Here is a 56,796-nt window from a genome sequence, read left to right as displayed (position 1 = left end):
CAGGCGCGCGCGACCGCCTTGTTGGTACGACGCAATATCGCGCCATGCACCAAGGCGTTCGCGCGCAAATCCCACAGGAATAATTGGCCCGAAACAGACGTAGGAGCGAGCAAAGCTCGCGATGCGCCGCGCGGGCGGCGCTCGGTCTCATAGGCGCCACAGCACTCAAGGGATGCACCTCTGAGGCAAAATTTTCCTGAGCCCTGTCGATTTCACCGGCTACCGTTCGACCAAAAGCTGAAGACACAGATACCCCTGTGCCCAAACGCTCATGACCGATCGGAGGAACACCCGATGAACACGGCAGCCGAAAACGAAATCCGTCAGCTTATCGAACGCTGGATGCAGGCCGTTCGTGACCGTGACATCCCCGCCATCACCGCGCCGTATGCCGACGATATCGTCGCCTTCGACGCCATCCAGTCACTGCAGTTCAAGGGCAAGGCCGCCTACCAGGCCCATTGGGAAATGTGCATGAACCTGTGTCCCGGGCCCATGGTGTTCGAGCTCGCCCAACTGACCGTGCACGCTGACGGCGACCTGGGCCTGGCGCACTGGCTGAATCGCTGCGGCCCAGGGGATGACGAGAGCCAGTGCGGCTTCATGCGTGCCACCGTCGGTTACCGCAGGGTTGGCGGCCAGTGGCAGGTGATCCACGAACACTGGTCGGCACCTTTCGACATGGAAACCCAGAAAGCACTGTTCGATCTCAAGCCTTGATCGGCTATCGCCAAATGCACGTTGCCAACGCCTGGAGACGACCATGAAATACCTGTGCCTGGTCTATTGTGACGAAGGGCTGTTGCACAGCCTGCCCGACAGCCCGGAAGACGCCGAATGCATGGCCTACGCCGAAAGGCTGCAGAGCTCCGGGCGGATCATCGCGGCGGAGGCGCTGAAACCCGTGCAGACCGCCACCACCGTGCGCATGCGCGGCGGGCGAATGAGCATCACCGATGGCCCGTTCGCCGAAACCAAAGAGCAGCTTGCCGGCTTTTACCTGGTCGATGCCCGCGACCTCAACGAGGCGCTGAACATCGCCAAGGGCATTCCGGCGGCGCGGGTCGGCAGCGTGGAGGTGCGGCCGGTGCGCGAACTGCAACCCTGACAGCAACGGAGAACAACAAGCATGACCCTTGCCCAACCCGCGCCAGCGCAGCACGAGCTGTCCATCAGCCGCTTGATCGATGCCCCGCCTGCCAAGGTGTTCCGTGCCTGGACCGAACCCGAATGGCTGATGCAGTGGTGGGGACCGCACGGCATGACCACCCCGGAATGCGAGATGCAGCTGTGGGTCGGCGGCCTTTTCCGTACCCTCATGCGCGCCCCGGATGGCTCCGAGTACCCGACCCAGGGCGTGTTCCTGGAAATTGCCGCCCCGCGCCGGCTGGTGTTCACCGATGCCTTCGGGCCGGGTTGGGTGCCGTCGGACAAGGCCTTCATGACGGCGGTGATCAGCTTCGACGAAGAACACGGCAAGACCCGCTACACCGCCCGTGCCTGGCATTGGAACGCTGCCGACAGCCGCGCCCATGAAGAAATGGGTTTCCATCAGGGCTGGGGAGAGAGCCTGGACCGCCTGGTGGAGGTCGTGACCCAGCGGATGCCTGACTGATGGCGGAGCTGGCGCAGGTACGTGGCGAAGTCGAAGCGGTGTACCGGCGTGATTCGCGGCGCATCCTGGCGACGCTGATCCGCCTGCTGGGGGATTTCGACCTGGCAGAGGAGGCCCTGCACGATGCCTTCTTCATCGCCGTCGAGCGTTGGCAGCGCGACGGCATCCCGGACAACCCGCGGGCCTGGCTGGTCTCCACCGGGCGCTTCAAGGCCATTGACGCATTGCGCCGGCGTGCCCGTTTCGACCGCTCCCAGGCCGACCTGATCATGCTGATCGAAGGCCAGGGTCAAGACCCTGGCGAAGAGGAGCTGCTGGCCGATGACCGGCTGCGGCTGATTTTCACCTGCTGTCACCCGGCCTTGGCGGCCGATGCCCAGGTGCCACTGACCCTGCGCGAAGTCTGCGACCTGACCACCGAGCAGATCGCCCGGGCCTTCCTGCAAAGCCCCGCGACCATCGCCCAGCGCATCGTCCGCGCCAAGGCCAAGATTCGTGATGCCGGCATTCCTTATCAGGTCCCTGAGCTGCATGAGCTGCCCGAGCGCCTGGAGAGCGTGCTGCGGGTGATCTATCTGGTGTTCAACGAAGGTTATTCGGCGTCCTCGGGCGAGGCGTTGCTGCAGCAGGAACTGAGTGACGAGGCGATCCGCCTCGGGCGCCTGCTGGTGCAACTGCTGCCAGACGCCGAGGCGGTGGGTTTGCTGGCGCTGATGCTGCTGCAGGCATCGCGGCAACGCGCGCGCAGCGATGCCGAGGGCAACCTGGTGCTGCTGGATCAGCAGGACCGCAGCCTGTGGGACCGCGAGCAGATCGCCGAAGGCTGCCAGCTGGTGCGCCTGGCCTTGGCCAGCCGGGCCTTTGGTGCCTATTCCGTACAGGCGGCGATCGCGGCCGTGCATGCCGAGGCGGTGACGGCTGAAGAGACTGATTGGGCGGAAATTGTCGGGCTGTACGATGTACTGCAACGGCACTGGCCGTCAGCCGTGGTGGCGCTCAACCGGGCAGTGGCGCTGGCCAAGCGCGACGGGGCGCAGGCGGGGCTGGCCGCAGTGGAGGCGATCCTGGCCGCGGGGGAGCTGCGCGACTATCACCTGGCTCATGCGGCGCGGGCGGAGCTGCACCAGCAATTGGGGAATGTCGCAGAGGCGCGGGCAGCTTGGCAGCAGGCGCTGGAGTTGACCAGGCAGGAGCCGGAGCGGCGGCATATCGAGCGGCGTTTACGCGAACTGACGTGAGTGCCTTGCTGGCCTCCTCGCGGGACAAGTCGGATCGCCGCACCGCCGCTCCTACAGGTAAAGCATCCGCGCGGTCGTTGTAGGAGCGGGCTTGCCCCGCGAAGAATCCAACACCGATGTCAGCTGGCGACGAAGTTCGGCGGCGATACCAGCTCAACGGTCTGTTGCTTGCGCGGTGCCAGGATCTCGGCCACGCCTTCGACCACCAGTTCATCGTTCTGGTTGTACACGTTGGTGGCGATACGCACTTTGAACTTGGGCAGTTTCTCAAGGATTTCCAGGCGCACGGTCAGGGTGTCGCCGATCTTCACCGGCTTCTGGAAGCTCATCTGCTGGCCCAGGTAGATGGTGCCAGGGCCAGGCAGGGTGCAGGCCACTGCGGCGCTGATCAGGGCACCGCTGAACATGCCGTGGGCGATGCGTTCCTTGAACATGCTCTTGGCGGCGAATTCGGCATCCAGGTGCACCGGGTTGTGGTCACCGGACATGGCGGCGAACAGCTGGATGTCACGTTCTTCGACGGACTTCTCGTAGGTGGCCTTCTGGCCGACTTCAAGGGCTTCGTAAGGCGTGTTGGTGACCTGGGTCATTAGGTTTCCTTAAGGGGCGGGCGAGGGCGCCTATCATTCACTGCGGGCAGGGCGGCCAAGGGCCAGCGCTTGCGCTAACCAAGCGAGGATATCAGCGGTGACCTCGTCGCGGTTGAGTTCGTTGAGTACTTCGTGCCGCGCTTCAGGATAGACGCGCAGCTGTACATGTTGATTGCCGGTCGCGCGCAGAGCGTCGGCCAGATGGGTGAGACGCTTGCCGGCACTCACCGGATCACATTCACCGCCAATCACCAGCATGGGCAGGTTCGGGTCGATCTGCGCAAGGTTGTGCGCCTGGCTGATCTGCGCCAGCCCGTGCAGCAGGTCGAGCCACAGCTGGTTGCTGCAGCGAAAGCCGCACAGCGGATCGTTGACGTAGTTGTCCACTTCCGCCGGGTCACGGCTGAGCCAGTCGAACGCCGTGCGCGTGGGCTTGAAGGCGTTGTTGAACGAGCCGAACGACAGCCACTCGATCAGTGCGCTCTTGCCCTCTGGCCCCTGGCGCCAGGCTTCCAGCCGCGCAATCAGGCGCGCCGCCCTATACAAGGTGGCGGGTTGGAAGTTGGAGCCGCTGAGGATCGCCCCGTGCAGGCTGGCGCTGTGGTGGGTGAGGTAGGCCTGGGCAATGTAGCTGCCCATGCTGTGGCCGAACAGGAACAGCGGTGTGCAAGGAAACTGCTGGCCGATGTGCTGGGCCAGCAGGCCAAGGTCGTTGACCACGGCATTCCAGCCATGTTGCCGGGCGAACAGGCCGAGGCTGCCCTGCTCGGCGGTGCGCCCGTGGCCGCGCAGGTCCGGTGCCAGCAGGGCGTAGCCGGCATCGCAGAGGGCCTGGCCCAGGCGCTGGTAGCGCCCGCCATGCTCGGCCATGCCATGCGCCAGCAGCACCACGGCCTTGACCGGTGTGGCCGGCAGCCATTGGTGCACGTACAGCCTGCAATGCTCGCTGGCAGGCAGCCAGAAGGCGTCATGGGGCATGGCGAATCCTTTGCGCGAAGGTGACCCGCACAGTGTATGCACAACCGGCCGAATTGCAGGAAGGGCACAAATAAGATTCACAATGTTAATGGCGGCACTTGGCGTGTATGCCACCTCGGTCTTACCTGCTAACGTCGGTTCAACGCCTTTTTGCTATCAGGCAAACGGGGCAAGGAATCCGTACGGGCTCAGGCAGAGGAACAATAATAAATGCAAGCCGACTTCTGGAATGACAAACGCCCCGAGGGCGTGCCTTCCACCATCGACCTTCACGCGTACGCTTCGGTCGTCGAGGTGTTTGAACGCTCCTGCAAGCGTTTTGCCGAGCGCCCGGCGTTCAGCAACCTTGGCGTGACCCTGAGCTACGCCGAGCTCGAACGCCACTCGGCAGCGTTCGCCGCCTGGCTGCAGCAGCACACCGACCTCAAGCCGGGTGACCGCATCGCGGTGCAGATGCCCAACGTCCTGCAATACCCCATCGCCGTGTTCGGCGCCCTGCGCGCAGGGCTGATCGTGGTCAACACCAACCCGCTGTACACCGAGCGCGAAATGCGCCACCAGTTCAAGGATGCCGGGGCCCGGGCGCTGGTGTACCTGAACATGTTCGGCAAGCGCGTGCAGGAGGTGCTGCCCGACACCGGCATCGAGTACCTGATCGAGGCGAAGATGGGCGACCTGCTGCCCGCCGCCAAGGGCTGGCTGATCAATACCGTGGTCGACAAGGTCAAGAAGATGGTCCCGGCCTATCATCTGCCCCAGGCCATTTCGTTCAAGCAGGTACTGCGCGAAGGCCGCAGCCTGACGCACAAGCCGGTGCCGCTCTCGCTCGATGACATCGCCGTGCTGCAGTACACCGGCGGTACCACGGGCCTGGCCAAGGGGGCCATGCTCACCCACGGTAACCTGGTGGCCAACATGCTGCAGGTGCTGGCCTGCTTCTCCCAGCATGGCCCGGACGGGCAGCGGCTGATCAAGGAAGGCCAGGAGGTGATGATTGCGCCGCTGCCGCTGTACCACATCTATGCCTTCACCGCGAACTGCATGTGCATGATGGTGACTGGCAACCACAACGTGCTGATCACCAACCCGCGTGATATCGCCGGCTTCATCAAGGAGCTGGGCAAGTGGCGTTTTTCGGCGCTTCTGGGGTTGAACACCTTGTTCGTCGCGCTGATGGACCATCCAGGTTTCCGCCAGCTGGACTTTTCGGCACTGAAAGTCACCAACTCCGGCGGCACGGCGCTGGTCAAGGCCACGGCGGAGCGTTGGGAGGAACTTACCGGCTGTCGCATCGTCGAGGGCTATGGCCTGACCGAAACCTCACCGGTGGCCAGCACCAACCCCTACGGCCAGCTGGCGCGGCTGGGCACGGTGGGTATACCGGTGCCGGGTACGGTGTTCAAGGTCATCGATGATGACGGCAACGAACTGCCACTGGGTGAGCGCGGCGAGTTGTGCATCAAGGGCCCGCAAGTGATGAAGGGTTACTGGCAACAAGCGGAGGCCACGGCGCAGGCGCTGGATGCCGAGGGCTGGTTCAAGACCGGCGATATCGCGGTAATTGACCCGGATGGCTTCACCCGCATCGTCGACCGCAAGAAGGACATGATCATCGTCTCTGGCTTCAATGTGTACCCCAACGAGATCGAGGATGTGGTGATGGGCCATCCGCAGGTGGCCAACTGTGCGGCCATCGGCGTGCCAGACGCGCGTTCGGGGGAGGCGGTGAAGCTGTTCGTGGTAGCGCGTGAGGGAGGGGTGAGCGTCGAAGACCTGAAGGCTTACTGCAAGGCCAACTTCACCGGTTACAAGGTGCCCAAGCACATCGTGGTGCGCGAGTCGCTGCCGATGACCCCGGTGGGCAAGATCCTGCGCAGGGAGTTACGCGACATCGCATGATGCCGGCGTTGCCCGGTGGAGGCTGTAAGGTGCTCTGGCATGTACCTTACAGCCCGATTTGCGACATTTTGGGCAATTACTCTAAAAATGACTTGCATGGTTCATTGAGTCATTTTTGTGACCGCGAGGCCGGTCTTGGCCCCTAGGCGACCCCAATCAAAGCTGTTACTCTCGGCGCGCTTTCAGATGATTCGGTTTGCAACGAACCGCCATCGCATATCAATAATAAGCGCATCGACGCGCGAATCGAACTTCGCTGTTGCTGAAGGAGTGGGCTTCCATGATCGAAAATTTTTGGAAGGATAAATACCCAGCCGGGATTACGGCGGAAATCAATCCTGACGAATTCCCCAATATCCAGGCGGTACTCAAGCAATCCTGCCAACGCTTTGCCAATAAACCGGCCTTTAGCAACCTGGGCAAGACCATCACCTACGGCGAGCTTTACGCACTGTCAGGCGCTTTCGCGGCCTGGCTGCAGCAGCACACCGACCTCAGGCCGGGTGACCGCATTGCCGTCCAGCTGCCCAACGTCCTGCAATACCCGGTAGCGGTGTTCGGTGCCATGCGCGCCGGCCTGATCGTGGTCAACACCAACCCGCTGTACACAGTGCGGGAAATGGAGCACCAGTTCAACGACTCCGGTGCCAAGGCCCTGGTGTGCCTGGCTAACATGGCGCACCTGGCCGAGAAGGTGGTGCCCAAGACCCAGGTCAAGCATGTCATCGTCACCGAAGTGGCCGACCTGCTGCCGCCGCTCAAGCGCCTGCTGATCAACAGCGTGATCAAGTACGTGAAGAAGATGGTGCCGGCCTACAACCTGCCGCGCGCCGTGCGCTTCAACGATACCCTGGCGCTTGGCAAGGGCCAGCCGGTCACCGAAGCCAACCCGCAAGCCAACGACGTGGCGGTGCTGCAGTATACCGGCGGTACCACTGGCGTGGCCAAGGGCGCGATGCTGACCCACCGCAACCTGGTGGCCAACATGCTGCAGTGCCGGGCGCTGATGGGTTCCAACCTGCAGGAAGGCTGCGAGATCCTCATCACCCCGCTGCCGCTTTACCACATCTATGCCTTTACCTTCCATTGCATGGCGATGATGCTGATCGGCAACCACAACGTGTTGATCAGCAACCCACGCGACCTGCCGGCAATGGTCAAGGAGCTGGGCAAGTGGAAGTTCAGCGGTTTCGTCGGCCTCAACACGCTGTTCGTGGCGCTGTGCAACAACGAGGCATTCCGCGCCCTGGATTTCTCGGCGCTGAAGATCACCCTGTCCGGTGGCATGGCCCTGCAGCTGAGCGTGGCCGAGCGCTGGAAGAGCGTCACCGGCTGCGCCATCTGCGAAGGCTACGGCATGACCGAGACCAGCCCGGTGGCGGCGGTGAACCCGGCCGAGGCCAACCAGGTGGGCACCATCGGCATCCCGGTGCCATCGACCCTGTGCAAGGTCATCGACGACGCCGGCAACGAGCTGCCACTGGGCGAAACCGGCGAGCTGTGCGTCAAGGGCCCGCAGGTCATGAAGGGCTACTGGCAGCGTGAAGACGCCACCTCCGAGATCCTCGACAGCGAAGGCTGGCTGAAGACCGGCGACATCGCACTGATCCAGCCGGATGGCTACATGCGCATCGTCGATCGCAAGAAGGACATGATCCTGGTCTCGGGCTTCAACGTGTATCCCAATGAGCTGGAAGACGTGCTCGCCGCCTTGCCGGGCGTGCTGCAGTGCGCGGCCATCGGGGTGCCGGACGAGAAGTCGGGTGAGGTGATCAAGGTGTTCATCGTGGTCAAGCCGGGCATGACCGTGACCAAGGAGCAGGTGATGGAGCACATGCGTGCCAATGTCACTGGCTACAAGGTGCCGCGTTACATCGAGTTCCGCGATGCACTGCCGACCACCAACGTTGGCAAGATCCTGCGTCGTGAACTGCGTGATGAAGAACTGAAGAAGCAGGGGCTGAAGAAGATCGCCTGATCTTCTGGATCTCGGCTGGCTTTACTGGCCTCTTCGCGGGACAAGCCCGCTCCTACAGGTACTGCACATACCTTGAAGGCTGTGCAGTACCTGTAGGAGCGGGCTTGTCCCGCGAAGAGGCCGGTGAAATCAGCGCAGTTTTTCCAGCATCTGGTAGTACCACATCCCCGCCGCCAGCAGCGGATTGCCCAGCAAGTCCCCCATCGGCACTCGCACGTGCTTGCACTGCGCGAAGGTGTCGAACTTCTCCAGCGTTCCGGTCAGTGCCTCGGCCATGATCTCGCCCATGATGTGGCTGGTGGCGATGCCGTGCCCGGAATAGCCCTGGCAGTACCACACGTTGTCCGACAGCTTGCCCAGTTGCGGGATGCGGTTGACGACGATGCCCATCGCGCAGCTCCACTGGAACTCGATCGGCACGCCCTTGAGCGCCGGGAAGGTGCGCTCGATGCACGGGCGCAGCTCGCCTTCGATGTCACGTGAGTCCTTGCCCGAATAGTTGGCGCCGCCGCCGAACAACAAACGCTTGTCAGCCGTCAGGCGGTAGTAGTCGAGGACGAAGCGGCAGTCGTACACCGCCAGGTCCTGCGGGTTGATCTGCTCCGCCAGTTCGCCCAGCGGGGCGGTGGTGACGATGCCGCCCATGGCCGGGAAGATCTTGCCCTTGAGCTGGCGCTTTTCCAGCTTGTGGTAGACGTCACCGGCGAGCATCACCTGGCGTGCTTCGACCCGACCGTGGGCGGTGACGACCGCCGGGCGCGGGCCATGGACGATGTCCTGCACTTCGGAGTTCTCGAAGATCAGCGCGCCCTGGCAGTGGGCGGCGCGGGCTTCGCCCAGGCACAGGTTGAGCGGGTGCAGGTGCAGGTTGCGCAGGTTCTTCAGTGCGCCCAGGTACAGCGGGCTCTGCAGGTGCTCGGCAACGCCGCCGCGGTCGAGCAACTGTACCTGGTCGCCCATGCCACGGCGTTCGGCCTCGGCCTGGAAGCTGCGCAGCTCCGCCATGTGCGAAGGCTTCATCGCTGCGTGCAGGTGGCCGCGCTTGAGGTCGCAATCGATGCCGTAGCGCTCGACCCGCTGCTCGATCACCTGGTGCCCACGCCAGCGCAGGTGCCAGATGAAATCATCGACCTCGGCGCCCAGGTGGTTGCGCATCTGTGTGCGCATGGCCTCGTCACCCGACAGGCTGCCGGTGACCTGGCCGCCGTTGCGTCCGCTGGCACCCCAGCCGATCCGGTTGGTCTCGACGATCGCCACTTTCAGGCCGCGTTCGGCCAGCTCCACCGCAGTGGCCACGCCGGTGAAACCACCGCCGATGATCGCCACGTCGACCTGCACCGTGCCCTTGAGCTGCGGGTACTCGGTGTGGTCGTTCAGCGAGGCGCTGTAATAGGACGGCGCGCGCTGGGCCGGGCCGTTGTTCAATGCTGCGTTCATGGGTGTTCCTTGTTCTGAATAGGGTAAGGCTCAGGCCTGGTGCAGGTACCAGCGCCAGTCCTGTTCACTGACTTCGGCCATGAACTGGCGGTACTCGGCGCGCTTGACCTTCAGGTAGACGCCGAGGAACGCTTCGCCGAGCGCTTCCCGCGCCCAGTGCGAGCGCTCCAGTGCGTCGAGTGCGGTCAGCCAGTCGGTGGGCAGGTGCTCGGTGGCCTGGGCATAGCCGTTGCCTTCCACCGGCGCACCGGGGTCCAGCTGCTCGCGGATGCCACGATGGCTGGCGGCCAGAATGGCGGCGGCCGCCAGGTACGGGTTGGCATCGGCGCCACAGATGCGATGCTCGACATGCCGGCTGTTGGCCGGGCCACCGGGCACGCGCAGGCTGACGGTACGGTTGTCGACGCCCCAGGTCGGTGCCAGCGGGGCATAGCTGTTGGCCTGGAAGCGGCGGAAAGAGTTGGCGTTGGGGCAGAACAGCAACAGCGAGTCACGCAGGTGGCGGAGCATGCCGGCCACCGCCTGGCGCAGCAGTGGCGTTCCGGCTTTGTCTTCGCTGGCGAACAGGTTGTTGCCGGCGCTGTCGGCCAGGCTCAGGTGCATGTGCATGCCGGTGCCGGCCAGTTGCGCGAACGGCTTGGCCATGAAGCAAGCCTGCATGCCGTGGGCATGGGCCACGCCCTTGACCAGGCGTTTGTAGCGCACGGCCTGGTCCATTGCTTCCAGGGCATCGCCATGCTCCAGGGTGATTTCCACCTGGCCCGGGGCATATTCAGAGATTGCCGTGCGCGCCGGAATGCCTTGGGCCTTACAGGCGGCATACAGGTCGGCGAGGAAGGGTTCGATCTGTTCCAGTTCGCGCAGGCCGTAGACCTGGGTCGTACGCGGCCGGCCACCATCATTGTCCAATGCCGGTTGCGGGCGGCCTTGGGCATCGCGCTGCTGGTCGAGCAGGTAGAACTCCAGCTCGCAGGCCATTACCGGGTGGTAACCGTCAGCCTTGAGCGCTTCGATGGTGCGCAGCAATACATGGCGCGGGTCGGCGACACTGGCTGGCAGGCCTTCGCTCGGGTGCATGCTGACCTGCACGGCGGCAGTCGGCACACGGCGCCAGGGCAGGCGCACCAGGCTGCCTTCCAGCGGGTAGGCGCGGCAGTCGATATCGCCGACATCCCAGACCAGGCCGGAGTTTTCCACGTCGTCGCCATTGAGCGTCAGGCCGAGGATGGTGCTGGGTAGCGGGCGGCCACTCTGGTACACCGCCAGCAGTTCCTCGCGGTGCAGCAGCTTGCCGCGTGGTACACCGTTGGCGTCAAGGATGAACAGCTCGAACAGTTCGATATCAGGGTTTTCTGCCAGGAAACGGCTGGCGTGCTCTACAGGTGCAAAGTGCATGATGGATTCGCTCACAGGCGCACAGGACCTGCGCGCAGGCGCGGTCCAGATGAGACAAACGGCCGTACAGCGGCCGGGTTTGGTCACAAAGGCGTGAGCGAAGCATCCGGTGGGCGTGCGTGGCGGCAATGCCACAGGGCCCAGAAGGCGAGAATGATGTGGACCAGCGGATTTTCACCGGCGCGGGACCGGGCCTTCGCTAGCGAAGGGCGGGACGACGGTGGGGCGATGGTCTGGACGGGAGTCATGCCATTGATACTCACATGCGGCTTAAGGTTGATTAAAGCAGTGAATGGCAACGTTCACATCGCACCTGGCTAAACATTTGTCCAGCCAGCAGAGAGCCGGCAAATCTGCGACAATCGCGCATCCTTCGAATGCCGATCATGAAAAAGCAGGCCCACCTGCATCACTAAAAAGCCCCATGACTGACCAAGCCATCGACAAACTGCTGCAAAACCTCGACCACGCCATGATTGCCGAGCGCCACCGCCTGCGCCGGCAACTGCATGAGCTGCGCAAGCGCCCCGACGAGGCCAAGCTGGCGCAATGGGTGGAAAAGGTCCAGGCATCCTGTGCCCAGGTCACCGCACGCCAGAACAGCGTGCCGCAGATCCGCTACGACGACAGCCTGCCGATCGCCGCCAAGCGTGACGAGATCAAGAAAGCCCTGGCCGAAAACCAGGTTCTGGTGATCGCCGGCGAAACCGGTTCGGGCAAGACCACCCAGTTGCCGAAGATCTGCCTGGAACTGGGCCGCGGCAGCCATGGCCTGATCGCCCATACCCAGCCACGGCGAATCGCCGCGCGCAGCGTCGCCGCCCGGGTTGCCGAAGAACTCGGCACGCCGCTGGGCGGACTGGTCGGCTACCAGGTGCGCTTCGAAGACCAGAGCGATGCCAACACCCTGGTCAAGCTGATGACCGATGGCATCCTGCTGGCCGAAACCCAGCACGACCGTTTCCTCGAACGCTACGACACGATCATCGTCGACGAAGCCCACGAGCGCAGCCTGAACATCGATTTCCTGCTCGGCTACCTGAAGACCCTGCTGCACCGCCGCCCGGACCTGAAACTGATCATCACCTCGGCGACCATCGACCTGGAGCGCTTTTCCAAGCATTTCGACAATGCGCCGATCATCGAGGTGTCCGGCCGTACCTTCCCGGTGGAAACCTGGTACCGCCCGCTGACCAGCGAGCAGGACGAGGAGGGCAACCAGGTCGAGGATGACCTGACCGTCGACCAGGCGATCCTCGCCTCCCTCGACGAGATCGCCCAGCACGAGCGCAGCGTGGGCAAAGGCCCCGGCGATGTGCTGGTGTTTCTCCCTGGCGAGCGGGAAATCCGCGATGCCGCGGAGATCCTGCGCAAGGCGCAACTGCGCCACACCGAGATCCTGCCGCTGTATGCGCGCCTGTCGCCGGCCGAGCAGCAGCGCATCTTCCAGTCGCACACCGGGCGCCGCGTGGTGCTCGCCACCAACGTTGCGGAAACCTCGCTGACCGTGCCGGGCATCCGTTATGTAATCGACACCGGTACCGCGCGCATCAGCCGTTACAGCTACCGCGCCAAGGTCCAGCGTTTGCCGATCGAAGCCGTGTCCCAGGCCAGTGCCAACCAGCGCAAGGGCCGCTGTGGCCGGGTCGAGCCGGGTATTTGCATCCGGCTGTACAGCGAAGAAGACTTCAATGGCCGCCCGGCCTTTACCGACCCTGAGATCCTGCGCACCAACCTGGCGGCGGTGATCCTGCAGATGCTGCACCTGCGCCTGGGCTCGATCGACGCCTTCCCGTTCATCGAGCCGCCGGATGGCAAGGCCATCAGCGACGGCTTCAACCTGTTGCAGGAACTCTCGGCGGTCAACCGCGAGAACCAGCTGACGCCGATCGGCCGCCAGCTGGCGCGCCTGCCGATCGATCCGCGGCTGGGCCGCATGCTGCTTGAGGGCGCCCGTCAGGGCAGCCTGCAGGAGGTGCTGATCGTCACCAGCGCGCTGTCGGTGCAGGACCCACGCGAGCGCCCGCCGGAGCGCCAGCAGGCTGCCGACCAGGCCCATGCGCAGTGGAAGGATGCCGATACCGACTTCGCCGCGCTGGTCAATCTGTGGCGGGGCTTCGAAGAGCAGCGCCAGGCGCTGACGGCCAGCCCGCTGCGCAACTGGTGCCGCAAGAACTTCCTGAACTATCTTCGCCTGCGCGAATGGCGCGATGCCCATCGCCAGTTGTCGCTGATCTGCCGCGAGCTGCAACTGACGATCAACAAAGAGCCGTCCGACTATCAAAAGGTGCACAAGGCGATCCTCAGCGGCCTGCTCAGCCAGATCGGCCAGAAGACCGAGGAAGGCGATTACCAGGGGGCCCGCCAGCGGCGCTTCTGGGTGCATCCGTCTTCGGGCATTGGCCGCAAGCGCCCGCAGTGGGTGATGGCCGCCGAGCTGGTGGAAACCACCAAGCTGTATGCGCGCATGGTCGCCAAGATCGAGCCTGACTGGATCGAGCCGTTGGCGACCCACCTGATCAAGAAGAACCACTTCGAGCCGCACTGGGAGAAGAAGCGCGGGCAGGTGGTGGCCTATGAGCAGATCACTCTGTACGGCTTGATCCTGGTTGGTCGCCGCCCGGTGCACTTTGGCCCGATCGACCCGGTCACCTCGCGTGAGCTGTTCATTCGCGAAGGCCTGGTCGGTGGTGAAATCCAGTCGAAGGCCAAATGCCTGGCCGCGAACAAGCGCCTGCTCGAAGAGCTCGATGAACTGGAGGCCAAGGCCCGTCGGCGCGATATTCTCGCCGATGAAGAAACCCTGTACGCCTTCTACGAAGCACGCTTGCCGGCGGAGATCCATCAGACCGCGACCTTCGATGCCTGGTACCGCATGACCAGCCAGAAGGACCCGAACCTGCTGATCATGCGCGAGGAAGACGTGCTGGCCCGTGAGGCCAGCGAAGTCACCGCCGCGCAGTACCCGGACAGCATGCAGGTCGGTGAACTGCGCCTGCCGCTGACCTACCACTTCGAGCCGGGTCACCCGCGTGACGGCGTGACCGTGCGGGTGCCGGCGCCGCTGTTGCCGAACCTGCCTGGCGAGCGCCTGGAGTGGTTGGTGCCGGGCCTGCTGGAGGCCAAGTGCGTAGCCCTGGTGCGCAACCTGCCCAAGGCGCTGCGCAAGAACTTCGTGCCGGTGCCGGACTTCGTCAAGGCCTCGCTGGCGCGCATGACCTTCGGCCAGGGCGCGCTGCCCCAGGCCCTGGGCCAGGAGTTGCTGCGCATGACCGGCGCACGGGTTTCCGATGAGGCCTGGGCCGAGTCGGTCAACCTGGTCGAAGGCCACCTGCGCATGAACATCGAAGTGGTCGATGGCCAGGGCAAGTTTCTCGGCGAAGGCCGCGATCTGGCCGAGCTGACCGCCCGCTTTGCTGCCGCCAGCCAGGCGGCGTTGGCCGTGCCGCGTACCGAGAAGAGCGAGCAGCCGGTGCAGGCCAAGGCCTTCAGCGAGGTCAAGCAGACCGCCCAGCAGAAGATCGCCGGCCTGTCGATGACCGTGTACCCGGCGCTGGTGGAAGAAAACGGCACCGTGCGCGAAGGGCGTTTCTCGACCCAGGCCGAAGCCGAGTTCCAGCACCGTCGTGCCTTGCAGCGCCTGTTGCTGCAGCAGTTGGCGGAGCCTGCCAAGTTCCTGCGTGGCAAGCTGCCGGGCTTGACCGAGCTGGGCCTGCTGTACCGTGAGCTGGGCCGGATCGAGGCACTGGTCGAGGACATCCTGCTGGCCAGCCTGGACAGTTGCATCCTCGACGGCGAAGCCACGTTGCCGCGTGACGGTGCAGCCTTGGCCGGGCTGGCCGAGCGCAAGCGTGGCAGCTGGGCCGAGCATGCCGAACGCCTGGCCCGCCAGACGTTGGAAGTGCTGAAGCTGTGGCACGGTTTGCAGAAGCGCTTCAAGGGCAAGATCGACCTGAGCCAGGCGGTGGCGCTGAACGACATCAAGCAGCAGCTGGCCAACCTGGTCTATCCGGGCTTCGTGCGCGAGACCCCTGCCGTTTGGTTCAAGGAATTGCCGCGTTACCTCAAGGCGGTGGAACTGCGCCTGGAGAAGCTTGGCACCCAGGTGCAGAAGGACCGCGTGTGGAGCGGCGAGCTGGGCAACCTGTGGGCGCAGTACAAGGCGCGGGCCGACAAGCATGCCCAGGAAGGCAAGCGTGATGAGCAGCTGACTTTGTACCGCTGGTTGCTGGAGGAGTATCGGGTGTCGTTGTTTGCCCAGCAGCTGGGCACCAAGATGCCTATTTCCGACAAGAGATTGAGCAAACAGTGGAGCCAGGTGGAGGGATAAACTTCCGCAGATGTGGCAATATTGACGCAATTTGGGCCGCTTTGCGGCCCTTGTGGGAGCGGGCTTGCCCGCGATCGAGGGCGCAGCCCTCGCCGTAAAATTGGTACTAAAGTGCCATTATTCTGTCATATTCCCAGCCAGCGCCCCGTGGCGATGGCCTTTGAGCAGAGGATCGATCGTGCATAACGTCGTGATCAGCGGCACCGGCCTGTATACCCCGGCCCAGAGCATTTCCAACGAAGAATTGGTGGCCTCCTTCAACGCCTGGTCGCAACAGTACAACCAGGACAACGCCGCCGCCATCGAGCGTGGCGAAATCGAAGCAGCCCCCGTGTCCGACGCTGCCTTCATCGAAAAGGCCTCGGGCATCAAGAGCCGCTTCGTCATGGACAAGGCCGGCATCCTCGACCCGCAGCGCATGAAGCCGCGCCTGCCTGAGCGTTCCAACGACGAACAGTCGATCCTCTGCGAAATGGGCGTGGCCGCTGCGCGCCAGGCGCTGGAGCGCGCCGGTCGTACCCCGGCAGATGTCGACGGGGTGATCGTCGCCTGCTCCAACCTGCAACGCCCTTACCCGGCCATCGCCATCGAAGTGCAGCAGGCGCTGGGCATCGACGGCTTCGCCTTCGACATGAACGTGGCCTGCTCGTCGGCCACCTTCGGCATCCAGACCGCTGCCAACAGCGTGCAACTGGGCCAGTCCCGGGCCGTGCTGGTGGTCAGCCCGGAGATCTGCACCGGGCACCTGAACTTCCGTGATCGCGACAGCCACTTCATCTTCGGTGACGCGGCCACTGCAGTGCTGGTCGAGCGTGCCGACCTGGCCACTTCGGCACACCAGTTCGACATTCTTGGCACCAAGCTGAAGACCGCGTTCTCCAACAACATCCGCAACAACTTCGGCTTCCTCAACCGCGCGGCGGAAGAGGGCATCGACGCGCGTGACAAACTGTTCGTTCAGGAAGGGCGCAAGGTGTTCAAGGAAGTTTGCCCGATGGTCGCCGAGCTGATCGGCCAGCACCTGGGCGAGAACAACCTGCAGCCTTCCGACGTCAAGCGCTTCTGGCTGCACCAGGCCAACCTCAGCATGAACCACCTGATCGTCAAGAAGCTGATGGGGCGTGAGGTGAACGAGGAAGAGGCACCGGTGATTCTCGACCGATATGCCAATACCAGTTCGGCGGGGTCGGTGATTGCCTTCCACCTGTACCAGGATGATCTGGCGCCAGGGTCGTTGGGCGTGCTGAGCTCGTTCGGCGCGGGGTATTCGATTGGCAGCGTGATTCTGCGCAAGCGTTGATTGTCGCGTTAGTTGCCAGATCGAGGGGGCCGCTTTGCGGCCCCCTCTTTTTTGCAGGCAAAAAAAGGCGGGAAATGCCGGATGGGGTCGGCATTTCCCGCCTCAGAGTGAAGCAGAGGAGGGTGTCGCTTAGAACTTGGCTTCCAGGTCCACCTGCAGGGTGTCTACGCTGGCGTTGCTGTTCGGCAGGTTGGAGTAGTCGGTCTTTGCCATCATGTAGGCCGCGCCGAGGGCGAAGTTCTTGTCGATTTCGTAACCGACCTTGAACTTGTGGCCGCGCGAACCGGTGAAGCCGTTACCGAAGTCAGAGTCGGTGAACAGGCTGACTACGCCGTTACGCTGCACGTCGCGGTAGTTGTAGTCCAGGCTCCAGGCGCCGATCTTGGATTTCAGGCCGGCCAGCCAGGCGGTGTCCATACCATCGGTGCTTTCGGTGTTCTTCACGTACTGGCCGTAAGCCGACACTGGGATGGCGAAGCCGGTGAAGTCGACTTGGCCGAAGCCCTCAACCAGGTTGAACTCGTCGGTGGTGTTACCCAGCGAACGCAGCAGGGCCGAGGCCTTGTCGTTGTCGTAGCCGTAGAGGCTGGCACCGACGGTGACCTTGACGGTGTCAGCCGCGTTGAACTTGGTACCCAGCTGGGCCGCATACAGCTGGGCGTCGTGCTTGTACTGCACGCCGTCGCCGTCGACGTTGTCCTTCAGGTTGTAGTGGCCGATGCTGCCGAACACTTCGGCAGGGCCGGCGTTGGTCTTGTAGGTGACGGCCACGCCTTCCGGGTTGATGTCGCTATCCCAGATGATGTCGCCCATGCTCACCCATGGCTGCAGCATCTTGCCGCCGATCAGGTGCAGGTTCGGGACGGCAGTCGGGTGCCAGTCGAGGTAGGCCAGGTCGACCCACAGGGCTTTCTTCTCGAAGTAGTTGTCCAGGCTCTGGTTGGTCGAGCGGGCATCAGCGCTGCTGCCGGTGGCCACACGCACGCCAGCATCGACCTGCGGGTTGATCTCGCTATAGAAGCCGACGCGGGCACGCACGCGCTCGCGGTCCTGGTTGGGGCTGCGGGAGATCGGGTTGTCGACGTTGACGTCTTCGTAACGCAGGCGGACATCACCCTTGATCTGGGTCTTGGCGGCCCATGCCACTTTTTGTTCGAAGGAGCTCATCCGGTCGGACTGAGCTTTCTGAGCGGCCTTTTCCTTGGTTTCCTGAGCCAGGTCGCCCTGCAGTTCGTTGTACTGCGCCTGGTTGATCGAGCCATTGGCGCGGAGCATTTCGAGCAGCTTGGCGTCGACGGCAGCACTGGCCGGAGTACTCAGAGCCAGCATCATGCCGGTGAGGCTCACTCCGGTAAGTGTAGAAACAAGACGCATAAGGTTCTCCCTACTTGAAAGATTTGGGGAGGCTCAGCGCCCGCCCCCATGTTGGCATGTCTTCGGAAAGGGCCTGACTAGACAGGTTCTGGGGTTCCGGAAAACAGGCGCAAGTATTGCGGGGGCCAATGACAGAATAATGTCTAATTAGTGGCACTGCTGTTAAGTAATTGAGAATGAAAGGCGAAACGGGCCGATCCGCATTTGAGCGTCGGGCCTCTGTTCGCCGATACTGATGGCCTTGAACAGCGAGTCGAAAACGTGACCAGTCTCTACAGCCTTGCCCATCTGCGTGACCTGCCAGCGGCGACCTGGGATGCCCTGGTCCCCCCTGGCCAACCGTTCCTGCGCCATGCTTTTCTCAGTGCCATGGAAGACAGCGGCAGTGTTGCCCGCAACACCGGCTGGGCAGCCGAACACCTGGTGCTGGAGCGCGACGGGCAGGTGCGTGCGTTGCTGCCGGCGTACCGCAAATGGCATTCGTATGGCGAGTACGTGTTCGACCACGGTTGGGCCGATGCCTGCGAGCGCGCCGGCATCGCCTACTACCCCAAGCTGCTCGGTGCCGTGCCGTTCAGCCCGGTCAGCGGGCCGCGCCTGCTGGCGGCCGACCCCGCCGATGGCCTGCTGGTGCTGCAGGCATTGCCCGAGTATCTGGGCAAAGCCGGGCTGTCCGGGGCGCACATCAATTTCACCGACTCACAGCTGGATGCGCAGATGGCGGGTTTGCCGGGCTGGATGGAGCGGCTGGGTTGTCAGTTCCATTGGCGCAATCACGGTTATCGCGACTTCCAGGACTTTCTCGACAGCCTCAGCTCACGCAAGCGCAAGCAGATGCGCAAGGAGCGTGAGCAGGTGGCCGGGCAGGGCATCGATTTTCGCTGGTATCGCGGCGATGAGCTGGACGAGGCGCAGTGGGACTTTGTTTTCCTCTGCTATGCCAATACCTATGCGGTGCGCAGGCGGTCCCCCTATCTGACCCGGGAGTTCTTCAGCCTGTTGGCCGAGCGCATGCCCGAGGCGGTGCGCGTGGTGATGGCGCGCCAGGGCGGGCGTGATGTGGCCATGGCCTTGAGCCTGGTCGGTGGCGACAGCCTGTTTGGCCGTTACTGGGGCTGCCTCGATGAGTTCGACCGGCTGCATTTCGAAACCTGCTTCTACCAGGGCATGGACTTTGCGATTGCCGAAGGGTTGCAGCGTTTCGATGCCGGGGCGCAGGGCGAACACAAGCTGATTCGCGGGTTCGAGCCGGTGCTGACGCGCTCGTGGCATTACCTGCTGCATCCGGGGTTGAGGCGGGCGGTGGAGGATTTTCTGCAGCAGGAGCGGGAAGGGGTGCGGGGGTATGCCGAGGAGGCAAGGCAGATGCTGCCTTACCGCAAGGATTGAGATGTTTCCTGTTCCGGCCTCTTCGCGGGGCAAGCTGCCCCGCGAAGAGGCCGGAACAGGACTCAGTCGACCCCGACAAACCCCCCGGTCTGGTGATGCCATAGCCGGGCATACAACCCCCGCTGTTCCAGCAGCTCGCTGTGGCTGCCACTCTCGACGATCCGCCCCTTGTCCAGCACCACCAGGCGGTCCATCCGGGCAATGGTGGACAACCGGTGGGCAATGGCGATCACCGTCTTGCCCTGCATCAAGGTCTCCAGGCTTTCCTGAATGGCCGCCTCGACCTCCGAGTCCAGCGCCGAAGTGGCTTCGTCCATGATCAGGATCGGCGCATTCTTCAGCAGCACCCGGGCAATCGCGATGCGCTGACGCTGGCCGCCCGACAGTTTCACGCCGCGCTCGCCGACATGGGCATCGAAGCCGGTGCGGCCCTGGGCATCTGACAACTGCGGGATGAACTCGTCGGCCCGCGCCCGGCGTACGGCTTCGTGCAGCGCCGCGTCACTGGCGCCGGGGCGGCCATACAGCAGGTTGTCGCGGATCGAACGGTGCAGCAGCGAGGTGTCCTGGGTGATCATGCCGATCTGCGCACGCAGGCTGGCCTGGCTGACCTCGGCGATGTCCTGGCCGTCGATCAGGATGCGCCCGCCCTGCACGTCGTACAGGCGCAGCAGCAGGTTGACCAGGGTCGACTTGCCGGCGCCGGATGGGCCGATCAGGCCGATCTTCTCGCCCGGGCGGATGTCCAGGTTGAGCCCTTCGATCACGTTGGCGGCCTTGCCATAGTGGAAGTCCACGTCGTCAAAACGCACGGCGCCACGGCTGACCTTCAGGGGTGGCGCCTGGGGCTTGTCGGTGACGGTGACCGGCTGGGCAATGGTCTGCAGGCCGTCCTGGACCATGCCGATGTTCTCGAAGATGCCGTTGACCACCCACATGATCCAGCCGGACATGTTGACGATGCGGATCACCAGGCCGGTGGCCAGGGCGATGGCACCGACGGTGATCAGCGACTGGCTCCACAGCCACAGCGCCAGACCCGTGGTGGTGACCACCAACAGGCCGTTGAGGGTGGTGATGACCACGTCCATGCTGGTGACCACGCGCGAGGCCAGCTGGGTTTTCTCGGTCTGTTCACGGATAGCTTCGCGGGCGTACTGCTGTTCATAGTCGGTGTGGGCGAACAGCTTGAGGGTGGCGATGTTGGTGTAGCCATCGACGATCCGCCCCATCAGCTTGGAGCGGGCGTCGGAGGAAATCACCGAACGCTCCTTAACCCGCGGCACGAAGTAGTACAGCGCGGCGATATAGCCGATGATCCACACCAGCAGCGGCAGCATCAAGCGCCAGTCGGCCTCGGCGAACAGCACCAGCGAGGTGATGGCGTAGATCAGCACATGCCACAGCGCATCCACCGCCTGCACTGCAGAGTCGCGCAGCGAGTTGCCGGTTTGCATGATGCGCTGGGCGATGCGCCCGGCGAAGTCGCTCTGGAAGAAATTCAGGCTCTGCTTGAGCACATAGGTGTGGTTCTGCCAGCGGATCAAGCTGGTCATGCCGGGGTTGATGGTCTGGTGCACCAGCAGGTCGTGCAGGCCGAAGAACACCGGCCGCAGCAGCAGGATCACCACCAGCATCCAGATCAGCTCGCCGCTGTGTTCACTGAAGAAGTTGACGTTGGGCGTACCCTGGGCCAGGTCGATGATGCGGCTCAGGTAGCTGAACATCGCCACCTCGATCAGCGAGGCGAACAGGCCCACCACCAGCAGGGCGAGAAAGCTCGGCCACACCTGGCGCAGGTAGTACAGGTAGAACGGCCAGACCTGGCCGGGCGGCGACTCGCTGGGCGCGTCGCGGAAGATGTCGATCAGTTGCTCGAAACGGCGGTACAGCATGGGTGACAAGACTCCTGTGCTACCCGACCCCGGAAGGTTTCACGTCCCTGTGAAACCGGCGGTCAGTCGATGCGTTTGGCGGACTTGATGAACACCGGGTCGGTCGGCACGTCGCGCATGCCCTTCTTCACGGTGGTTGGCGAGTTGACGATCTGGTCGACCACTTCCATGCCCTTGGTCACTTTGCCGAACACGGCGTAACCGGCGTCGCGGCCCGGGTTGAGGAAGTCGTTGTCGGCCACGTTGATGAAGAACTGGCTGGTGGCCGAGTTCGGGTTGGAGGTGCGCGCCATCGACAGGGTGCCGCGGGTGTTCTGCAGGCCGTTGCTGGCCTCGTTCTTGATCGGGTCCTTGGTGTCTTTCTGCACCATCTGCTCAGTGAAACCGCCGCCCTGGACCATGAAGCCCGGGATCACGCGGTGGAAGATGGTGTTGTTGTAGAAGCCGCTGTCGACGTACTGCAGGAAATTCTTGGTGCTGACCGGTGCCTTCTCGGCGTTGAGCTCGATTTCAACCTGGCCGAAGCTGGTGTCCAGCAGAACGTGCGGGGTCTTGTCGGAGGCCATGACGCTGGTGGTGAAGGCGACCGAGCAGGCGGTGAGCAGGAGTTTTTTCAGCATGGGCTCAATGATCCTTGAGAGGTGGAAGCGGCTGCGAGGAACTGCAGCAGGGTCTGGTTGAAGACCTCGGGTTGATCGAGGGGTGTAGCGTGCCGGGAATCGTCGATGACCACCAGCCTGGCATGGGGCATCAGGGCGACGTAGCGCTCTTTGAGGTGTATCGGGGTGTAATCGTGGTCGGCGGCAATCACCAGCGTGGGACAGCGAATCTGCCCGATGCGTTCCTGCACGCCCCAGTCGACGATGGCGTCGAAACTCTTGAGGTAGGCGCGCTTGTCGTTGCGTGCCCAGCGTTCGGCCATCTTCTTGCGCAGCTCGGCCTGCCCCGGCTTGGGGAACAACCGCGCGGCCAGGCCCAGGCCGACCGTCTCGACGCTGAGGATGCGCGCCAGGCCCCAGCGCTTGAGCCACCACAGCCAGTCGCTGCGGGTGCGGCGCTTGACCTCGGGGGCGCTGTTGACGATGCACAGGCTGCGCAGCCATTGCGGGTGGTCCACGGCGAACTGAAACCCGACCATGCCGCCCATGGACAGGCCGACGAAGTGCACCGGGCCGGTCTGCAGGTGCTCGAGCAGGGCCAGCAGGTCTTCGCTGAAGGTGGCGATCTGGTAACCGTCGCGGGGCTTGTCGGAGCGGCCGTGACCGCGGATGTCCATGACAATCACCCGATAGTGGCGGCTCAGCTCGGGTACCTGCAGCTCCCAGTCCTGGCTGCTGGAGCCCAGGCCGTGCAGCAGCACCAGGGGTTCGCCCTGGCCGTATTCCTGATAATGCAGCGAGCATCCTTCATGTTCGAAATAGGCCATGGGCGCGGTCCTCTCAGGCTTGTGGGGGGGCTGCGAAGGGCACGTCCAGTGGCGCGGTGTCGAAGTTGCGCAGCAGGTCGATGAGAATCTGCGTGGCCGGGCCCAGGGTCTTCTCTTTGCTCGAATAAAGGTAGAACAGTGGATGGCGGCTGCCACCCTGATCGAGCGGCAATGGCTTCAGCACGCCGTCGAGCAGCTCACGTTCGATCATGTGCCGTGGCAACCAGGCAAAGCCCAGGCCGCTGCCGACAAAGGTGGCGGCGGTGCCCAGGCTGCCGACCGTCCAGCGCTGCTCGGCGCCGAGCCAGCCTACATCCCGAGGCTGGGCGCGGCCGGAGTCGCGGATCACCACCTGCAGCTGGCTTTCCAGGTCCTGGAAGGTGATCTCCCGGCCCAGGCGGTGCAGGCTATGTTCCGGGTGGGCGACAGCGACGAACTCCACCGAACTCAGCTCGGTGCCCAGGTAGCCGCCGATGCTATAGCTGCTGATGGCAAGGTCGGCGATGCCTTCGTGCATCACTTCCTCGACGCCCGACAGCACCTCTTCACGCAGGCGCACGCGGCAACCGCGGCTCTGCGGCATGAACGCGGCCAGGGCGCGTACCAGGCGGGCACTGGGGTAGGCGGCATCGACCACCAGGCGCACTTCGGCTTCCCAGCCTTGCTCCATATGGTGCGCCAGATCTTCCAGCTGGCTGGCCTGCTTGACCAGGTGGCGCGAACGGCGCAGCAGCACGTTGCCGGCCTCGGTCAGCACGGCCTTGCGGCCATCGATGCGCAGCAGCGGCACGCCCAGTTGCTCCTGCATGCGCGCCACGGTGTAGCTGACCGAAGACTGCGAACGGTGCAGGGCTTCGGCGGCCTGGGCAAACCCGCCATGGTCGACCACTGCTTGCAGGGTCCGCCATTGATCCAGGGTCACGCGCGGCGCTTTCATGTTTGGCTCCTGTTGTCCTAAGCTGCGCTCTTTCAAGGAGAGCGCCCCATGAAGAAATGTTGTGCGGCAATTTTGATGTGCCTGCCCCTTGGGGCCATGGCTTACCCCATCGACGTGGAGAAGGAACTGACCGGGGTCAAGCTGGACTACACCACCTACGACACGGCCTACGACATCGGGTCCATTACCCTGAACAACTATGGGCAAGTGCCCGCAGCCTGCAAGGTGACCTTCCGCAATGGGCCTGAGGCGCCACGGGTGCGCCGGGTCAATGTACCGGCTGGCAAGAGCGTCGATGTGACGGCCAACTTCAATCGGCAGATCATCAAGCTGCGCATCGCGCTGGACTGCAAAGCGCAATAAAACTGATTAATCGATAGATTGAACCCACTTTTTACGCTTTTTTATCGATAGGTCAAGCCTTAATCTCACCTCCATCGAATCGCAACCCTTTTTGCCGATGGAGGCACCCCATGTCCCGCGTACTGATCATCGAAAGCAGCGCCCGCCAGCAGGATTCCGTTTCCCGTCAACTGACCCGTGACTTCATCGAGCAGTGGCAGGCGGCGCACCCGGCTGACCAGATCACCGTACGCGACCTGGCGGTTAACCCGGTGCCACACCTGGATGCCAATCTGCTCGGTGGCTGGATGAAGCCTGAAGAACAGCGCAGCGCCGCCGAACTGGAGGCCCTGGCCCGCTCCAACGAGCTGACCGATGAAGTGCTGGCTGCCGACGTGCTGGTGATGGCCGCGCCGATGTACAACTTCACCATCCCCAGCACCCTCAAGGCCTGGCTGGACCACGTGCTGCGCGCTGGTATCACGTTCAAATACACCCCGACCGGGCCGCAAGGCCTGCTCACCGGCAAGCGCGCCATCGTCCTGACAGCCCGTGGCGGCATTCATGCCGGTGCCACCAGCGACCACCAGGAACCGTACTTGCGCCAGGTGATGGCCTTCATCGGTATTCACGATGTCGACTTCATCCATGCCGAAGGCCTGAACATGAGTGGCGAGTTCCACGAGAAGGGCCTGAACCAGGCCAAGGCCAAGCTGGCTGCGGTGGCCTGAGGGTCAACGAATTCCCATGCCTGACACCTGTTTTTGCTCCTTTGGGTGTACCTGCCCGGCCTGATGGCCGGGCTTTTTTTCGTGTCGGCCCTACATTCCTCATGGTTGAACTTACTCGGCGCAACCCGCTAAGGTCGCGCCCTTGATCCACGAGAGGCAACCATGGGCTACCTGATAATCGTCGCACTGATCCAGGCGTTTTCCTTCAACGTGATCGGCGAATACCTGGCCGGGCACGTCGACAGCTATTTCGCCGTGCTCGCCCGCGTGGTGCTGGCCGGCCTGGTATTCCTGCCGCTGACCCGCTGGCGCCAGGTCGAGCCGCGCTTCCTGCGCTCGATGCTGCTGATCGGCGCGCTGCAATACGGCATCACCTACGTCTGCCTGTACTTGAGCTTCCGTGTTCTGAGCGTGCCGGAAGTGCTGCTGTTCACCATTCTCACGCCGTTGCACGTGACTCTGATCGAAGATGCCCTGAACCGCCGCTTTAACCCCTGGGCGCTGCTCGCGGCCCTGGTGGCTGTGGCGGGGGCGGGGGTGATCCGCTTCGACAGCATCAGCGGCGACTTCTTCGTCGGCTTCCTGCTGCTGCAACTGGCGAACTTCACCTACGCCGCCGGCCAGGTGCTGTACCGCCACCTGGTGGCCCGCAACCCCAGCGACCTGCCGCACTACAAGCGTTTCGGCTATTTCTACCTGGGCGCGTTGATCGTGGTGTTGCCGGCCTTCCTGCTGTTCGGCAATGCCCAGCACCTGCCCACCACCGACGTGCAATGGCTGGTGCTGCTGTTCCTTGGCCTGTGCCCGACGGCGCTGGGGTTGTACTGGTGGAACAAGGGCGCGTGCCTGGTCTCCGGCGCCACGCTGGCGGTGATGAACAACCTGCATGTGCCGGTGGGGCTGCTGCTGAACCTGCTGATCTGGAACCGCGACGAGCCGCTGGGCCGGTTGCTACTCGGTGGCGCGATCATCCTGGCATCGGTATGGCTGAGCCGCCTGGGCAACCGTGCGCAGGAGCCAGCGGCGGGCAAGGCTTGATATGCACACCATCTTCGTCATCGTCGCGCCGATCTTCGCCCTGATCCTGGTCGGCTTCCTGTGCCGCAAGACCAACAAACTGGGCGACAAGGCCGCTGCCGAGATCAACAAGATGGTGGTCTGGTTGTGCCTGCCGGCGCTGCTGTTCAAGGTCACCGCCACGGCGACCTGGAGCGAGATCTGGCACCCCGGGTTCATCGTCGCCTTCGGCGCCGGGGCGCTGGCGATGTTTGTCGTGACCCTGGCCTGGCGCCTGTATAGCGGCCATGGCCTGGTGGCGGCGAGCATCGACGGGCTCAGTGCCGGCTATGCCAATACCGGCTACATTGGCATCCCACTGTGCCTGCTGCTGTTCGGCCAGCCAGGCCTGCAGCCGGCGCTGATTTCATCGTTGATCGTGGTCTGCCTGGTGTTCGCGATTTCCCTGACGTTGATCGAGATCGGCCAGCAGGAGGAGCGGCAGATCGGCCGGGCAATCCTGCTGGTGAGCAAGGCGTTGGCGAAGAACCCGTTGGTGATTTCGCCGCTGGCGGGAGCGGCCTGGGCCATGGGCGGACTGGGGCTGGCCGAGCCGGTGATGCATTTCCTCGATATGCTGGCGCTGGCGACCACGCCTTGCGCGTTGATCTCGCTGGGGGCGTTTCTGGCCGAGAAGCGCACCGGTTCGCAGGCCAGCCCTTGGCCGCTGGTGGGCTTGAAGCTGGTTGGTCAGCCAGCGCTGACTTGGGTGCTGGCGTTCAAGGTGTTCAGCCTGCCGAGCATGTGGGCCGCTTCTGCGGTGTTGCTGGCGGCGCTGCCGACCGGGACCGGGCCGTTCATGCTGGCGGAGTACTACAACCGCGAGGCGGGGTTGATTTCGCGGACGATTCTGTTGTCGACCGTGGCCTCATTGGTGACCCTGACTGGGCTGCTGTACCTGTTGGGCTATGCAGGGTAGCTGCCGGCCTCTTCGCGGGTAAACCCGCTCCCACAGGTACTGCACAGTATTCAAGACTTGTGCTGACCCCTGTGGGAGCCGCGCTTGCCGGCGATGGGCTGCAAAGCAGCCCCGGCAATCTCAAACCTCACTCACCTCTTCCAGCCGCCGCGAAACCGGCTCCACAACCCGCCCGGCCAATCCCACCCGCATGTCACTGCCACTCGGCTGCTGATACAGACTCAACCCAAACTCCGGCAACACCGCCAGCAGGTAATCGAAGATATCCCCCTGAATCCGCTCGTACTCCGCCCACACCGTGGTAGTGGTAAAGCAGTAGATCTCCAGCGGCACACCCTCGGCCGTGGTCTGCATCTGCCGCACCATGCAGGTCATGTTCGGGTGCACGTTCGGGTGGTTCCTCAGGTAAGCCAGGGCAAACGCCCGGAATGTCCCGATATTGGTCAGTTTGCGGCGGTTGGCCGAAAGCTCCGGCACGGGCCCCAGCGCCTCGTTCCAGGCCAGCAGCTCCTGGCGCTTGCCGGCCAAGTAGTCGCCCAGCAGGCTCACCTGGCTCAGGCGCTGTTCCTCATCCGGGGTCAGAAAGCTCACACTCGCTGCGTCAATGAACAGGCTGCGCTTGATCCGCCGTCCGCCCGATTGCTGCATGCCGCGGTAGTTGCGGAACGACTCGCTCATCAGGCGCTAGGTCGGGATCAAGACGATGGTTTATCGAAAGAGGGTAGTAGTGAGCGAAATGGACAAATGGACAGGTAAACCCCCGTAAACATTGACTTTCAGCGGTGTGACTTAAAGTCTTTTTTTTTGCTCCGAATGGACACTCGCCAACCCGAATCTCATCCAGCGTTTGTGCGGTTCCTATCTCAGTCCACCCACGTACACGCGTCCGGACATACTGGCTGCTGGCCAGCCTTTGCGTATATGCTCCGACCATTGCATCACGCCCGATCTCACGTTTACGGGGATGGCACCGGCCTCTGAAAGGCTGCAATCGATGCGTCATTGCCGCCTAGGTACCAACCGAGGCGAGTGGTTCCTCTTGCATGGCAGGAGGGGGCTGCTTACATGGAGATCGCATGAGTTTTTTTTCGGACGAAGAAATCGGTTCACTCAAGATCACTCGGATGATCCTGCACGTTGTGGGTACCAAAAACTTCGAGGCGCAGCCGGAGCGTGCCCTGGAGGAGGAAGCATTCTTTATCAGTAAAATTGTGGACATGGCTGCTGCCCCGATCTTCATGTTCAAGGCAGTGTCCACGACCCGGCACGAAATTGAAGCAATCGCTTCCGGTGCTACTCCGTTCGTTGATGGTGCTCAGAGCCTGGCTGCCAGCTTCAATCGGGCACACGTTGGCGGCAGTGCCGACGGGGTTCTGTTGATGTTCGAGCTGTCGGTCAAAGACCCCAATGTGAAGATCTACAGCCTGATCAAGTACGACTATAAGCTGGCTTTGGAGCAGAACGACGGTGCTCCAGGCAACAAGCTGCGTCGAATCGTGAACGCTTTAGTAGACGAAAAGAAAGCTATCCAGAAGACGGCGCTCATCCGTGTGGCCAATGCTGTTGCTGATAAGAGCGTCTCGGCAACTGACCGTACGAAGCATGGCGTAGATCTCGCCGATTACTTCACCGATTTCCTGGCGGTGGCTAGGGAAGTCTCAGACACGGAGCTGAGCGAGATTACCCGCAAGGTGCTTAAGGCGGCGCTCCAGACTTGCATCGAGCATCTGCCAGGCAAAGATGTGGCGAAGGCCCTGAAGAAAGCCCAAGCAAATCTCGGAACCCGTACGCTGATCGATGAAAATGCGATTGTGGAGGCGGTGATGCTGGCTGCTGGTCATCCTGAAGACGACAAGATAGCCGCTCGCCTTGAGAAAGAGACTCGCACGCGCGTTAAGAAGAGCAAGTTGCATGAGCTCAGCTTTAAGCCTGATCGCAAGATCCTCCGGCAGCCCTATATGCGTAAGATCGTCACGACTGAAGGCGTTACCATCCTGTTCCCCGATAGGACGGAAAACCCTAACGTCAGGGTGGTGGAGCTGAGAGGGGGCAAGAAGCAGATCATCGTGGATACAGACAGAGTCACGGAGGACAGCGTTGTCACACCAAAAGCTGGCCAGCCTACTTAACGACCTGTCACGTAGAGGTCAGGCGCTGATCACTGAGGGAAATAGCACTCTCATTGTCTCAGATCTACCTGCTGACGCCGCTCGGTCAATCTCCCAGGCTGCCTCCGCTGCTGCCTGGGCGATCACTCTGTTTGACAGCGCAGGTGGCGAAACTGAGGTTGAAGAAGGGGATGAGGCTTTCGGGCCTTTTCGTGCTGAGCTCGTGAAACCGCTTCCGCAGGAGCATGATAAGACTGCAGCTTTGTACGTGGTCACAGAGGTGGGCTTCAGAGCCTTTCTCGACAACGGTCATCCAGCATCACGATGGTACGTCTTGGGCCTCCTGAAGCCCTTCAATACGCGGGCTCGCGCTTATAGCGATTGGGGCTTAGACGAGCCCTATGTCGAATCTCAAGCGACAAAGTCGCCCCGGCTTTTAGTCAAAGAGTCAGCTGACATTCGTTCTGTGCCTGAGGACGTTCGACATTGGTTACTCGCTGAGGGCCACGAGCTGGATGAAGCTGATCTGCTACACATGGCCTGGGCAACCAATGCCTCTGACGCCCTGAGCCGTTGCTTCGCGAATGAGATCGACGCTACGGGAAGCAAGCTCAGTTTTAAAGGGCCGCCCAAGCTCAACCTGACGCTCGCGGAAGCGAGCGATGGTGCCAAGCACATCACCCTGAATGACTTCAAGGTCGTACAGGAAGCCGCCGTTTGGGTGTTCGACAACGCGCGTGAGGCCGAAGTGAAGCATATCCTGCTGTCCGCTGAGATTGCGCGATCGGGCAGGGCGGACGCAGAGGCACTTCAGTATTTCAGGGAAAACCTTGCCGCAGCGCTGGATTGCGCCAAGATCGCCTACCAGATGGCGGTCTCGGAGATCACCAAGGACACCCTGAAATCTTTAGGAGACCTTCGCAAGGCCGTCACTGAAGAAACGTCCAAAGCGACAGAGGCGACCCGCCAGGCGATCGCAGCAATATCGACAGCGTTGACTGTGGGTTTGGGCCTTATCGTGGCGCGGCTCACACTGCAGATCAATCCGTACCTCATTTCGCTCGTAATGGCGGTTGCATTCGGCTACACAACGCTGAATGTGATGTCGGGTCGGAAGTTCATCAATATTCAGCGACAGCTGCGCCAAGATTGGCAGTCGAAGCTATATCGCTTCCTCTCGGAACCTGAATACAAAAAAATGGTGGGCGACCCTATTGAGCAAGCTGAGAGTTTTTTTTACAGGGTCAGTTGCAAAGGTCTGACGATGCTCGGCGTCGCGGCGCTGGGCATTGCAGTTTTCGCCTTCGTTTACACCACTCCAGTCGCGACAACACCGTCAGCCCCTACAGCGCTTCCTGCTCCTGCAGCAACCCCAGGAAGCCCGCAGCCACCGAACAATGAACCTGTACCCCAACCCAAACCTGGGCCAAAACAGAGATATCCAGCGAAACCCTCAGATAAAAGGGAGACCCCCTCTGTGAGATTTGACCAAGGGATCTTCGCGGTTCGTGCAGGAGCTAAGCCTAACGACTGGGTTGTGTCATTTCGAAGCCGCGTCACTTGAAGGGGGACTTCCAATAGTTCTGTAAACTGATCTTGATGGACAGTTAGAGACCCGTAGTACGCGACTTATGTCGCACTGGCGTGTGGCCACAAATTTCGCTTTCAGATGGACATTCCGTGCTTCGCGCCATGACAATTGCATCTTTTCTTGACAATGATGGAAGGATGTTGGGTCATAGTATTACCGCACCAATAACCCCGCGCCGGCGTCAATCGGATCTGCATTTCTGACTTAAATCGTTTTTAGCCCAAGCCTCCACCACTTGCTTAAAAAAGGAACCGCAATGCACCTCGTCATGCTCGATACTTGCGTCTGGTTGGATTTGTCCTCAAAAAATCAGAACTGCCGATGATTTTGGCCTTGGAACATCTGGTCGAAAAGGGGGTTGTGAAGCTCCTCGTGCCTGATCTGGTGCTGTCAGAGTATGAGCGCAACAAAGATCGGGTGATCGATGCTACACGTAAGCGGCTGACGGCGGAATGCAAAGTCGTGAGGGATATCCTCAACTCTTTCGGTGGAGACCAAAAAAAGACTGCCATCGATGCCATTGATGATGTGAACCACCGGTTGCCTCTTCTGGCGGAGGCAAACCTCATAACCATGCGCAGGGTGCAGCAATTATTCCAAGCTGCTATCCATGTGCCTGTCTCCGACGCGTCGAAGTTGAAAGCTGCTGAACGAGCACTAGCCAAAAAAGCGCCCTTCCATAAGCAAAAAAATAGCCTGGCCGACGCAGTCCTGTTGGAAACCTTCGATGAGTTTCGACAAACTCAAGGCGATGAATATGAAAGCCTCCGCTTTATCACTGCCAATGTGAGCGATTTTTCAGCTGAAGACCATCGGAAGCCGCATATCGATTTCGCAGAGATTTTTGATGACGAGCGCACAAAATTTTTCAGCACGGTAGCCCCGGCATTAGGAGACTTGTTCGATATTGATGAGTTCAAAACCGACCATGGATGGGCCTGGGAAGATCAGACCAGAGGGCTACAAGAGATCCTAGAAACTATGGATGAGCTTGTTGATAAGGTCTGGTACAACAGGCACATGCTTCGTGCCGCGCTTATTGAAGAGGGTAGGATTAAACTCATACCAGCAGGTACCAAGCACAGGGCAAACTTTGAGATCCATGAAGACATCTGGGCTGGAGCATTGGCGTCAGCGAACTCTGTCAAAGATCGATATGCAGAGTTAGGACCATGGACTGATTTTGAATGGGGAATGATCAACGGCAAACTATCCGCATTACGCTGGGTGCTTGGTGATCATTGGGATAACCTCGATACGTGATCTTTTTAGGTTCTGCACGAAAAATCTTGAGACGCTGGTCAGGCAAGGAAAAAACAGCCGAAGAGGCGGAGTATGCTTGAGTACATGAGTATTCCGAGGCTGTTGTCAACGCAGGATGAACAAGTATCAAGGCTTTTGTGTAGAGCCTAGTAGTTCGACGTCGTCACTCAGTACACGTGGCTGGCAAGCATTACATGTCGTTACACTTGGCAGCCGAAAAAATCAGATTTTGCCCCTTTCTTGTAGGACATTTCCCAAAGATACTGTCGCCCATTGTGCAGTTCCGAGTTGGCCACTAGTCTCGCTTGGTCGTTGCCATTCAACGGCCGGCTTTGACAGGCCGACTCAAATTGCAATCCATAGTTCTACCTTCAATGGTGGCTGTGCGTGGGGCATCTTCGGATGCGCCGGGTTTCTCAATTTGACCGGTCTGTCAACCCGTGCACAGCTGCCACCCTTTGTTTGACAGCAGATGGCGGTGGTCCCCAACCACAAATTGAGGGTTACACCATGCTGAAGATAGTCCCCGATCCACCCTACAACCTCCACTCCCTGGAAGACACGCTGCTGATGGCTGCGGACTACGCGCTATGTGCTGAAGCGGTCGCTCAGCAAGCCGTGTTGATGCAACCGAAGTCACCTGTTTCGGTGTTGATAATGACGTCGATGCACGAACTGGACACCCTGCGCAGGTTGCTCGAATCAGCTTTGGCTCAAGTCCAAAAGCCAGCGGACCCGCAGACATTGCATTAAGCCGCATCATGATTTGCCTGAGGCTGCCCCTGTGTGAGCCCGGCTTACCGGCAATCGGGGCATCCCAGGCATCTACAACTTTAGGGAGATGAACCAATGGCCATCGAGGAAACAAATTTCACTGTCGGCCAAACCACCTTCTACCAAGGTGAAAGCCAGACCCATCCTCTGTTCAGGATCGAGCCCGGTATTCCTTGTCAGAGTGCCCGTGAACAAGCTTCAGAACTGATGGGCTATGCCCGCGATCTTTCCATCGACGGCCTGATGGAAGACAAACCCCAGCTACTTTGGGCCTCGCACTACCTATGCGCCATGGCCAAGGCCCTGCTCGATGATGCCGAATTGGGAATGATGAAAACCCGTTGAAATTGTCGACCGCGGCTACCCTGGTGACCTTTACCGGACTGCTTTTCCTGTTGGGTTATGCGGGGTAGCTGAGGGCCTCTTCGCGGGGCAAGCCCGCTCCTACAGGTATTGCACAGTGCTCAAGACTTGCTGTGAACCTGTAGGAGCGGGCTTGCCCCGCGAATGGGCTGCAAAGCAGCCCCGGCAATATCAAACCTCACCCATCTCTTCCAGCCGACGCGGCATCGGCTCCACAGCCCGCCCAGCCAACCCCACCCGCATGTCATTGCCACTCGGCTGCTGATACAGACTCAACCCAAACTCCGGCAACACCGCCAGCAGGTAATCGAAGATATCCCCCTGAATCCGCTCGTACTCCGCCCACACCGTGGTGGTGGTAAAGCAGTAGATCTCCAGCGGCACGCCCTCGGCCGTGGTCTGCATCTGCCGCACCATGCAGGTCATGTTCGGGTGCACGTTCGGGTGGTTCCTCAGGTAAGCCAGGGCAAACGCCCGGAACGTGCCGATATTGGTCAGCTTGCGGCGGTTGGCCGACAGTTCGGGTACGGGCCCCAGCGCCTCGTTCCAGGCCAGCAGCTCCTGGCGCTTACCGGCCAGGTAGTCGCCCAGCAGGCTCACCTGAGTGAGGCGCTGTTCTTCGTCCGGGGTAAGGAAGCGCACGCCGGCCGCGTCGATGAACAGGCTGCGCTTGATCCGCCGCCCGCCAGACTGCTGCATGCCGCGGTAGTTGCGGAACGATTCGCTCATCAGGCGCCAGGTCGGGATGGACACGATGGTCTTATCGAAATTCTGCACCTTGACGGTATGCAGGGTGATGTCCACCACATCGCCATCGGCACCGACCTGGGGCATCTCGATCCAGTCGCCCACGTGCAGCATGTCGTTGCTGGTCAGCTGCACGCTGGCGACGAACGACAGCAGCGTGTCCTTGTAAACCAACAGCAGCACCGCCGACATCGCACCCAGGCCCGACAGCAGCAACAGCGGCGAGCGGTCGATCAGGGTGGCGACGATGACGATCGAGGCGAAGATCCACAGCATCATCTTGGCCAGTTGCACGTAGCCCTTGATCGAGCGGGTGCGGGCGTGTTCGGTGCGGGCGTAGATGTCCAGCAGGGCATCGAGCAGGCACGACAGGGCCATGGTCATGAACAACAGGGTGAAGGCCAGGGCGACGTTGCCAAGGAAGTGCTGGGCGGTGTCGGACAGCTCCGGCACCAGTTTCAGGCCAAACTGGATCACCAGCGACGGAATGGTCTGGGCCAGGCGGTGGAACACCTTGTTGTGGCGCAGGTCGTCGAGCCACTTCAGCGCCGTCTGCCGGGCCAGCAGGCGGGCGCTGTGCAGCACCAGGAAGCGCGCCAGGCGCCCGAGTACCAGGGAAATCAGCAGCAGCACTGCCAGGCCGATAGCGGCGTGGAGCAGTGGATGTTGGTCGAGGGTGCCCCACAGGTCGAGGCTGTCACGCCAGATGCGTTGGATGTCCATAAGCTTGAAACCGGTCTTTTACAGCGAAACGAGGTGCCATTAGAGCGCGGAAGCCGACAAAGTTGCCAAAAGAAATTCGGCTAAGGCGGCAGAAAACGTTACCCTATGCAACTGAATTTCCCGCACTTGCCTGAGGTTACCTCCGTGTTCTCCCAATTCGCCCTGCACGAACGCCTGCTTAAAGCCGTGGCCGAGCTTAAATTTGTCGAGCCGACCCCGGTGCAGGCCGCGGCCATCCCCCTGGCCCTGCAAGGGCGCGACCTGCGTGTGACCGCGCAGACCGGCAGCGGCAAGACCGCCGCGTTCGTCCTGCCGCTGCTCAATCGCCTGGTCGACCTGAAGGGCGGGCGCGTCGAGATTCGCTCGCTGATCCTGCTGCCGACCCGCGAGCTGGCCCAGCAGACCCTCAAGCAAGTGCAGCTGTTCTCGCAGTTCACCTACATCAAGGCGGGCCTGGTCACCGGCGGTGAAGACTTCAAGGAACAGGCCGCCATGCTGCGCAAGGTTCCGGACGTGCTGATCGGCACCCCGGGCCGCCTGCTCGAGCATCTGAATGCCGGCAACCTCGACCTGTCCCACGTGCAGGTGATGATCCTTGACGAAGCCGACCGCATGCTCGACATGGGCTTCGCCGAAGACATGGAGCGCCTGTGCAAGGAGTGCGAGAACCGCGAGCAGACCCTGCTGTTCTCGGCCACCACTGGCGGTGCGGCCCTGCGCGACATCATCGGCAAGGTCCTGAAAGACCCTGAGCACCTGATGCTCAACAGCGTCTCGCAGCTGGCCGAAGGCACTCGCCAGCAGATCATCACTGCCGACCATGACCAGCACAAGGAAGCCATCGTCCAGTGGCTGCTGGCCAACGAGACCTTCGACAAGGCGATCATCTTCACCAACACCCGCGCCCTGGCCGACCGCATCTACGGCCACCTGGTGGCCAAGGACGTGAAAGCCTTCGTATTGCACGGCGAAAAGGACCAGAAGGACCGCAAGCTGGCCATCGAGCGCTTCAAGCAGGGCAGCTCCAAGGTGCTGGTGGCCACCGACGTGGCGGCCCGTGGCCTGGACATCGACGGCCTGGACCTGGTGATCAACTTCGACATGCCACGCAGCGGTGACGAGTACGTGCACCGTGTGGGCCGCACCGGCCGTGCCGGTGGCGAAGGCCTGGCGATCTCGCTGATCACCCACAATGACTGGAACCTGATGTCCAGCATCGAGCGCTACCTCAAGCAGCAGTTCGAGCGCCGGGTGATCAAGGAAGTGAAGGGCACCTACAGCGGGCCGAAGAAGGTCAAGGCCTCGGGCAAGGCGGTGGGTGCCAAGAAGAAGAAGGTCGACAAGAAGACTGGCGAGAAGAAGGCCGCTGCCAAGCGCAAGCCGACGGCCAAGCCACGGCCGAATGCGCCGTTGGCCAGCTCCGATGGCCTGGCGCCGCTGAAGAAACGCAAGCCGGCTGCTGAGTAAGGCTAAATAGCGGTGTTGGCTTCTTCGCGGGGCAAGCCCGCTCCCACAGGTTCACCACAGACTTCGAGTCTATGGCAAATCTGTGGGAGCGGGCTTGTCCCGCGAATAGGCCATCACAGGCTAATACCTATTCAGCCTTCTTCTCCGCTTCTTTCAATTCCTTGATCCGCTTGTCGATCAACTGGCACTTGTCGGGCAAATCCTTGCTCGCCGTCCCCAGCTCCATCCCCTGGAGCTCATCATTGATCTCCTTGGCCTTCTGCGGGTTCTGTTCGGTCAGCTGACTGACCAGCCCGGCCAGCTCCTCACGTTTCTGTGTCGCTTCTTCCGGTGTGCAGGCCCAGGCGGGCAGGGCGCAGCACAGGGCGGTGGCACAGGCGATGCGCAGCAGCGGTTTCATCCTTTCTACCTCCGGCGGTGGTGATGCCCGGTGGAGACGCGCGCGCGGCGGTTGGTTCAGCGCCTGCGACCGGCGGCTATACCCCTGGGTATATTTACCGCAGCCATCCTCGGCTCTAGTTTGAGACCACAACCACAACAACCGAGGAACACACCCATGGATCGATTGAAAGGCAAGGTGGCACTGATTACCGGCGGCGCGGGCGGTTGTGGCCTGGCCGCGTCGGAGCTGTTCGCCGCCGAGGGCGCCAAGGTGGTGATCCTCGACTTGCCGACCAGCCAGGGCGAAGCGGTGGCGGCACGCATCAATGCTGAAGGTGGCCAGGCACTGTTCGTCGCCGCCGATGTGTCGCAGGCCGACCAGGTGCACCGTGCCGTGGCCCAGGGCCAGGCGCATTTCGGCCCGATCACCGTGCTGATGAACCACGCCGGGATCATCGCCGCCGGGCCGTTCCTGGAGACCAGCGAAGCCGACTGGGACCGGCTGATGAGCGTCAACGTCAAAAGCATGTTCCTGGTCACCAAGGCCGTGCTGCCGGGCATGCTCGCCGCCGGTGGCGGCAGCGTGATCTGTACCTCGTCGATTTCTGCGGTGGTCGGCACGCCGATGGAGGTGCTGTATTGCACCACCAAAGGCGCTTGCCACATGTTCGCCCGCGCCCTGGCCGTGGAGTACCGTGACCAGAACATCCGCAGCAACGCCATTTGCCCGGGCTTTATCGGCACCGCCCATGGTCGCCGCGAGCTCGACCTGCTGCGCGGTTATGGCGTGGATGCTTCCGACGAGGCGATCAAGACCATGCAGGGGCGCCTGTGCGACCCGAGCGAAGTGGCTAGCGCCGCGCTGTTCCTGGCCAGCGACGAGTCGAGCTTCGTCAGTGGCTCGCACCTGTTCGTCGACAACGCCTACACCGCGATGTAATACCCGGCCGGCAGCGCGCTGTCGGCTACCTAGAACAAGAACAGCTGCACCCTTCAATTCTGCCCCCAAGCCAATTCCAACAAGACAGAGGCAGCAGATGGAAAACATAGGTACTTACGTCATCTACGTGATCATGGTGTGCGCCGTGATCGGCGCGATCGCCTCGATCGTCAACGCAGAATCCGAGCTGGCCAAGGAATTCACGGCCGGCCTGCACAGCATCGGCCCGATCTTCATCCCCGTGGCCGGGATCATGGCCGCCATTCCGTTCATTTCCAGCTTCATCAGCCACGTCATCGGCCCGCTGTTCCTGGCCATGGGCGCCGATGCGGGCATCGCCGGGCCGATCTTCATCGCCTCGGACCTGGGCGGTTATCAGCTGGCCCAGGCGCTGTCGCACAGCCCTGAAGGCTGGATCCTCGGCCTGATCACCGGCTTCCAGTGCGGCTCGACGGTGATCTTCGTCATCCCCGTGGGCCTGGCCATGCTCAACAAGGCCGACCACAAGTACATGGCCCTGGGCATCATGGCCGGGCTGCTGAGCATCCCGATCAGCATCGTGTTCATCGCCATGGGCATGCAGGCCATGGGCCTGGGCGTGCGCCCGGACATCGCCACGGCAGGCGCCGCGACCCAGGCGCTGCACTTCACCTTGCCGACCCTGCTGCGCAACCTGTCGCCGTTGATCCTGTTCTGCGTGGCGCTGGCGGCAGCCCTGCGCTACTTCCCCAACCTGATGGTCAGCCTGTTCCTCAAGCTGGGGCAGTTGATGTACGCGGCAGTGACCCTGGTGCTGGTGGCCTCGATCGTCGAGTACTTCACCGGTGCCTTCACCTCGCTGTTTGGCGGCTGGGGCTTCGCACCGATCATCGCCGACAAGGCCGACCAGTTCCGCGCCCTGGAGATCGCCGGCTATGTCGGCATCATGCTCTGCGGTGCGTTCCCGATGGTCTACCTGATCAAGCGCTTCCTGTCGCGGCCGATCGAGAAAGTGGCCTCGAAGCTGGGCCTGTCACCGGTGGGCGCCGCCGGCATCCTCGCGGCCTCGGCCAACATCCTTGCGATGTTCCGCCTGGTGGCCGACATGCCGCCGAAGGACAAGGTGCTGGTGATTGCCTTCGCCGTCTGTGCGGCCTTCACCTTCGGTGACCACCTGGCTTACTCGGCCAACTTCCAGCCGACGCTGATCGGGCCGCTGATCATCGGCAAGCTCGCCGGTGGCCTGCTGGGCATGGGCCTGGCTTACTGGCTGGCGGTGCCCAAGGCGTTGGAGCTGGGCCGCCAGGAAGAAGACGCCGGCCTGCTGCCTGCCAGCCCAGCGTTGCACTGACAGGGCCTGGCATCGTTCAATGCCGCTCGGGCTTCTACAGCCGGGCGGCATTCGCGTTTTCTTCCTACACCGCACAGGCCATCGCCATGAACAGCGACAACGCCGACCGCCTGGGCGCGGTCATCCGCAGCATCGGCAGCGACACCCTGGGCCCGGCCTTCGACACCGCGCTCAAGGGCGTGGTCGATTTCGACATGAGCTGCGCCTACCTGTTCCGCTTCAACCAGCCGGCGCTGCTGATCCACGACGGCTACCAACAGCGCGTGGCCGAGCGCACGCTCAAGGCCTACTTGCGCGGTGGTTACCTGCTCGACCCGTTCTATGTCGCCTGTACCAACAACCACCCGTCTGGCCTGTGGCGCATGAGTGAACTGGCCCCGGACAGCTTCTTCGCCTCGGGCTTTTCCATCTCCCACGACATCCACCCCTGTGTTTCCTCGCACCACGGCAGCCTGATCGAGGAAATCGGCTTCATCGTCCCGGTGCGGCCACGGACTGCGCTGGTGTATTCGCTGATGCGCGGCCTGGACAAGGGCGCGTTCGAGGTTGAGGAAGCACAGCGGCTGGCAGCACTGACACCGGTGATCGATGCCATTTTCAGCCAGCACCTGCGCCTGGCCCATGCTGATGACCTGGCCGATCCGCAGGAGTCGGACAGCCAGCTGGAAGATGCCTTTGTCGACATCCTTCAGGGCCAGCTGACCGAGACCCAGCGGCATGTGGCCAAGCTGATCCTGCAGGGACACAGCAGCCAGTCGATCTCCCGTGAGCTGGGAATCTCCGAGGGGACGGTGAAGGTGCACCGGCACAACATCTGGCAGCGGCTGGGGATTGCCGGGAATGCGGAGCTGTTTCGGTTATTTATCAATTACTTGGTGAAAAATAGCTGAAGCATCAGTGAGCAAGGTGAGGCTTGGCCGCCATGTCTATGCCCAGTGCCTTCATTACTGCCAGAAAGGATTTGAGAGTAGGGTTGCCATGCTCGCTGAATGAGCGATAAAGCTGCTCACGCGAAAGGCCGGTCTCTTTTGCCAGCTCACTCATTCCCTTGGCCCGTGCCACGACGCCGACGGCTTTTGCAACATAGCCAGCGTCACCTGTTTCCAGCGCATCGGTCATGAAGTGCGCGATGGCCTCTGGTGTGGTGAGGTAATTTGCAGGATCGAATTCGAAGAATTTTTCAGTCATTTTGCATCCTCCACGTACGCAGAATCTGGTAGGCAGCCTTGATATCTCGCGGTTGGCTACCTTTGTCACCACCACAGAGCAGAATCACCCACGTATCGCCCGATTGGTGAAAGTACACCCGATAACCCGGACCATAGTGAATCCTGAGCTCACTGATGCCATGGCCTACGGGTGAGACATCACCTGGCATACCTTCAACGAGTCGGGTGATGCGGGAGATGATCCTGTCCCTCGCGTTTGCATCTCGAAGCCCGACCACCCATTTTCTGAAACTGCTGGATTCGAATATTTTCATGGGGCGAATGTAGTTTATAAAATACATTCAGTAGATACAGCAAATGGTTTCTTCCTTTTGCCACCCAGTACTCGATATGAATGCCTTTGGATCTAGCCGTGTCAGCTTCGGGTTCTGTCGTAGGCCAATTCATCAAAGCTCGGGCCCTGATATCTTTTGGAACACTACCGCCTGCCAACGGGTCCCAACCTGTGTACCCCCTTCGTCCACAGCAGGAGGCCATCTCCATGAGCAGCACCTACGACTGGGACCTGATCGAGCGTTTGCTGCACGAGGTGCAGAACGGCGCCGGTCACAGCTTCACGCCACGCCCCTATGCCGAGCAGCACGCTGCGGCGCTGGCTGCAAAGGGGCAGCCGGTGGGCGACCTGGACCACCTGAAGACCCGTGCCTGCGAATATGAAAAGCTGCTGTTCGAGCGCGGGTTCATCGAGAGCCGTGGGCAGGAGGAGGGCGGCAACGGCGAGAATTTCGTGCTCACCGAGCGTGGTTCGCGCTTGCTCAGCCTGATCGACAGCAGCATCCCGGGCTTCGAACACCCGCGTCAGGTGCTCGATGAGCAGGAAGACGGGCTGGACGAAGCCACCTTCGAGCAGGTGTCGGCCAAGGCCCAAATCGCTTGAGGTCGTTTTGAGGCTGGCAAGGGCAGGCCAGGAAACCCGATAATCGGCATTTCTTGACCACTGCCGAGCCCTTGCCGATGCCCTCGACCACCCAAAAGGCCCGCCCATGAGCGCGGCCCGCAAGAACCCCGACGCCTTTGCCTTCCAGGTGATGCTGGGCCTGTGCCTGATCTGGGGTTGCCAGCAGGTGCTGATCAAGACCGCGGCGGTGGATATCGCACCAGTGATGCAGGCCGCCCTGCGCAACTGCATCGCCGCCATGCTGGTAGGTTTGATGATCTGCTGGCGCGGTGGCTGGGAACAGGTGGGCAACACCTGGCGGGCCGGGCTCGTGGCCGGCGGCTTGTTCGGGTTGGAGTTCCTGTTCATCGCCGAGGGCCTGAAGCTGACCTCGGCGGCGCACATGTCGGTGTTCCTCTACACGGCGCCAGTATTTACCGCACTTGGCTTGCACTTCATGCTCCCCAGCGAACGGCTGCGGTTGCTGCAGTGGCTCGGGATCTTGCTGGCCTTTGCCGGGATTGCTATGGCATTCGCCGGGGGCATGTCGTTCGCCGAGATGGATGGGCGCATGCTGCTGGGCGATGCCTTCGGCGTGCTCGCCGGGCTGGCCTGGGGCGCGACCACGGTGGTGGTGCGTGGTTCGCGCCTTTCGGAGGCTCCAGCAACCCTGACCTTGTTCTATCAGTTGGCGGTGGGCTTCGCCGGGTTGCTGCTGATCGCCCTGGTCAGCGGGCAGATCGGTAATGTGACCTTGACGCCGCTGGCGGTGGGCAGCGTGCTGTTCCAGGGGATCGTGGTGTCGTTCGTCAGTTACCTGACCTGGTTCTGGTTGTTGCGCAAGTACCTGGCCTCCAACCTGGCGGTGTTCTCGTTCATCACCCCGTTGTTCGGGGTGACATTCGGCGTGGTGCTGCTGGGTGAGCCGTTGAGTGCGAATTTCGTGATCGGTGCTTTGATGGTATTGCTCGGCGTGATCCTGGTAAGTGCCGAGCCTTGGGTGAAACAGCAGCTGCGCCGGATTGTAGGGTAATGGTTGCCTGTGCCGGCCCTTTCGCGGGTCAAGCCCGCTCCTACAGGCCAGCGGTGATCCTTTAGGGGCGGGCTTGACCCGCGAAAGGGCCGGTGCACCCAACCTCAAATCATCAGGCTGCCTGTGTTACGGCTTGGCAACTCTGAACACTCTGGCCACCGGTCAGGACCAGTACACCCGCCACTCCCAACCCTGCCGCCGCCAACACAAGCGCCGGCTGCAAACTTCCGCTGTAATGGTTGCTCAACGCCGCCAGCAACGGCCCACTCAGCTGCCCCAGAGCAAAGCACGCAGTCAGCAGCCCGGCATTGCGCTGTGTGGCATGCGGCGCCAGTTCCCGCGAGCGCTGCATTACCAGCTGCATGCAAGCCAGGAATGGCCCACCGCACAGCACCACGCCCAGTGCCAGGCCAACGCCACCGCCCATCAGGCAGGCCAGTACCCCCAACCCTTGCAACCACAGGGTGACCGTCAGCCAGGCCGAAGTACGGCCTGCCCGACGCAGGCTCACCAACACCACACCGAGCGCCGCCGCCAGGCCGAACGCTGGCCAGAACAGGTCGGCCATCCAGTTGCCGCTAAACTGCTGGTTGGCCATCTGCGACAGGAAGGTGGCTGGCAGGATGTAGCCCACGCCATACAGGGCATAGACCAGGCCCAGGCGAGCAATGCCGACGCTGCGGCTCGGGCCCTGCTGCGCGGCGGCGGGCACCACGGCAGGTTGCAGGGCGCGAGGCAGCCAGGGGCGCACGGCCAGCAGCATGACCAAGGCCGCAACGGCATAGATCAGCCAGAGTGCCGCCGATCCCAGCCCCAGCAGATGCGCAGCCAGTGCCAGCAAACCCGTCAGCGCGATGCCCAGCCCAGGCCCGGCGAACACCATCGCCCCCAGGCGCTGGCGGTTGTGGGCATTGGCCACTTGCTGGCTGAGGCTGGTGATCATCACCAGCACCCAGGCGCTGGCCACGCCGGTCCCGAAGCGCAGCAGCAAATGGCTCCAGAAGCCGTCCGCAGCCCAAGAGGCCAGGGTCAGCAGCACGCACAACCACAGGCCACCGTGCAGGCGCAGTTTCACCTGGTTTGGGCGACGGGCGTACATGGCGTCCACGGCGCCAAGGAGATAACCCAGGTAATTGGCTGCCGCCACCAGCCCGGCGGCGGTCAGGTCGAACTGGCCTTCGGCGATCAGTTGCGGCAATTGTGGGGTGAGGGCGAAGCGGCCGATGCCCATGGCCATCATCAGGGCCACGGCGCTGGCCAGCAGTTGTGTGAACGGCGACATGAGAACTCTCCTGCGCGAATCAATGCGATGGATGGCAGGTTAGGGTGAGTTGACTTTCAATAAAATTGAATAATGATGATCAAGTTGTTCTGTTTTGGAGAATGTCATGGAGTTCAGCCAACTGCGCATCTTCCAGGCCGTCGCCGAGGAGGGCTCGGTCACCCGTGCTGCCGAGCGCCTGCACCGGGTGCCGTCGAACCTGTCGACGCGCCTGCGTCAGCTCGAGGAGCAGCTGGGGGTGGAGCTGTTCCTGCGCGAGCGCCAGCGCCTGCAACTGTCACCTGCCGGCAAGGTGCTGCTGGATTACGCCAGCCGCCTTTCGGCACTGCGTGACGAAGCCGTGGCGGCGGTGCAGGGCGGCCAGCCGGCCGGCGATTTCGCGCTGGGTACCATGTACAGCACTGCCGCGATCCACTTGCCGGCGCTGCTGGCGCGCTATCACCAGCAATACCCGGCGGTGAACCTGCAGGTGCAGGCGGCCCCCAGCGGCGACCTGCTCGAAGGCCTGCTCAGCCATCGCCTGGATGCGGCACTGGTGGACGGCCCGCCAAGCCTGGCCGGGCTGGATGGTGTGCCGCTGTGCGATGAAGTGCTGGTCTTGATCACCAGCCCGGAGCATCCCGCGGTGCGCAGTGCCAGGGACGTGGCGGGCAAGGCAGTGTTCACCTTCCGCCAGGGCTGTTCCTACCGGATGCGTCTGGAGGCCTGGTATGCCCATGACCACACGCCGATGGGTCGAGTGATGGAGATCGAGTCGTACCAGAGCATGCTGGCCTGCGTGATTGCCGGTGCGGGGGTGGCCTTGATGGCGCAATCGATGCTCGAAAGCCTGCCCGGGCGCGACCGGGTGCACGCCCATCGCTTGCAGCCGCCATTCGACCACGCGGAAACCTGGTTGATGTGGCGGCAGGGCATGCGCGGGGCGAATTTGCAGGCCTGGATCGACGTGCAACAAAGCGAAACGATTAACCAGTCGTCGGAATGCGCCGTTTCCGCTTGATCCGCGTCAAACTAGCCCATATCTGTAGGAACAAGAGCATGCGTAGTACAGGACATCGGACTATGATCTGTATGAAACATCGCAGGATTGAATTGCCGTGAGGCTGACCCGTCAAGGGGGCATTATGAAAAACCAAATGTTCAACTGGCTCCACGACCTGGCCGTCGCTTTGGGGCTGATTCCACCACCCTTGCAGCCGGTGCCGATCCCGACTGATGAAGAGCAGCGCAAGCGCCAGCCGCGTCGTCGCTGAAATGCAAAAGGCCGCAGCATCTGTCAGATGCTGCGGCCTTTTTGTTGCTGCTGTTGTGGCCTGATCAGGCCAGCTTGAATTCACCCACCGGCTTGCGCGACAGCATGCTCACCAGCACGAAGCTCACCAGGCCAACCGCCAGGCTGTAGTAGATCGGCGTGTTGGCATCCAGCCCGTCCTTGAACATGAAGAACAGTGCGGTGGCAAAGCCCAGCGACATGCTGGCGATGGCGCCTGCGGTGGTGGCGCGCTTCCAGAAGATCGCACCGATCAGCGGGATCAGCATGCCGCCAACCAGCAGGTTGTAGGCCAGGGTAAGTGCACTGATCACATCGTTCACTGCCAGGGCGATGCCCAGTACCACCAGGCCGGTGATCAGGGTGAACAGGCGGCTGACACCCAGGCTCGACGGCTTGCCGCCACGCAGCTTGGGCAGCAGGTCTTCGGTCAGGGTGGTCGAGGCCGCCAGCAGGCCGGCACTGGCTGTCGACATCATCGCCGCCAGGGCTGCCGCCATCAGCAGGCCACGAATGCCTTCCGGCAGCTGGCCTTTGATCATCTCGGCAAAGGCGTTGTTCGGGTTGGCCAGGTCCGGCATCAGTACATGGGCGGACATGCCGATCAGGGCGCACGCCAGGCCGTACAGGACGCAGTACACACCTGCGGTGGTGCCGGCGCGCTGGCAGACCTTCTCGTCACGGGCAGTGAACACCCGCTGCCAGATGTCCTGGCCAATCAGAATGCCGAAGAAGTAGATGAGGAAGTAGGTGATGATGGTGTCCCAGCCGATGGTGGTCCAGCTGAAGCTGGCCGCCGGCAGCTTGGCTACCAGGGTGTCCCAGCCACCGGCCTTGTACAGGCACACCGGCAGCAGGATGAACATCAGGCCAACGGTCTTGATGACGAACTGGACGATGTCGGTGAGGGTCAGCGACCACATGCCGCCGATGGTCGAATAGACCACTACCACACCGCCGCCGAGCAGCAGCGACGCCCAGAACGGCAGGTCGAGCAGCACTTGCAGGACGGTGGCCATGGCCAGGGTCGAGGTGACGCCGATCATCAGCGCATAGGCCAGCATGATGGCCGCGCTGGCCTGGCGGGCCATGGGGTTGTAACGGCGTTCCAGCACCTGGGTGACGGTGAAGATCTTCAGGCGCAGCAACGGCTTGGCGAGGAACAGGTTGAGGGCGATGATGCCCAGGCCCAGGGCGGCACAGAGCCAGAAACCAGAGATGCCGTGGACGTACCCCAGGCGTACGGTGCCGACGGTGGAGGCGCCGCCGAGCACGGTGGTGGCCATGGTGCCCATGTACAGGGTCGGGCCGAGGTTGCGCCCGGCCACCAGGTAGTCTTCCTGGGTTTTCGCGCGCCGCATGCCATACCAGCCCAGCCCTAGCATGCCGACGGTATAGATCATTACAACAATGATGTCCAAGGCCATTGGGGGTCTCCCGATTATCTTTATTATGGCGAGATCGACCGCTCAGGCGTGTTCACGGCGCCCGGCGGTCTTGTCTTGTGTTGGCGGGCCTCTATGGCCCTCCCTCATGGCTCCTGCCGGGGTACTTCAGGCAAAGCTGATCAGCGACGCACGACGCCCGGTAGCACGCAGAGCATCTCGAACAGCAGGTTGGCGCCGAGCAGCGAGGTGTTGCCGGTGGTGTCGTAAGGCGGGGAGACTTCGACCAGGTCACAGCCGATCAGGTCCAGGCCGTGGCAGCCGCGAATGATCTCCATCGCCTGGATGGTGGTCAAGCCGCCAATTTCCGGGGTGCCGGTGCCTGGGGCCCAGGCCGGGTCGATGCCGTCGATGTCGAACGACAGGTACACCGGGCCACCGCCGACCTTTTCGCGTACTTCGGCCATCAGCGGTTCCAGCGACTTGTGCCAGCACTCTTCGGCCTGGACCACGCGGAAGCCCTGGCGGCGGCTCCAGTTGAAGTCATCGGCGGTGTAGCCCTGGGCGCGCAGGCCGATCTGCACCACACGGTCGCAATCGAGCAGGCCTTCTTCCACGGCGCGGCGGAAGGTGGTGCCGTGGGCGATCTTCTCGCCGAACATGTGGTCGTTGACGTCGGCGTGGGCATCGATGTGCACCAGGCCAATCTTGCCGTGCTTCTTGTGCAGGGCACGCAGGATCGGCAGGGTGATGGTGTGGTCGCCACCCAGGGTCATCGGGATGACATTGTGCTCGACGATCTCGTCGTAGGCTTCTTCGATGATGCGCACGGCGTCGAGCAGGTTGAAGGTGTTGATCGCCACGTCACCGATGTCGGCCACCGACAGCGAGTCGAACGGGGCGGCACCGGTGGCCATGTTGTACGGGCGGATCATCACCGATTCGGCACGGATCTGCCGCGGACCGAAACGGGTGCCGGAGCGCAGCGAGGTGCCGATGTCCAGCGGTACGCCGATGAACGCGGCGTCAAGGCCTTCGGCGCTTTGCAGGTGGGGAAGACGGAGCATGGTGGCGATGCCGCCGAAACGCGGCATTTCGTTGCCGCCCAGTGGTTGGTGGAGAACTTTGTCCACGGTGGGCCTCATCAGTCGGTCGATTGTTTTGTTTGTTCGAACCTGTGCCGCCGCACGCCTTTCAGATTTGTATACGCCGGCGGGCAGGGACATTTCGGCCAAGTCTGCGCAAGGTAGTGCGTGGGAAAAATCGCTACCGGCAAATACTTACTTCAGGAATTTCTGAACTAAAGGCCGCAGGAGCGGTTAGACTGCGCGCAAATACCCCTGCGGAACCGTTGCACCATGGCCTCGACCTTGCCCGACCTGAAACTGCTGCGCATCTTCGTCAGCGTGGTGCGTCACCAGGGGTTCGCCAATGCCCAGCGCGAGCTCAACCTGTCGACCTCGGCCATCAGCACCTACATGAGCCAGCTCGAAGGCGCTTTGGGTATCGTCTTGTGCCACCGGGGCCGCGGTGGCTTCAGCCTGACCAGCAAGGGCGAGCTGTTCCACCAGGAGACACTGCGCCTGCTGGCCGAGCTGGATGGTTTCGAACAGTATGCAGCAGCGCTCAAGGGAGAGCTGCGCGGCACGCTCAACCTCGGCGTGATCGACTCCACCGTAGGCGATCGCGCACTGCCACTGGCCGAAGTGATCGGCGCCTACAGCCAGGAGCACCCGGCCGTGCACCTGCACCTGTCGGTGTCCAGCCCTTACGAACTGCAACTGGGTGTGCAGGACAACCGCCTGGACCTGGCCATCGGCGCGTTCTCCTCGCGCATGAGCGGCCTGCTGTATCAACCGCTGTACCGTGAGCAGCACTGGCTGTACTGCAGCAGCCGCCACCCGCTGTTCGCCGAAAGGCGCATCCCTGAGCAGGTGGTGACCCAGCAGCGCATGGTCGGGCGCGGTTACTGGAGCCAGGCCGAGCTGGCCCGGCATGGCTTCAAGCACAGCGCGGCGACGGTCGAGAGCATGGAGGCGCAGCTGATCCTGATCCTCTCCGGCGCCTATATAGGTTACTTGCCCGAACACTATGCCCAGGCGTGGGCCGACAAAGGCGACCTGCGGGTGCTATCACCGGCCACTTTCGGCTACCAGGCGCCATTCTCGCTGATCATCCGCAGGGGGCGTAGCCGGGAGCCGCTGATACAAACATTCCGGGATTTGCTCAAGAGCCAACTGTATGTCGGTTGATAGGTCGCAAATTGTCTGACAATCCGACGGTCAGCGCTAAATTAATCGCCAAGCTGGCCGCTAACTTCTCCACGCTCTGCTAGATATTTAGTTGCGCTGTTCTCTTACTCCCATCTTCGAAGGACCGTTCAAGATGCGCATGAACTTGCCCGTCACTGAGCATGAAAGAACCTTTTCCAGTGATCAGCGCCTCATCTCCACCACGGACCTCAACAGCCGTATCACCTACTGCAACGATGCCTTCGTGGCGATCAGCGGCTTCACTTACGAGGAGTTGGTGGGCCAGCCGCACAATCTGGTGCGTCATCCCGACATGCCGCCGGCGGTTTTCGGGCATATGTGGGAGACCATCAAGCAAGGCAAACCCTGGATGGGCGTGGTCAAGAACCGCGCCAAGAACGGCGACTACTACTGGGTCAGCGCCTATGTCACGGCGATCTACGAAAATGGCCGCATCAGTGGCTATGAGTCGGTGCGTTCAGTGCCGACCCGCGAGCAGATCCGCCGTGCCGAGGCCCTTTACGCACGGCTGCGTGCAGGCAAGCCACCGGTGTCGTGGGCAGCCCGGCTCGTCCGTGGCCTGGGCCACGGCTGGCCACTGATCGGCGCAGGTCTGTTGTCGGCTGCCGGTTACCTCTGGTTGCCACCCTACGCGGCGCTGGGCTTGTTGATGGCCAGCTTGCTGGTGGCCTGGTACCTGATCGAACATCAGCAAGACCAGGCAATCCGCCGCACGCTCGCTGAACACCCCAAGGCGTTCACCAGCCCCCTGGTGGCCCTGACCTACAGTGACAACCCTGGCCTGCAGGGCCAGCTCGACCTGGCCATCATCAGCGAAGAGGCGCGCCTGCAGACTGCGCTCACCCGTCTGGTGGATGCCGGCGTCGGTGTCAAGTCGCGGGCAGCCCAGTCGGCCGACCTGTCTGATGCCCAGGCGCAGATGCTCGATCGTCAGCGCAGCGAGACCGACCAGTCGGCCACGGCCATCGCGCAGATGGCCGCGACCATTCAGGAGGTCACCCACAACGTACAAAGCACCGCCCATGCTGCAGGTGACGCCGACCAGCTGGCCCAGCACGGCAGCGAGCTGGCGCAGCAGAGCCTGAAGGCCATGGGCAGTATGAGCGAGGCGGTCAGCGACATCGGCCAGGCGGTCAATGCCCTGGCCGAGCAGACCCAGTCGATCGGCAGTGTGGTCGACGTGATCACCTCGATTGCCGAGCAGACCAACCTGCTGGCGCTCAACGCCGCGATCGAGGCGGCCCGGGCTGGCGAGCAGGGCAGGGGCTTTGCCGTGGTCGCCGACGAGGTGCGCTCGCTGGCCCGGCGCACGCGCGACTCCACCGACGAGATCCACCAGATCATCGCCTCGCTGCGTGCCGGCGCCGAGCGGGCGGTGAGCACCGCCAGCCGCGGCGAGCAGATTTCGCGGGATAGCGTGCACAGTGTCGAGGCGGTGCAGGCGGCGTTGGCCGGGATCGCCCAGGCGGTCAGCCGCATTACCGGCATGAGCCAGCAGATGGCCACGGCGTCGGAGCAGCAGAGCCATGTGGCCGAGGACATCAACCAGCAGATCGTGCGGATTGCCCAGCTGTGCGACCAGAGCGCAGGGCAGGCCAAGCAGGGTGCCGAGATCAGCCAGGACCTGGAGCGCATGGCCGAGTATCTGCACAGCCTGGCCGAACGTTTCAACCGCTAAATTTAGTCTTGCAAGCCCATTCGCGGGATTGCCCCGCGAATGGCCCGCAAAGCGGGCCCAAAATTCCGGCCTGTGGCAAAATCCGTCTGCCAACGGAGAACCCCATGCCCAGACCCCGCTGCGAACGCTGCCAGCGCCCGCTCGACCATTGCCTCTGCCCGCTGATTCCCAGCCTCGCCAGCCGCACCCGGGTGGTGTTGCTGCAGCACCCCAGTGAAACTGCGCACGCGCTGAACACCGCCCGCCTGGCCGCCCTGGGCCTGGTCAATGCCGAACTGCGGGTTGGCGAAGTGTTCGCTGATCTTGCCGAATTGTTGGCGACCCCAGGCTATCGGCCCGTGCTGCTGTTCCCAGGCGAGCAGGCGCAAGCGCTGACAGCCTACGGCGAAACGGACGACAGGCCGTTGATGTTGATCGTCCCCGACGGCACCTGGCGCAAGGCACGCAAGCTGCTGTACCTGAACCCGCTGCTGGAGGCGTTGCCCAGGGTGACGCTGGCGCAAGTGGCGCCTTCACGCTACCGCCTGCGCAAGGCGCCGGAGCCGGGGGCGGTGTCGACGATCGAGGCGGTGGTACAGGCATTGAATGTGCTGGAACCGCAGGGGAATTTCGGTGAATTGCTGCGGCCTTTCGAGGCTTTGATCGAGGGGCAGATCGAGGCCATGGGGGGGGCGACATTTGAACGCAATCACACAGGCCATTGAATGACCGGCGCGCTGGAATAGATAACTAACGCTTGTGGCTATGAGCGCGATGATGAAGTAGGTGTTTCCTCCAACAAGGATGCACCATGTTCACAATTGCCCCGGAATCGATAGACAACCTGATTGGCAACCGGCTGCCAGCCTGGATGAAGAACGCCCCAGCAGATCGTCTTAGTGCATTGCAGTTGGCAATGATGCAGCAAGATCGGCGGCAGGATCAGTTGAAGGCACGCTACGGCGCCGTGACCCCACTGGACGTCTTTGCCGAGATCTTGCTGATCAGCGCCTTGCAAGCGGTGACGGGAAAAGTCCATGACGTACGCAAGGGGCAGCTACATAGGGTATGGCGAAAACTCAATGCCCCTGTTACGCCCACACTGCCATTGCCATGGGAGCGCTCTGAATCCACTCGGTCGCTGCTGGCGTCGGCGTTGCACAACTTTGCAGTCAATGAAGTGGCTGAGGAGCTGTGGCTGCCTGAGTCGCGGTTGGACGATGGTTCGGGAGCAACGTTGCCATTGCGCCCCGGTGCCTATGCCGCACTGTGCCGGTCCCTGGATATCGGCGGGAAGTACCAGGCATACCTTGAAAGCCATTTCTTGCCGAGCAATGTGCTGGAGCGACAAGCCATCGACCAAATGCTGGAGCAGGTGCAGCAAAGCAATTTCGAAGTTGCCGTGCGGCTGGCGGCGCTCAAGTTCGAAATCGACGAACTGACCTTTCTGCAGCTGCTTCCATTGATCAGTGCCGAGCCCATCGTTCCGGTGTATTCCGTTGATATTCGTCCTTGCAAGCTGTACCTGCTTGGCAAGCAGATTGTCGGCGTGGTCGCACTTGAGATCCGCAGTGGCAGAAGTCGCAATGCGACACTGGAGGGCGTTGTCGCTTGGGTGCCCGATGACCCGCACGGTGAACTTGCGCGGTATCCCTCGTGGTCAGCTTTGTATGAAGAACTGGGCCTGCGCTTGCGCCAAAACGACTACGGGACGTTTTTCATGCGCTTCCTCAGCGAAGCAGACCGTCCAGCTTTCTTCGCTGTACTTGCAGGTCTTCAGTCCACTACGGCGATGAATGCGTTGCAGCTGGATGGAAGAAACCAGGCGATCACACTTTCGCTGTTCTCCCACATGCGTCAGGCACACATCGAAAAGATCATCGCCGATGCCCGGTTGCTTGCCGTGCCGACCGAAGTTGAGGATATGGCGACCCGCGAGGCGCGATTGCACAGTTATGCCAATGCAGGGCTCGACCTGTTGACGCTTGCCTCACTTTTCGTGCCTGGGCTTGGCGTGGTCATGCTGGGCATCGCTGCAGCCCAGCTGTTCGATGAAGTCTATGAGGGATACGAGGACTGGAAGTTGGGCGATCGGCAGTCTGCCTTGGGCCATCTGTTCGCCGTGGCCGGCATGCTGGGCGCAGGCGTAGTTTTCGCAGCCGGAGGCGCTGCCGTGAGCAGGCTCATCGAGCGGATACCTTTCGTCGACGCCTTGCTGCCTGTGCTGCCTGAGGATGGTCGACTACGCCTGTGTGACGGCAGCCTGCAAGGTTATCGAATTGCAGATGATCAAAGCCCGGTAGCCCAGGTGATGGGAGAGCTGGGGCAGCAACGCATCAAACTGCAGCAAGGGAGCTTTCTGGTAGAGCCGACCGGGACCGAGGGTGAATGGCGGATCCGTCATCCGCGTCGGGCGAACGCTCATGGTCCCTTGCTGCGCAACAACGGCAGTGGTGGTTGGTATCACGAATTCGAACAAGCCCACGTTTGGGACGACCAGCAGGTGATGCTCAGCCGACTCGGCAGCCTGCTGGCTGACGTGAGTGACATTGAAGCCACGGATATCCTGGGCACCACCGGTTTTGACAGGGATCGACTGAGACGCCTGCATGTCGAAGGCGCCAAGGCGCCGTCGCGGTTGCTCGATGCACTGGAGCGCCATCGCCTGCACGCCGCCGAGCCCATGCTGCGCGCAGAGGCATTCGAACAGCGTATCGCAGCCCGGCAAAAGCTCGGAACTGCCGCCGAGCAACTGCTGCGTCGTGATTTTCCCGACCTGACTGCACGCAGCGCCGAGATGATCGTGGAATCGGCCAGCGGTTTTCAGTATGAGCAGATGTTGAGAAAAGGGCGGGTGCCGTTGCCACTTGCCGAACAGGCTCGCTGGGCCTTGCGGGACAGCCGGCTGGATCGGGCATGCGCGGGGCTTTACCAGAAGTCCGCGGTGAACAGCGATTGCGAAACACTCATGGTGCGTCTAGTCGACCATCTGACTCCGTGGAGCGAGCAGGTCCGTATCGAGCTGCGCGAGCAGGCCGTTGATGGGCCATTGCTGGTGCGGCAAGGTGACGAACGGGCAAATGAAGTGCGACGGATTACACGTACAGAGGATGGGTACCAGGCTGTCGATGATAAGGGCCAGGGGTTGGCCGGCACCCTGCCTGGGGACAGTCTCGCGCAAGCGTTGTTGTGCCATATGGACGCGGTGCAGAAGCTGCAGCTGGGGAGTGTCGAACCGACCGCGCTACAGCTTACGGACGCTTGTATTCGTTGGCTCGGCAGCAATCGCGAACAGGCCGCCAAGCTGATCGGCATGGTGCCACCCTCGGCCGGCTTGCGCCCGCCGCTGCGCCTGGGCGACGGGCGCCTGGGTTACCCGCTGAGCGGGCGGCAGCTGGGTGCGCGTCATGGCGTGCGCCATGGAGTGCGCAACTTGTATCCGACATTGACTGATGCCCAGCTCGAAGACTTCATCAGTCAGTGGGTAAACAGCGGTAGGTCACCTTGGGAGCATCTGGCCGACCTGCAACAGCAACTGGCTTCGCTTCGCCAGGCCCTGGAGGACTGGTGCCGTGAAGCGGGAAGCGTGACACGACGCTACCGGCGACACCAGCTGGCCAAGCAATTGCGCCGCGTTTGGCGGCGCAAGCTGCAGGATGCGGACGGTGTTTTTGTGCTGACCGTCGACGGTGAGGCTGTTGGTGGCTTGCCCACCCTGCCGGAGAATGTGCGTTTCGATCATGTAAGGCGCTTGACACTTCGCGGGATGCAGCTCGATACCATCGACAGCGCCTTCATGCAGCGATTTTCTGGCTTGCGTCTTCTCGACCTGGGTCGTAATGCGCTGACGGCCATTCCCCCCGGTATCGAGCGGTTGACAGAACTGGCTGACCTCTGTCTGTCCGGCAACCGGATTGTAGTGGACGCTGCCAGTGAAGAGCGTCTGTCGGCGTTGTTGAAACTTCGCTGGCTCGATTTGAGTGACAACCCGATAGGCTCGGTGCCTGCGCTGCGAGGCGCCAGCAGTTTGCGTGCGATATCATTGCGCAATACCCGCCTGTCCGGGGTCCCCATCGCCCTGCTTGAGCATCCGACGCTGGAAGTCGTCGACGTGCGCGACAATCAGATCACCACGGTAAGCGAGCTCGTGCTGCAGCTGCACCATGCCCGGTTGGGACGCCTGGTCCTGCATGACAACCCGCTCACAGCAGATGCAGTGAGGCGTTTAAGTTCATTTACCCGTCAAGTATCGCGCCCGGCACATGCGGCGCTTGAAGCGTCGGCGCGCAATATCTGGCTGAGTGACCTGGCCCCGAGCGAGCTCGCACGCTGCTCGCAGGTCTGGCAGCGGCTGGTAGAGGACGAAAGCCAGAATGCTGCAGATTTTTTCCGCTTTCTGCATGATCTCGGTCGCTCTGAAGAGTTTCTCGCTCGGCCGCGGTATATGCGCCAGCGCGTGTGGGCTATCCTCGATAGTTGCGAACAGAACAGTGAGGTGCGCCAGGCGCTGTTCGAGCAGGTTGGGGGCGCACGCACGTGCGCGGATCAGCTGCTGTTCATCTTGAGTGAGCTGGAGATAAAGGTGCTGGTGGTGCGCGGCTCTGCCGGGCTGAGCGCTGAAAAGGCCGAAGCGCGAATGTTGCGTCTGGGGCGTTCGCTCTATCGGCTGGAGCAGGTGGATCGGATTGCCGCTGAACATGTTCGCGAGGTCCAGGCGTTCAATCCTACGGAAGCGGTGGATGAGGTTGAGGTTTACCTGGCCTACCGTATCGGGTTGGCAGAGCCGCTGGGGTTGCCGGCACAGCCTGCCTACATGCATTACCAGCATTTCAGTCAAGTGAATCGAGCCGACCTGCGAGATGCCAGGGCAATGGTGCTTGCCAGGGAAAACTCGCAGGTCCTGTGTGACTCGCTTGCCAGCAGGGACTTCTGGAAGGACTACCTGCGCACGGCCTATGCCGAGCGTTTCGAAGCATTCGATACGCCTTACCATGAACGGCTGTCGACCCTGGAAGAGCAGGCCGCGTCAGGTACAGATCAGCGCTATCTGGAGCAGGTCGATGCGTTGAGGGCCGAACGTGCCCTGGCTGAGCGACGCTTCATCCTGGAGTTGACTCGTCAGGCTCATACCCGTCACCTTGCTTGATCGCCGCTCGGAAACTCTACGTACAAACCTGGTCATCAGCGCTCGCGCAGTGCTTCAGTGCGGGCCTTGAGCACCGGTTTGAGCAGATAATCCAGCACACTCTTCTGCCCGGTGATGATATCCACCGTGGCCACCATCCCGGGGATGATCAGCAGCGGCTTGTTGTCCCCGCCCAGGTGGTTTTTCTCGGTCCGCACCTGGATCAGGTAGAACGCATTGCCTTTGTCGTCGGTGACGGTATCGGCGCTGATCAGCTCCAGCTTGGCCTTGAGTCCGCCGTAGATGGTGTAGTCATAGGCACTGAACTTGACCATGGCTGGTTGCCCCGGGTGCAGGAAGGCCACGTCTTGCGGGCGCACCTTGGCCTCGATCAGCAGGTTGTCCTCGATCGGCACGATCTCCACCAGGTCGCTGCCTGGCTGCACCACGCCGCCGATGGTGTTGACCTTGAGCAGCTTGACGATGCCGCGCACCGGCGAGACCACGGTGGTGCGGTTGACCCGGTCATCAATGGCAATGCTGGTGGCGGTGATCTTGGACAGCTCGGTACGCTTGTCATTGAGCTCCTTGGCCGCGTCCGAACGGAAACTGGCGTCGGACTCTTCGATCTTGCTCTTGATCTCGGCGATCGCCGCCTCGGCGCGTGGGATGGCCAGGCTGGTGGCATTGAGCTGGCCGCGGGCTTCCACGGTACGTTGCTTAAGGCGCAGGATCTCCACTGGGGAAATAGCGCCTTTGCTCACCAGCGGCGCCGACATGTCCGTCTCCTGCTGCAACAGCGCCACGGCCGAGCGATACTGATCGACCTTGGAGCGGAACTCGGCCAGCTCCTGGTTCTTCTGCCGAAGCTGTTCGTTTAGGGTTTGTTTTTCACTCGCCAGGCGCCGTTGCCGCGAGCCGTACAGGGCGATCTCGTCGTCGGCAACCTGGGGCGCCTTGGCGCGCACTTCATCCGAGAGCACGAACGGGCGGCCTTCGGCTTCCGCCGACAGGCGCTCGACCTGGGCGGTCAGGGCATAACGGTCAGCCTCGCTTTCGCCTTTGTTGGACTTGAACCGGGTGTCGTCCAGGCGTAACAGGGTGGCGCCTTTCTCGACCATCTGGCCCTCGCGCACGAAGATCTCGGTGACGATACCGCCTTCGAGGTTCTGCACCACCTGTACCTTGCTCGACGGGATCGCCTTGCCTTCGCCGACCGTCACTTCGTCGAGCACCGCCAGGCTGGCCCAGACCAGCGCCACCAGCAACAGCGCGGCGGCCAGCCACACGGTCAGGCGCGACAGGCGTGGCGAGTCCTGCAGGGTGGCACCGGCCAGTTCCGGCATGTAGTCGCGCTCGGCCCGTTTGTCGGCGCCATGGCTGCTGCGTACGCTTTGCATGAGAGGCATGTTGAGCTCCTACAGGGCCGAGCCGATACGGCCCTTGCGCAGGGCGTCGACAACCGAATCCTTCGGCCCGTCGGCGACGATCTTGCCGTTGTCGAGCACCACCAGCCGGTCGACGAGGCTGAGCATCGAGGTGCGGTGGGTGACCAGCAGCACGGTCTTGCCTGGCACCCAACTCAGCAGGCGCTGGCGCAGTTGCTCTTCGCTACTGTTGTCCATGTGGCTGGTGGGTTCGTCGAGTATCAGGATCGGCGGCTCCAGCAGCAGTGCACGGGCCAAAAGCACCGCCTGACGCTGGCCGCCGGAGAGCAGCTGGCCGCGCTCGCCCACCGGGCGGTCGAAACCGTTCGGGTGTTGCCGGGCCAGCTCGCTGACGCCGGTCAGTTCGGCCACTTCTAGCATGCGCGCATCGCTGATGTGGCGCGCGCCGAGGGTCAGGTTGTCGCGCAGGCTGCCGGCCAGCAGCGGCAGGTCGTGGGCCACGTAGCCGATCTGGCTGCGCAGGTCGGCGATGTCCAGCTGGCGCAGATCGAGGTTGTCCAGCAGCACCTGGCCTTCGTCAGGGTGATGAAAGCCCATCAGCTGGCGCCCGAGGGTGCTCTTGCCCGAGCCGCTGCGGCCGATGATGCCGATGCGCTCGCCGGGGGTGATGGTCAGGTTCACATCATGCAGTGCCGGGCTCACTTGCCCTGGATAACGGAACGTGATGTGGCTCAGCGTCAGGCCACCCTTGAGCGTGGTGT

General features: G+C 62.3%; 48 protein-coding genes and 1 pseudogene (1 of these 49 running past the window's edge). 30 read left to right on the top strand and 19 right to left on the bottom strand.

The window, feature by feature from the left end:
- The first annotated feature begins 294 nt into the window (after positions 1 to 294).
- Genes C2H86_RS04775 through C2H86_RS04760 form a run of 4 tightly spaced genes read left to right on the top strand, consistent with a single transcriptional unit; the run spans position 295 to position 2,853 of the window.
- Positions 295 to 720: a YybH family protein gene (locus tag C2H86_RS04775; RefSeq protein WP_159411638.1), complete on the top strand. Its 426-nt coding sequence runs from the start codon at positions 295 to 297 to the stop codon at positions 718 to 720.
- A 43-nt stretch (positions 721 to 763) separates the two neighbouring features.
- The gene (locus C2H86_RS04770) at positions 764 to 1,108 is read left to right on the top strand and encodes a YciI family protein (RefSeq protein ID WP_159411637.1); all 345 of its coding nucleotides are present in this window, start codon (positions 764 to 766) and stop codon (positions 1,106 to 1,108) included.
- A gap of 21 nt (positions 1,109 to 1,129) precedes the next feature.
- Positions 1,130 to 1,615: an SRPBCC family protein gene (locus C2H86_RS04765; RefSeq protein WP_159411636.1), complete on the top strand. Its 486-nt coding sequence runs from the start codon at positions 1,130 to 1,132 to the stop codon at positions 1,613 to 1,615.
- On the top strand, positions 1,615 to 2,853 hold the full coding sequence (locus tag C2H86_RS04760; RefSeq protein WP_159411635.1) for an RNA polymerase sigma factor: 1,239 nt from the start codon (positions 1,615 to 1,617) through the stop codon (positions 2,851 to 2,853). Before C2H86_RS04765 ends, C2H86_RS04760 begins: the two co-directional genes overlap by 1 nt.
- Before the next feature lie 119 nt (positions 2,854 to 2,972).
- On the opposite strand, the gene C2H86_RS04755 is transcribed toward C2H86_RS04760, so the two are convergent.
- Together C2H86_RS04755 and C2H86_RS04750 are read right to left on the bottom strand one after the other, a co-directional pair.
- Entirely contained in the window at positions 2,973 to 3,443 is a 471-nt protein-coding gene (locus C2H86_RS04755; protein WP_054885695.1) for a MaoC family dehydratase, read from the bottom strand.
- 33 nt (positions 3,444 to 3,476) lie between these two features.
- Positions 3,477 to 4,421 carry an alpha/beta hydrolase gene (locus tag C2H86_RS04750; RefSeq protein ID WP_159411634.1) on the bottom strand — a complete coding sequence of 315 codons (945 nt, stop codon included), beginning with the start codon at positions 4,419 to 4,421 and terminating at the stop codon, positions 3,477 to 3,479.
- A 210-nt stretch (positions 4,422 to 4,631) separates the two neighbouring features.
- Between C2H86_RS04750 and fadD2 the strand changes: the two genes are divergently transcribed.
- Positions 4,632 to 6,320, top strand: coding sequence for a long-chain-fatty-acid--CoA ligase FadD2 (gene fadD2, locus C2H86_RS04745; RefSeq protein ID WP_159411633.1), 1,689 nt, complete (start codon positions 4,632 to 4,634; stop codon positions 6,318 to 6,320).
- Positions 6,321 to 6,600: 280 nt separating this feature from the next.
- Positions 6,601 to 8,298, top strand: a complete 1,698-nt coding sequence (gene fadD1 / locus C2H86_RS04740) for a long-chain-fatty-acid--CoA ligase FadD1 (protein WP_159411632.1) — start codon at positions 6,601 to 6,603, stop codon at positions 8,296 to 8,298.
- Between the two features lie 129 nt (positions 8,299 to 8,427).
- Here the strand turns inward: fadD1 and C2H86_RS04735 are convergent, their stop codons facing one another.
- Both C2H86_RS04735 and C2H86_RS04730 read right to left on the bottom strand, forming a co-directional pair.
- Positions 8,428 to 9,735, bottom strand: coding sequence for an NAD(P)/FAD-dependent oxidoreductase (locus C2H86_RS04735; protein WP_159411631.1), 1,308 nt, complete (start codon positions 9,733 to 9,735; stop codon positions 8,428 to 8,430).
- Positions 9,736 to 9,765: 30 nt separating this feature from the next.
- Positions 9,766 to 11,130, bottom strand: coding sequence for a glutamine synthetase family protein (locus C2H86_RS04730; RefSeq protein WP_110637263.1), 1,365 nt, complete (start codon positions 11,128 to 11,130; stop codon positions 9,766 to 9,768).
- A 424-nt stretch (positions 11,131 to 11,554) separates the two neighbouring features.
- Here C2H86_RS04730 and hrpA point away from each other — a divergent pair, with 424 nt between their 5' ends.
- Both hrpA and C2H86_RS04720 read left to right on the top strand, forming a co-directional pair.
- Entirely contained in the window at positions 11,555 to 15,460 is a 3,906-nt protein-coding gene (gene hrpA, locus C2H86_RS04725; protein WP_159411630.1) for an ATP-dependent RNA helicase HrpA, read from the top strand.
- Positions 15,461 to 15,638: 178 nt separating this feature from the next.
- Positions 15,639 to 16,760, top strand: coding sequence for a beta-ketoacyl-ACP synthase III (locus C2H86_RS04720; protein WP_159411629.1), 1,122 nt, complete (start codon positions 15,639 to 15,641; stop codon positions 16,758 to 16,760).
- A gap of 129 nt (positions 16,761 to 16,889) precedes the next feature.
- Here the strand turns inward: C2H86_RS04720 and C2H86_RS04715 are convergent, their stop codons facing one another.
- Positions 16,890 to 18,134 (bottom strand): putative porin, encoded by a 1,245-nt coding sequence (locus tag C2H86_RS04715; RefSeq protein ID WP_159411628.1) that lies wholly within the window; start codon positions 18,132 to 18,134, stop codon positions 16,890 to 16,892.
- 261 nt (positions 18,135 to 18,395) lie between these two features.
- Between C2H86_RS04715 and C2H86_RS04710 the strand changes: the two genes are divergently transcribed.
- Positions 18,396 to 19,523, top strand: a complete 1,128-nt coding sequence (locus tag C2H86_RS04710; protein WP_159411627.1) for a GNAT family N-acetyltransferase — start codon at positions 18,396 to 18,398, stop codon at positions 19,521 to 19,523.
- A 62-nt stretch (positions 19,524 to 19,585) separates the two neighbouring features.
- Here C2H86_RS04710 and C2H86_RS04705 read toward each other — a convergent pair whose 3' ends face one another.
- The 4 genes from C2H86_RS04705 to C2H86_RS04690 form a co-directional block, all read right to left on the bottom strand.
- Positions 19,586 to 21,418, bottom strand: coding sequence for an ABC transporter ATP-binding protein (locus C2H86_RS04705; protein WP_159411626.1), 1,833 nt, complete (start codon positions 21,416 to 21,418; stop codon positions 19,586 to 19,588).
- A 62-nt stretch (positions 21,419 to 21,480) separates the two neighbouring features.
- Positions 21,481 to 22,038 (bottom strand): peptidylprolyl isomerase, encoded by a 558-nt coding sequence (locus C2H86_RS04700; protein ID WP_159411625.1) that lies wholly within the window; start codon positions 22,036 to 22,038, stop codon positions 21,481 to 21,483.
- Complete coding sequence (locus C2H86_RS04695) at positions 22,032 to 22,844, bottom strand: alpha/beta fold hydrolase (RefSeq protein WP_159411624.1); 813 nt, start codon at positions 22,842 to 22,844, stop codon at positions 22,032 to 22,034. The genes C2H86_RS04700 and C2H86_RS04695 overlap by 7 nt, the downstream gene beginning before the upstream one ends.
- A gap of 13 nt (positions 22,845 to 22,857) precedes the next feature.
- Positions 22,858 to 23,781, bottom strand: coding sequence for a LysR family transcriptional regulator (locus C2H86_RS04690; protein ID WP_159411623.1), 924 nt, complete (start codon positions 23,779 to 23,781; stop codon positions 22,858 to 22,860).
- A gap of 48 nt (positions 23,782 to 23,829) precedes the next feature.
- Between C2H86_RS04690 and C2H86_RS04685 the strand changes: the two genes are divergently transcribed.
- The 4 genes from C2H86_RS04685 (at position 23,830) to C2H86_RS04670 (ending at position 26,829) form a co-directional block, all read left to right on the top strand.
- Positions 23,830 to 24,144 (top strand): 3-phosphoglycerate kinase, encoded by a 315-nt coding sequence (locus C2H86_RS04685; RefSeq protein ID WP_079229249.1) that lies wholly within the window; start codon positions 23,830 to 23,832, stop codon positions 24,142 to 24,144.
- Positions 24,145 to 24,254: 110 nt separating this feature from the next.
- A complete protein-coding gene (locus tag C2H86_RS04680) occupies positions 24,255 to 24,854 on the top strand; it encodes an FMN-dependent NADH-azoreductase (protein WP_159411622.1) in 600 nt (199 codons plus the stop codon).
- A gap of 162 nt (positions 24,855 to 25,016) precedes the next feature.
- Positions 25,017 to 25,892 (top strand): carboxylate/amino acid/amine transporter, encoded by an 876-nt coding sequence (locus C2H86_RS04675; RefSeq protein WP_159411621.1) that lies wholly within the window; start codon positions 25,017 to 25,019, stop codon positions 25,890 to 25,892.
- A 1-nt stretch (position 25,893) separates the two neighbouring features.
- Entirely contained in the window at positions 25,894 to 26,829 is a 936-nt protein-coding gene (locus tag C2H86_RS04670; protein ID WP_159411620.1) for an AEC family transporter, read from the top strand.
- Between the two features lie 120 nt (positions 26,830 to 26,949).
- Here the strand turns inward: C2H86_RS04670 and C2H86_RS04665 are convergent.
- Positions 26,950 to 27,537: pseudogene (locus C2H86_RS04665) on the bottom strand (mechanosensitive ion channel family protein); the annotation flags it as partial.
- A gap of 368 nt (positions 27,538 to 27,905) precedes the next feature.
- On the opposite strand from C2H86_RS04665, the gene C2H86_RS04660 reads away from it, so the two are divergent.
- The 5 genes from C2H86_RS04660 (at position 27,906) to C2H86_RS04640 (ending at position 32,910) form a co-directional block, all read left to right on the top strand.
- Positions 27,906 to 28,958 carry a nucleoid-associated protein gene (locus tag C2H86_RS04660; RefSeq protein WP_159411619.1) on the top strand — a complete coding sequence of 351 codons (1,053 nt, stop codon included), beginning with the start codon at positions 27,906 to 27,908 and terminating at the stop codon, positions 28,956 to 28,958.
- Positions 28,927 to 30,501 carry a hypothetical protein gene (locus C2H86_RS04655; RefSeq protein ID WP_159411618.1) on the top strand — a complete coding sequence of 525 codons (1,575 nt, stop codon included), beginning with the start codon at positions 28,927 to 28,929 and terminating at the stop codon, positions 30,499 to 30,501. The genes C2H86_RS04660 and C2H86_RS04655 overlap by 32 nt, the downstream gene beginning before the upstream one ends.
- A gap of 306 nt (positions 30,502 to 30,807) precedes the next feature.
- Complete coding sequence (locus C2H86_RS04650) at positions 30,808 to 31,791, top strand: PIN domain-containing protein (protein ID WP_240349684.1); 984 nt, start codon at positions 30,808 to 30,810, stop codon at positions 31,789 to 31,791.
- 510 nt (positions 31,792 to 32,301) lie between these two features.
- Complete coding sequence (locus C2H86_RS04645; RefSeq protein WP_159411616.1) at positions 32,302 to 32,544, top strand: hypothetical protein; 243 nt, start codon at positions 32,302 to 32,304, stop codon at positions 32,542 to 32,544.
- 96 nt (positions 32,545 to 32,640) lie between these two features.
- Positions 32,641 to 32,910 carry a DUF3077 domain-containing protein gene (locus C2H86_RS04640; RefSeq protein WP_159411615.1) on the top strand — a complete coding sequence of 90 codons (270 nt, stop codon included), beginning with the start codon at positions 32,641 to 32,643 and terminating at the stop codon, positions 32,908 to 32,910.
- A 189-nt stretch (positions 32,911 to 33,099) separates the two neighbouring features.
- On the opposite strand, the gene C2H86_RS04635 is transcribed toward C2H86_RS04640, so the two are convergent.
- Positions 33,100 to 34,398 (bottom strand): mechanosensitive ion channel family protein, encoded by a 1,299-nt coding sequence (locus C2H86_RS04635; RefSeq protein WP_159411614.1) that lies wholly within the window; start codon positions 34,396 to 34,398, stop codon positions 33,100 to 33,102.
- Between the two features lie 105 nt (positions 34,399 to 34,503).
- Between C2H86_RS04635 and C2H86_RS04630 the strand changes: the two genes are divergently transcribed.
- Positions 34,504 to 35,865, top strand: coding sequence for a DEAD/DEAH box helicase (locus tag C2H86_RS04630; protein WP_110636930.1), 1,362 nt, complete (start codon positions 34,504 to 34,506; stop codon positions 35,863 to 35,865).
- A gap of 127 nt (positions 35,866 to 35,992) precedes the next feature.
- Here C2H86_RS04630 and C2H86_RS04625 read toward each other — a convergent pair whose 3' ends face one another.
- Entirely contained in the window at positions 35,993 to 36,265 is a 273-nt protein-coding gene (locus C2H86_RS04625) for a hypothetical protein (protein ID WP_159411613.1), read from the bottom strand.
- Between the two features lie 156 nt (positions 36,266 to 36,421).
- On the opposite strand from C2H86_RS04625, the gene C2H86_RS04620 reads away from it, so the two are divergent.
- The 3 genes from C2H86_RS04620 (at position 36,422) to C2H86_RS04610 (ending at position 39,406) form a co-directional block, all read left to right on the top strand.
- Positions 36,422 to 37,186 carry an SDR family NAD(P)-dependent oxidoreductase gene (locus tag C2H86_RS04620; RefSeq protein WP_159411612.1) on the top strand — a complete coding sequence of 255 codons (765 nt, stop codon included), beginning with the start codon at positions 36,422 to 36,424 and terminating at the stop codon, positions 37,184 to 37,186.
- A gap of 97 nt (positions 37,187 to 37,283) precedes the next feature.
- A complete protein-coding gene (eutH, locus tag C2H86_RS04615; RefSeq protein ID WP_159411611.1) occupies positions 37,284 to 38,516 on the top strand; it encodes an ethanolamine utilization protein EutH in 1,233 nt (410 codons plus the stop codon).
- A gap of 86 nt (positions 38,517 to 38,602) precedes the next feature.
- Positions 38,603 to 39,406 (top strand): helix-turn-helix transcriptional regulator, encoded by an 804-nt coding sequence (locus tag C2H86_RS04610; RefSeq protein ID WP_159411610.1) that lies wholly within the window; start codon positions 38,603 to 38,605, stop codon positions 39,404 to 39,406.
- A gap of 4 nt (positions 39,407 to 39,410) precedes the next feature.
- Here the strand turns inward: C2H86_RS04610 and C2H86_RS04605 are convergent, their stop codons facing one another.
- Together C2H86_RS04605 and C2H86_RS04600 are read right to left on the bottom strand one after the other, a co-directional pair.
- Complete coding sequence (locus C2H86_RS04605) at positions 39,411 to 39,704, bottom strand: addiction module antidote protein (protein ID WP_159411609.1); 294 nt, start codon at positions 39,702 to 39,704, stop codon at positions 39,411 to 39,413.
- Complete coding sequence (locus tag C2H86_RS04600; RefSeq protein ID WP_159411608.1) at positions 39,697 to 39,999, bottom strand: type II toxin-antitoxin system RelE/ParE family toxin; 303 nt, start codon at positions 39,997 to 39,999, stop codon at positions 39,697 to 39,699. Before C2H86_RS04600 ends, C2H86_RS04605 begins: the two co-directional genes overlap by 8 nt.
- A 227-nt stretch (positions 40,000 to 40,226) precedes the next feature.
- Between C2H86_RS04600 and C2H86_RS04595 the strand changes: the two genes are divergently transcribed.
- Together C2H86_RS04595 and C2H86_RS04590 are read left to right on the top strand one after the other, a co-directional pair.
- A complete protein-coding gene (locus C2H86_RS04595; RefSeq protein ID WP_159411607.1) occupies positions 40,227 to 40,622 on the top strand; it encodes a transcriptional regulator in 396 nt (131 codons plus the stop codon).
- 106 nt (positions 40,623 to 40,728) lie between these two features.
- Positions 40,729 to 41,655, top strand: a complete 927-nt coding sequence (locus C2H86_RS04590; protein WP_159411606.1) for a DMT family transporter — start codon at positions 40,729 to 40,731, stop codon at positions 41,653 to 41,655.
- A 112-nt stretch (positions 41,656 to 41,767) separates the two neighbouring features.
- On the opposite strand, the gene C2H86_RS04585 is transcribed toward C2H86_RS04590, so the two are convergent.
- Complete coding sequence (locus C2H86_RS04585) at positions 41,768 to 42,937, bottom strand: MFS transporter (RefSeq protein ID WP_159411605.1); 1,170 nt, start codon at positions 42,935 to 42,937, stop codon at positions 41,768 to 41,770.
- Positions 42,938 to 43,043: 106 nt separating this feature from the next.
- On the opposite strand from C2H86_RS04585, the gene ptrR reads away from it, so the two are divergent.
- Positions 43,044 to 43,937, top strand: a complete 894-nt coding sequence (gene ptrR / locus C2H86_RS04580; protein WP_159411604.1) for a putrescine utilization regulator PtrR — start codon at positions 43,044 to 43,046, stop codon at positions 43,935 to 43,937.
- Positions 43,938 to 44,061: 124 nt separating this feature from the next.
- On the top strand, positions 44,062 to 44,190 hold the full coding sequence (locus tag C2H86_RS28585) for a PA1414 family protein (RefSeq protein WP_256215799.1): 129 nt from the start codon (positions 44,062 to 44,064) through the stop codon (positions 44,188 to 44,190).
- A 64-nt stretch (positions 44,191 to 44,254) separates the two neighbouring features.
- Here C2H86_RS28585 and C2H86_RS04575 read toward each other — a convergent pair whose 3' ends face one another.
- Entirely contained in the window at positions 44,255 to 45,634 is a 1,380-nt protein-coding gene (locus C2H86_RS04575; RefSeq protein WP_159411603.1) for a sodium:solute symporter, read from the bottom strand.
- Between the two features lie 140 nt (positions 45,635 to 45,774).
- Entirely contained in the window at positions 45,775 to 46,725 is a 951-nt protein-coding gene (gene speB / locus C2H86_RS04570) for an agmatinase (protein WP_012315641.1), read from the bottom strand.
- Between the two features lie 225 nt (positions 46,726 to 46,950).
- On the opposite strand from speB, the gene C2H86_RS04565 reads away from it, so the two are divergent.
- The 4 genes from C2H86_RS04565 (at position 46,951) to C2H86_RS04550 (ending at position 54,668) form a co-directional block, all read left to right on the top strand.
- Positions 46,951 to 47,844 (top strand): LysR family transcriptional regulator, encoded by an 894-nt coding sequence (locus C2H86_RS04565; protein ID WP_027918723.1) that lies wholly within the window; start codon positions 46,951 to 46,953, stop codon positions 47,842 to 47,844.
- Between the two features lie 133 nt (positions 47,845 to 47,977).
- Positions 47,978 to 49,543: a methyl-accepting chemotaxis protein gene (locus C2H86_RS04560; RefSeq protein WP_159411602.1), complete on the top strand. Its 1,566-nt coding sequence runs from the start codon at positions 47,978 to 47,980 to the stop codon at positions 49,541 to 49,543.
- A gap of 104 nt (positions 49,544 to 49,647) precedes the next feature.
- Positions 49,648 to 50,247, top strand: a complete 600-nt coding sequence (locus C2H86_RS04555) for a tRNA-uridine aminocarboxypropyltransferase (protein WP_159411601.1) — start codon at positions 49,648 to 49,650, stop codon at positions 50,245 to 50,247.
- Between the two features lie 86 nt (positions 50,248 to 50,333).
- Positions 50,334 to 54,668: an NEL-type E3 ubiquitin ligase domain-containing protein gene (locus C2H86_RS04550; protein ID WP_159411600.1), complete on the top strand. Its 4,335-nt coding sequence runs from the start codon at positions 50,334 to 50,336 to the stop codon at positions 54,666 to 54,668.
- Between the two features lie 35 nt (positions 54,669 to 54,703).
- Here C2H86_RS04550 and C2H86_RS04545 read toward each other — a convergent pair whose 3' ends face one another.
- Positions 54,704 to 56,056 carry an HlyD family type I secretion periplasmic adaptor subunit gene (locus C2H86_RS04545; RefSeq protein WP_240349683.1) on the bottom strand — a complete coding sequence of 451 codons (1,353 nt, stop codon included), beginning with the start codon at positions 56,054 to 56,056 and terminating at the stop codon, positions 54,704 to 54,706.
- A gap of 9 nt (positions 56,057 to 56,065) precedes the next feature.
- On the bottom strand, positions 56,066 to 56,796 hold the end of the coding sequence (locus C2H86_RS04540) for a type I secretion system permease/ATPase (protein ID WP_159413057.1). It continues 1,405 nt past the right edge of the window; 731 of the gene's 2,136 nt are visible here — the last part of the coding sequence; its start codon lies beyond the right edge, outside the window; it ends in the stop codon at positions 56,066 to 56,068.

The sequence above is a fragment of the Pseudomonas putida genome, assembly GCF_009883635.2.
GTDB lineage: Bacteria > Pseudomonadota > Gammaproteobacteria > Pseudomonadales > Pseudomonadaceae > Aquipseudomonas > Aquipseudomonas putida_W.
Note: the sequence above shows the minus strand (reverse complement) of the source record. Positions and strands in the feature narration are given on the sequence as shown.

Excerpts from the sequence above, each read along its gene's own strand:
- C2H86_RS04670 (WP_159411620.1), top strand. The coding sequence starts at position 25,894 with ATGCACACCATCTTCGTCATCGTCGCGCCGATCTTCGCCCTGATCCTG.
- C2H86_RS04560 (WP_159411602.1), top strand. The coding sequence starts at position 47,978 with ATGCGCATGAACTTGCCCGTCACTGAGCATGAAAGAACCTTTTCCAGT.
- ptrR (WP_159411604.1), top strand. The coding sequence starts at position 43,044 with ATGGAGTTCAGCCAACTGCGCATCTTCCAGGCCGTCGCCGAGGAGGGC.
- C2H86_RS04575 (WP_159411603.1), bottom strand. The coding sequence starts at position 45,634 with ATGGCCTTGGACATCATTGTTGTAATGATCTATACCGTCGGCATGCTA.
- C2H86_RS04730 (WP_110637263.1), bottom strand. The coding sequence starts at position 11,130 with ATGCACTTTGCACCTGTAGAGCACGCCAGCCGTTTCCTGGCAGAAAAC.
- C2H86_RS04685 (WP_079229249.1), top strand. The coding sequence starts at position 23,830 with ATGAAGAAATGTTGTGCGGCAATTTTGATGTGCCTGCCCCTTGGGGCC.
- C2H86_RS04635 (WP_159411614.1), bottom strand. The coding sequence starts at position 34,398 with ATGGACATCCAACGCATCTGGCGTGACAGCCTCGACCTGTGGGGCACC.
- C2H86_RS04585 (WP_159411605.1), bottom strand. The coding sequence starts at position 42,937 with ATGTCGCCGTTCACACAACTGCTGGCCAGCGCCGTGGCCCTGATGATG.
- C2H86_RS04705 (WP_159411626.1), bottom strand. The coding sequence starts at position 21,418 with ATGCTGTACCGCCGTTTCGAGCAACTGATCGACATCTTCCGCGACGCG.
- C2H86_RS04760 (WP_159411635.1), top strand. The coding sequence starts at position 1,615 with ATGGCGGAGCTGGCGCAGGTACGTGGCGAAGTCGAAGCGGTGTACCGG.
- C2H86_RS04660 (WP_159411619.1), top strand. The coding sequence starts at position 27,906 with ATGAGTTTTTTTTCGGACGAAGAAATCGGTTCACTCAAGATCACTCGG.
- C2H86_RS04595 (WP_159411607.1), top strand. The coding sequence starts at position 40,227 with ATGAGCAGCACCTACGACTGGGACCTGATCGAGCGTTTGCTGCACGAG.
- fadD2 (WP_159411633.1), top strand. The coding sequence starts at position 4,632 with ATGCAAGCCGACTTCTGGAATGACAAACGCCCCGAGGGCGTGCCTTCC.
- fadD1 (WP_159411632.1), top strand. The coding sequence starts at position 6,601 with ATGATCGAAAATTTTTGGAAGGATAAATACCCAGCCGGGATTACGGCG.
- C2H86_RS04600 (WP_159411608.1), bottom strand. The coding sequence starts at position 39,999 with ATGAAAATATTCGAATCCAGCAGTTTCAGAAAATGGGTGGTCGGGCTT.
- C2H86_RS04590 (WP_159411606.1), top strand. The coding sequence starts at position 40,729 with ATGAGCGCGGCCCGCAAGAACCCCGACGCCTTTGCCTTCCAGGTGATG.
- C2H86_RS04610 (WP_159411610.1), top strand. The coding sequence starts at position 38,603 with ATGAACAGCGACAACGCCGACCGCCTGGGCGCGGTCATCCGCAGCATC.
- hrpA (WP_159411630.1), top strand. The coding sequence starts at position 11,555 with ATGACTGACCAAGCCATCGACAAACTGCTGCAAAACCTCGACCACGCC.
- C2H86_RS04680 (WP_159411622.1), top strand. The coding sequence starts at position 24,255 with ATGTCCCGCGTACTGATCATCGAAAGCAGCGCCCGCCAGCAGGATTCC.
- C2H86_RS04555 (WP_159411601.1), top strand. The coding sequence starts at position 49,648 with ATGCCCAGACCCCGCTGCGAACGCTGCCAGCGCCCGCTCGACCATTGC.
- C2H86_RS04755 (WP_054885695.1), bottom strand. The coding sequence starts at position 3,443 with ATGACCCAGGTCACCAACACGCCTTACGAAGCCCTTGAAGTCGGCCAG.
- C2H86_RS04605 (WP_159411609.1), bottom strand. The coding sequence starts at position 39,704 with ATGACTGAAAAATTCTTCGAATTCGATCCTGCAAATTACCTCACCACA.
- C2H86_RS04750 (WP_159411634.1), bottom strand. The coding sequence starts at position 4,421 with ATGCCCCATGACGCCTTCTGGCTGCCTGCCAGCGAGCATTGCAGGCTG.
- C2H86_RS28585 (WP_256215799.1), top strand. The coding sequence starts at position 44,062 with ATGAAAAACCAAATGTTCAACTGGCTCCACGACCTGGCCGTCGCTTTG.
- C2H86_RS04550 (WP_159411600.1), top strand. The coding sequence starts at position 50,334 with ATGTTCACAATTGCCCCGGAATCGATAGACAACCTGATTGGCAACCGG.
- C2H86_RS04645 (WP_159411616.1), top strand. The coding sequence starts at position 32,302 with ATGCTGAAGATAGTCCCCGATCCACCCTACAACCTCCACTCCCTGGAA.
- C2H86_RS04690 (WP_159411623.1), bottom strand. The coding sequence starts at position 23,781 with ATGAAAGCGCCGCGCGTGACCCTGGATCAATGGCGGACCCTGCAAGCA.
- eutH (WP_159411611.1), top strand. The coding sequence starts at position 37,284 with ATGGAAAACATAGGTACTTACGTCATCTACGTGATCATGGTGTGCGCC.
- C2H86_RS04715 (WP_159411628.1), bottom strand. The coding sequence starts at position 18,134 with ATGCGTCTTGTTTCTACACTTACCGGAGTGAGCCTCACCGGCATGATG.
- C2H86_RS04625 (WP_159411613.1), bottom strand. The coding sequence starts at position 36,265 with ATGAAACCGCTGCTGCGCATCGCCTGTGCCACCGCCCTGTGCTGCGCC.
- C2H86_RS04620 (WP_159411612.1), top strand. The coding sequence starts at position 36,422 with ATGGATCGATTGAAAGGCAAGGTGGCACTGATTACCGGCGGCGCGGGC.
- C2H86_RS04775 (WP_159411638.1), top strand. The coding sequence starts at position 295 with ATGAACACGGCAGCCGAAAACGAAATCCGTCAGCTTATCGAACGCTGG.
- C2H86_RS04695 (WP_159411624.1), bottom strand. The coding sequence starts at position 22,844 with ATGGCCTATTTCGAACATGAAGGATGCTCGCTGCATTATCAGGAATAC.
- C2H86_RS04700 (WP_159411625.1), bottom strand. The coding sequence starts at position 22,038 with ATGCTGAAAAAACTCCTGCTCACCGCCTGCTCGGTCGCCTTCACCACC.
- C2H86_RS04545 (WP_240349683.1), bottom strand. The coding sequence starts at position 56,056 with ATGCCTCTCATGCAAAGCGTACGCAGCAGCCATGGCGCCGACAAACGG.
- C2H86_RS04675 (WP_159411621.1), top strand. The coding sequence starts at position 25,017 with ATGGGCTACCTGATAATCGTCGCACTGATCCAGGCGTTTTCCTTCAAC.
- C2H86_RS04630 (WP_110636930.1), top strand. The coding sequence starts at position 34,504 with ATGCAACTGAATTTCCCGCACTTGCCTGAGGTTACCTCCGTGTTCTCC.
- C2H86_RS04735 (WP_159411631.1), bottom strand. The coding sequence starts at position 9,735 with ATGAACGCAGCATTGAACAACGGCCCGGCCCAGCGCGCGCCGTCCTAT.
- C2H86_RS04640 (WP_159411615.1), top strand. The coding sequence starts at position 32,641 with ATGGCCATCGAGGAAACAAATTTCACTGTCGGCCAAACCACCTTCTAC.
- C2H86_RS04770 (WP_159411637.1), top strand. The coding sequence starts at position 764 with ATGAAATACCTGTGCCTGGTCTATTGTGACGAAGGGCTGTTGCACAGC.
- C2H86_RS04765 (WP_159411636.1), top strand. The coding sequence starts at position 1,130 with ATGACCCTTGCCCAACCCGCGCCAGCGCAGCACGAGCTGTCCATCAGC.
- C2H86_RS04565 (WP_027918723.1), top strand. The coding sequence starts at position 46,951 with ATGGCCTCGACCTTGCCCGACCTGAAACTGCTGCGCATCTTCGTCAGC.